Annotated in this window: 46 protein-coding genes (1 of these 46 only partly in view); 26 read left to right on the top strand and 20 right to left on the bottom strand. The window is 66.9% G+C overall.

Annotation, left to right across the window (positions count from 1 at the left end):
* Positions 1-182: 182 nt before the first annotated feature.
* A complete protein-coding gene (locus ABIB58_RS07715) occupies positions 183-815 on the top strand; it encodes a hydrolase (RefSeq protein ID WP_191554971.1) in 633 nt (210 codons plus the stop codon).
* 609 nt (positions 816-1,424) lie between these two features.
* Here the strand turns inward: ABIB58_RS07715 and ABIB58_RS07710 are convergent.
* On the bottom strand, positions 1,425-1,832 hold the full coding sequence (locus tag ABIB58_RS07710) for a thermonuclease family protein (RefSeq protein ID WP_314524912.1): 408 nt from the start codon (positions 1,830-1,832) through the stop codon (positions 1,425-1,427).
* A gap of 110 nt (positions 1,833-1,942) precedes the next feature.
* Here ABIB58_RS07710 and radC point away from each other — a divergent pair, with 110 nt between their 5' ends.
* From radC to ABIB58_RS07690, 4 genes are all read left to right on the top strand, one after another.
* On the top strand, positions 1,943-2,635 hold the full coding sequence (gene radC, locus ABIB58_RS07705; protein WP_354040116.1) for a RadC family protein: 693 nt from the start codon (positions 1,943-1,945) through the stop codon (positions 2,633-2,635).
* 7 nt (positions 2,636-2,642) lie between these two features.
* Positions 2,643-3,590, top strand: a complete 948-nt coding sequence (locus tag ABIB58_RS07700) for a DUF7146 domain-containing protein (protein WP_291537380.1) — start codon at positions 2,643-2,645, stop codon at positions 3,588-3,590.
* A 4-nt stretch (positions 3,591-3,594) separates the two neighbouring features.
* Positions 3,595-5,655 carry a ParB/RepB/Spo0J family partition protein gene (locus ABIB58_RS07695; protein WP_354040113.1) on the top strand — a complete coding sequence of 687 codons (2,061 nt, stop codon included), beginning with the start codon at positions 3,595-3,597 and terminating at the stop codon, positions 5,653-5,655.
* Positions 5,656-5,795: 140 nt separating this feature from the next.
* Positions 5,796-10,070 (top strand): strawberry notch-like NTP hydrolase domain-containing protein, encoded by a 4,275-nt coding sequence (locus tag ABIB58_RS07690; protein WP_354040111.1) that lies wholly within the window; start codon positions 5,796-5,798, stop codon positions 10,068-10,070.
* Between the two features lie 13 nt (positions 10,071-10,083).
* Here ABIB58_RS07690 and ABIB58_RS07685 read toward each other — a convergent pair whose 3' ends face one another.
* On the bottom strand, positions 10,084-10,464 hold the full coding sequence (locus ABIB58_RS07685; RefSeq protein WP_354040109.1) for a hypothetical protein: 381 nt from the start codon (positions 10,462-10,464) through the stop codon (positions 10,084-10,086).
* A 187-nt stretch (positions 10,465-10,651) separates the two neighbouring features.
* Between ABIB58_RS07685 and ABIB58_RS07680 the strand changes: the two genes are divergently transcribed.
* The 6 genes from ABIB58_RS07680 (at position 10,652) to ABIB58_RS07655 (ending at position 15,316) form a co-directional block, all read left to right on the top strand.
* On the top strand, positions 10,652-11,008 hold the full coding sequence (locus ABIB58_RS07680; protein ID WP_066629722.1) for a single-stranded DNA-binding protein: 357 nt from the start codon (positions 10,652-10,654) through the stop codon (positions 11,006-11,008).
* 36 nt (positions 11,009-11,044) lie between these two features.
* Positions 11,045-11,464 (top strand): single-stranded DNA-binding protein, encoded by a 420-nt coding sequence (locus ABIB58_RS07675; protein WP_291537376.1) that lies wholly within the window; start codon positions 11,045-11,047, stop codon positions 11,462-11,464.
* 123 nt (positions 11,465-11,587) lie between these two features.
* Positions 11,588-12,061, top strand: a complete 474-nt coding sequence (locus ABIB58_RS07670; protein WP_291537375.1) for a GcrA family cell cycle regulator — start codon at positions 11,588-11,590, stop codon at positions 12,059-12,061.
* Between the two features lie 141 nt (positions 12,062-12,202).
* On the top strand, positions 12,203-12,424 hold the full coding sequence (locus ABIB58_RS07665) for a hypothetical protein (RefSeq protein ID WP_291537374.1): 222 nt from the start codon (positions 12,203-12,205) through the stop codon (positions 12,422-12,424).
* A gap of 380 nt (positions 12,425-12,804) precedes the next feature.
* On the top strand, positions 12,805-13,749 hold the full coding sequence (locus ABIB58_RS07660) for a DUF2493 domain-containing protein (protein ID WP_354040105.1): 945 nt from the start codon (positions 12,805-12,807) through the stop codon (positions 13,747-13,749).
* A 358-nt stretch (positions 13,750-14,107) separates the two neighbouring features.
* The gene (locus ABIB58_RS07655; RefSeq protein ID WP_354040103.1) at positions 14,108-15,316 is read left to right on the top strand and encodes a DUF3363 domain-containing protein; all 1,209 of its coding nucleotides are present in this window, start codon (positions 14,108-14,110) and stop codon (positions 15,314-15,316) included.
* 164 nt (positions 15,317-15,480) lie between these two features.
* On the opposite strand, the gene dpdD is transcribed toward ABIB58_RS07655, so the two are convergent.
* The 13 genes from dpdD to dbpB (ABIB58_RS07590) all read right to left on the bottom strand — a co-directional run bounded on the left by dpdD (position 15,481) and on the right by dbpB (ABIB58_RS07590) (position 37,404).
* Positions 15,481-17,613, bottom strand: coding sequence for a protein DpdD (dpdD, locus tag ABIB58_RS07650; RefSeq protein ID WP_354040101.1), 2,133 nt, complete (start codon positions 17,611-17,613; stop codon positions 15,481-15,483).
* Positions 17,603-18,121, bottom strand: coding sequence for a phospholipase D-like domain-containing protein DpdK (gene dpdK / locus ABIB58_RS07645; protein WP_354040098.1), 519 nt, complete (start codon positions 18,119-18,121; stop codon positions 17,603-17,605). Before dpdK ends, dpdD begins: the two co-directional genes overlap by 11 nt.
* Positions 18,118-22,575 carry a protein DpdJ gene (gene dpdJ, locus ABIB58_RS07640; protein ID WP_354040096.1) on the bottom strand — a complete coding sequence of 1,486 codons (4,458 nt, stop codon included), beginning with the start codon at positions 22,573-22,575 and terminating at the stop codon, positions 18,118-18,120. Before dpdJ ends, dpdK begins: the two co-directional genes overlap by 4 nt.
* Positions 22,575-23,306, bottom strand: coding sequence for a hypothetical protein (locus ABIB58_RS07635; RefSeq protein ID WP_354040094.1), 732 nt, complete (start codon positions 23,304-23,306; stop codon positions 22,575-22,577). Before ABIB58_RS07635 ends, dpdJ begins: the two co-directional genes overlap by 1 nt.
* Positions 23,296-26,343, bottom strand: a complete 3,048-nt coding sequence (dpdH, locus tag ABIB58_RS07630; RefSeq protein ID WP_354040092.1) for a protein DpdH — start codon at positions 26,341-26,343, stop codon at positions 23,296-23,298. The genes ABIB58_RS07635 and dpdH overlap by 11 nt, the downstream gene beginning before the upstream one ends.
* The gene (gene dpdG / locus ABIB58_RS07625) at positions 26,340-27,185 is read right to left on the bottom strand and encodes a protein DpdG (RefSeq protein WP_354040154.1); all 846 of its coding nucleotides are present in this window, start codon (positions 27,183-27,185) and stop codon (positions 26,340-26,342) included. The genes dpdH and dpdG overlap by 4 nt, the downstream gene beginning before the upstream one ends.
* Positions 27,186-27,208: 23 nt before the next feature.
* Positions 27,209-29,692: a protein DpdF gene (dpdF, locus tag ABIB58_RS07620; protein ID WP_354040090.1), complete on the bottom strand. Its 2,484-nt coding sequence runs from the start codon at positions 29,690-29,692 to the stop codon at positions 27,209-27,211.
* A gap of 5 nt (positions 29,693-29,697) precedes the next feature.
* On the bottom strand, positions 29,698-32,730 hold the full coding sequence (gene dpdE / locus ABIB58_RS07615; protein WP_354040088.1) for a protein DpdE: 3,033 nt from the start codon (positions 32,728-32,730) through the stop codon (positions 29,698-29,700).
* A 93-nt stretch (positions 32,731-32,823) separates the two neighbouring features.
* Positions 32,824-33,522, bottom strand: a complete 699-nt coding sequence (queC, locus tag ABIB58_RS07610) for a 7-cyano-7-deazaguanine synthase QueC (RefSeq protein ID WP_354040086.1) — start codon at positions 33,520-33,522, stop codon at positions 32,824-32,826.
* On the bottom strand, positions 33,519-33,887 hold the full coding sequence (locus ABIB58_RS07605) for a 6-pyruvoyl trahydropterin synthase family protein (RefSeq protein WP_354040084.1): 369 nt from the start codon (positions 33,885-33,887) through the stop codon (positions 33,519-33,521). The genes queC and ABIB58_RS07605 overlap by 4 nt, the downstream gene beginning before the upstream one ends.
* Positions 33,888-33,905: 18 nt before the next feature.
* Complete coding sequence (gene dbpB / locus ABIB58_RS07600; protein WP_354040082.1) at positions 33,906-35,024, bottom strand: DGQHR domain-containing protein DpdB; 1,119 nt, start codon at positions 35,022-35,024, stop codon at positions 33,906-33,908.
* Positions 35,021-36,307 (bottom strand): tRNA-guanine transglycosylase DpdA, encoded by a 1,287-nt coding sequence (dpdA, locus tag ABIB58_RS07595; RefSeq protein WP_354040080.1) that lies wholly within the window; start codon positions 36,305-36,307, stop codon positions 35,021-35,023. The genes dbpB (ABIB58_RS07600) and dpdA overlap by 4 nt, the downstream gene beginning before the upstream one ends.
* Positions 36,304-37,404, bottom strand: a complete 1,101-nt coding sequence (gene dbpB, locus ABIB58_RS07590; RefSeq protein WP_354040078.1) for a DGQHR domain-containing protein DpdB — start codon at positions 37,402-37,404, stop codon at positions 36,304-36,306. The genes dpdA and dbpB (ABIB58_RS07590) overlap by 4 nt, the downstream gene beginning before the upstream one ends.
* Between dbpB (ABIB58_RS07590) and ABIB58_RS07585 the strand changes: the two genes are divergently transcribed.
* A complete protein-coding gene (locus ABIB58_RS07585) occupies positions 37,404-37,652 on the top strand; it encodes a hypothetical protein (protein ID WP_354040076.1) in 249 nt (82 codons plus the stop codon). The genes dbpB (ABIB58_RS07590) and ABIB58_RS07585 overlap by 1 nt on opposite strands.
* An 877-nt stretch (positions 37,653-38,529) precedes the next feature.
* On the opposite strand, the gene ABIB58_RS07580 is transcribed toward ABIB58_RS07585, so the two are convergent.
* Positions 38,530-38,733: a helix-turn-helix domain-containing protein gene (locus ABIB58_RS07580; RefSeq protein WP_354040074.1), complete on the bottom strand. Its 204-nt coding sequence runs from the start codon at positions 38,731-38,733 to the stop codon at positions 38,530-38,532.
* A 104-nt stretch (positions 38,734-38,837) separates the two neighbouring features.
* Between ABIB58_RS07580 and ABIB58_RS07575 the strand changes: the two genes are divergently transcribed.
* From ABIB58_RS07575 to ABIB58_RS07560, 4 genes are all read left to right on the top strand, one after another.
* A complete protein-coding gene (locus ABIB58_RS07575) occupies positions 38,838-39,377 on the top strand; it encodes an RNA polymerase sigma factor (protein WP_354040072.1) in 540 nt (179 codons plus the stop codon).
* 2 nt (positions 39,378-39,379) lie between these two features.
* On the top strand, positions 39,380-40,360 hold the full coding sequence (locus ABIB58_RS07570; RefSeq protein WP_354040070.1) for a FecR family protein: 981 nt from the start codon (positions 39,380-39,382) through the stop codon (positions 40,358-40,360).
* 79 nt (positions 40,361-40,439) lie between these two features.
* Complete coding sequence (locus ABIB58_RS07565) at positions 40,440-43,379, top strand: TonB-dependent receptor domain-containing protein (protein ID WP_354040068.1); 2,940 nt, start codon at positions 40,440-40,442, stop codon at positions 43,377-43,379.
* Between the two features lie 66 nt (positions 43,380-43,445).
* Positions 43,446-45,890 (top strand): S9 family peptidase, encoded by a 2,445-nt coding sequence (locus tag ABIB58_RS07560; protein WP_354040066.1) that lies wholly within the window; start codon positions 43,446-43,448, stop codon positions 45,888-45,890.
* Here ABIB58_RS07560 and ABIB58_RS07555 read toward each other — a convergent pair.
* The 4 genes from ABIB58_RS07555 to ABIB58_RS07540 form a co-directional block, all read right to left on the bottom strand.
* Positions 45,820-47,217, bottom strand: coding sequence for an asparagine synthase-related protein (locus tag ABIB58_RS07555; RefSeq protein WP_354040152.1), 1,398 nt, complete (start codon positions 47,215-47,217; stop codon positions 45,820-45,822). The two genes, ABIB58_RS07560 and ABIB58_RS07555, sit on opposite strands and share 71 nt — an antisense overlap.
* A 362-nt stretch (positions 47,218-47,579) precedes the next feature.
* Positions 47,580-48,224, bottom strand: a complete 645-nt coding sequence (locus ABIB58_RS07550) for a lasso peptide biosynthesis B2 protein (RefSeq protein WP_354040064.1) — start codon at positions 48,222-48,224, stop codon at positions 47,580-47,582.
* A gap of 92 nt (positions 48,225-48,316) precedes the next feature.
* Complete coding sequence (locus tag ABIB58_RS07545; RefSeq protein ID WP_354040062.1) at positions 48,317-48,439, bottom strand: hypothetical protein; 123 nt, start codon at positions 48,437-48,439, stop codon at positions 48,317-48,319.
* A 93-nt stretch (positions 48,440-48,532) separates the two neighbouring features.
* Complete coding sequence (locus ABIB58_RS07540) at positions 48,533-49,021, bottom strand: helix-turn-helix domain-containing protein (protein WP_354040150.1); 489 nt, start codon at positions 49,019-49,021, stop codon at positions 48,533-48,535.
* A 243-nt stretch (positions 49,022-49,264) separates the two neighbouring features.
* On the opposite strand from ABIB58_RS07540, the gene ABIB58_RS07535 reads away from it, so the two are divergent.
* The 10 genes from ABIB58_RS07535 to trbE form a co-directional block, all read left to right on the top strand.
* Entirely contained in the window at positions 49,265-49,885 is a 621-nt protein-coding gene (locus tag ABIB58_RS07535; RefSeq protein WP_191554979.1) for a GntR family transcriptional regulator, read from the top strand.
* Positions 49,886-51,760 (top strand): type IV secretory system conjugative DNA transfer family protein, encoded by a 1,875-nt coding sequence (locus ABIB58_RS07530; protein ID WP_354040059.1) that lies wholly within the window; start codon positions 49,886-49,888, stop codon positions 51,758-51,760. It abuts the gene before it with no gap.
* Positions 51,753-52,196 carry a hypothetical protein gene (locus ABIB58_RS07525; protein WP_191554981.1) on the top strand — a complete coding sequence of 148 codons (444 nt, stop codon included), beginning with the start codon at positions 51,753-51,755 and terminating at the stop codon, positions 52,194-52,196. Before ABIB58_RS07530 ends, ABIB58_RS07525 begins: the two co-directional genes overlap by 8 nt.
* Positions 52,196-53,152, top strand: coding sequence for a P-type conjugative transfer ATPase TrbB (trbB, locus tag ABIB58_RS07520; protein WP_191554982.1), 957 nt, complete (start codon positions 52,196-52,198; stop codon positions 53,150-53,152). Before ABIB58_RS07525 ends, trbB begins: the two co-directional genes overlap by 1 nt.
* Before the next feature lie 82 nt (positions 53,153-53,234).
* Positions 53,235-53,804 (top strand): hypothetical protein, encoded by a 570-nt coding sequence (locus tag ABIB58_RS07515; RefSeq protein ID WP_224761178.1) that lies wholly within the window; start codon positions 53,235-53,237, stop codon positions 53,802-53,804.
* Complete coding sequence (locus ABIB58_RS07510; protein WP_191554983.1) at positions 53,801-54,511, top strand: hypothetical protein; 711 nt, start codon at positions 53,801-53,803, stop codon at positions 54,509-54,511. The genes ABIB58_RS07515 and ABIB58_RS07510 overlap by 4 nt, the downstream gene beginning before the upstream one ends.
* Entirely contained in the window at positions 54,501-55,241 is a 741-nt protein-coding gene (locus tag ABIB58_RS07505) for a hypothetical protein (protein ID WP_191554984.1), read from the top strand. The genes ABIB58_RS07510 and ABIB58_RS07505 overlap by 11 nt, the downstream gene beginning before the upstream one ends.
* Positions 55,242-55,597: 356 nt before the next feature.
* Entirely contained in the window at positions 55,598-55,918 is a 321-nt protein-coding gene (locus ABIB58_RS07500; protein WP_191554985.1) for a TrbC/VirB2 family type IV secretion system protein, read from the top strand.
* A complete protein-coding gene (locus ABIB58_RS07495) occupies positions 55,918-56,196 on the top strand; it encodes a VirB3 family type IV secretion system protein (RefSeq protein WP_191554986.1) in 279 nt (92 codons plus the stop codon). The genes ABIB58_RS07500 and ABIB58_RS07495 overlap by 1 nt, the downstream gene beginning before the upstream one ends.
* A gap of 7 nt (positions 56,197-56,203) precedes the next feature.
* Positions 56,204-57,671: the 5' portion of a conjugal transfer protein TrbE gene (trbE, locus tag ABIB58_RS07490; RefSeq protein ID WP_191554987.1), read on the top strand. It continues 956 nt past the right edge of the window; only the first 1,468 of its 2,424 coding nucleotides appear in the window; the start codon lies at positions 56,204-56,206; its stop codon lies off the right edge, out of view.

Below are 57,671 nucleotides of genomic sequence, written 5' to 3'. Positions count from 1 at the left end.
GCGCCGGACTGGAGAACACTGAGTTCTCCCGGTCCAGGCGGACGGCGACAGGCGAGGGGGCTACCTTGACCCCATCGTCGCCTTGGCCGGGCTTCCCCCCAATCCCCCGACCCGGCCGGGCGTCGTCAGCCTGCGTGCTTGCGCGCAGGCGCATCCCGATCTCAACGCCAGGAGTATCTGTAATGGCTAGCGAACCCATCCGTGATCCGAAAACCGATCACCTCCTCACGCCGCAAAACTGCGCTTTTCTTCTGATCGACTATCAGCCGATCCAGGTCAGCTCGATCCGGTCCATCGGCCAGGAGGAACTGCTCTTCAACATCGTCCACACCGTCAAGGCGGTCGTGAATTACAACGTCCCGGTCATCCACTCGTCGGTGAACGTGGCGACGGGCCTCAACAAAGCGCCGATTCAACCCCTCATGGACCTGCTGCCTGACACGCCGGTCATCGACCGCACGACGGTGAATGCGTGGGAAGATGTGGAATTCAAGCAAGCCGTCCTCGCCACGGGCCGCAAGAAGCTGATCATGACCGCGCTGTGGACCGAGGTCTGCCTTGCCTTCCCCGCACTCGACGCACTGCGCGAAGGGTTCGACGTCTACGTCGTGGCCGACGCGATCGGCGGCACCTCCGTGGCGGCGCATGAGCTCGGGCTGCGCCGCGTCGAGCAGGCCGGCGGCAAGCTCATCAGCAAAACTCAGCTGTGGTGCGAGCTCCAGCGCGACTGGTCCCGCAAGGATACGGTCCCGGGCTTCATGGACGTGTTCGAGAGTTGGGACGGGTTCAACCCCGAAAAGAACGCCCACGTCTAAGAGTTCTACCGCTCCCGCGCCCTTCCGAGGGCGCGGGCGCGACGCCTTGGTCTCTCTTCCCGCCGGTCGGCGAGAAGAGAGGTGGGCGCGCATGCAGGCCGTCATCAGGACCTTCACCTGCAGGATGTCGCCATGGACGACGATCGGATTGCGGCAATATTCTTCACACGGGTGTTCCCATCTCCACGTGGTTGGGGGCCGAACCCAACGGCGCGACCGTGAAATGCGCCGAACATGTTTTCACAAAATCCGGGACGGTCGGTTCTACGAGCAGAACTTCCTGCTCGACGGAGCGGCGATACACAGGCAGCTCGTGGTGAACTTGGCGCTGTACAGTCGGTCGCCCGGGCCGACCGGCCAGCGTCGAACCTGAGTTATGGCTGAGCGCCTTGAGCGCCAGTCGGCAAGGGAGAATCGACGCTTCAGACGATGTTGAGGAGTGGCTCGGGCGCCGCGATCTAGCCCTGCGATGATAGTCGCTTGGCTGGAGTTGCAATGGTTTTCGTGACGTCGGAAAGGCCGGTCACCCGCCCGGTTGTCAGCTATAGGGGGCCGGTCGGACTCGATCCTGGAGGATCGCGCCTAGGCCGAGCGAACGCGCCGTCGGTCCTAGTTGCCGCCTTCGCGGCCGCCGGCTTCCCGCAGCAGGTCGCCAATCCCTCGCCCGTTCAGGCGACAGGCGGCGACGACGCGATCGTAGACGACGACCCGGCCGCTTCTGCCCCTGACCGCGACGCAGGTTAGCCTGCGCCCCCGCACCAGACTGGCCAGACGATCCCGGGCGCCGCGACCGGCCGGGCTGTTGAGTTCCGGGGCGTCAAAGTCCGACAGCCGCACCTCGATCCAGGTCGCCGGGTCCGCCGTGGAGCCAAGGCACAGGCCGTCGCCGTCCCCGACATAGCGGACCACCCCGGAGAAGGTTTCGCCGGCCCGGTCAGGCAGGCGGCCCTCGCACGGGTCGGCGCGGGCAGCGGCGGGGGTGAGGAGGAGGCCGGCGACAACGAGGAGCCATTTCATTGGCACAGGGTGAAGCGTGTCCGCCGCTTCGCCAAGACGCCGTCGATCGAAAGGGAAAGCGAGGGCGGCGGCGGGCGCTCCGATCAGGGAGCGCAGACCAGGAGGTCGCCATGAGATCGCTTCCCGACCGCGCGCCGGCATATCCGGCCCTTGCGGCTACACCCTCCTTCGCCGCCGAGCCGTCAACTCTCTCAAGTCTGGACGACCTGGCCCTGCTCGGCCTGCTGCTTGGGCGATGCCTGTCGGCGCCTATGGTCGGCGCCACCGCTGAGGCCCTCGTCGATCGGTTCGGGTCGCTCGGCGATATCGCCGCCGCCGAGGTCGCCGAACTCGGCCGGCTGCCCGGGATGGGTCCGGCGGCCATTCTGGATCTCAAGCTGTTGCGCGAACTGAGCGTGCGGCTGTCGCGGACCACGGCGTGCGCCCGCCCGGTCCTGTCATCCTGGAACGCGCTCACAGCCTATGCCCGGACGACCCTGGCCCATCTGCCCCGGGAACAGTTCCGAACCCTCTTTCTCGACCGCCGCAATCACCTCTTGCGCGACGAACTGGTCGCCGACGGCACGGTGGACCACGCGCCCGTCTATCCGCGGGAAATCATCCGGCGGGCGCTCGAACTGTCCGCCTCGTCCCTGATCCTGGTGCACAACCACCCTTCCGGCGATCCGACCCCGTCCCAGGCGGACATCGTCGTCACCCGCCAGATCATCGACGCTGCGAAACTGTTCGGCATCCAGGTCCACGACCATCTGGTCCTGGGGCGTCAGGGGACGGCGAGCTTCAAGCAACTCGGCCTGATCTGAGGCCGTCATGACCCTTCACCCCATCGTCGCCGCCCTGGGCGGCGACCTCTACCAGAGCGGGCTGCGCGCCAATGTGCCCGCGCCGGGCCACAGCCAGGCCGATCGATCGGTCTCGCTCCTCCTTTCCCAGGGTCGGGTCATCATCCACGGGTTCGGCGCGGCGGACTGGAGGGCCATCCGCGACCACCTGCGTAGTTCGGGTTTCATCGACGATACCGGGCGTCTCACGGGGGCGGGGCGCGCCCCGGTGTCGGCCCCGGCGCCGGACCGCCGGCGGCGCATCGAGACCGCCTCTCGTCTGTGGCATGACGCTCGACCGTTAAGCCCCTCCGATCCCGCGTCCCTCTACCTGCGACGCCGCGCCGTCCACGGCGGCGATGGGGCGCTCGACCTGCGCTTCCATCCCGCCGTCCCCGTCTCCATCTACCGGCCCGGCGGGCGTACGCGACCGGCCCTCGTCGCGCGAATCGTCGCGGCGGACGGGGGCCTGACGGCCGTCGAGGTGACCTATCTCGAGCCGAACGGCCTGGGCGTCGTCGGCCTCGCCGTGCCGCGCAAGACGGTGGGGGTCGTACCGCCTAGCGCGGCGGTTCGCCTGTCGCCGGCGGCCGAGGAGATGCTGGTCGGCGAAGGGGTGGTCACCACCCTGTCCGCCATCGACCGCTTCCGCCTTCCCGGCTGGGCCCTGATGTCGGCGAACAATCTCGCGGCCTGGACCCCGCCCCCGGACGTCCGTCGCGTGCTGGTCGCCGCAGACCGGGGCATGGTCGGCGAGGACGCCGCCGCCCGCCTTAGCCATCGCCTCAGGACGCTGGGAATCCAGGTTCGGGTCTGGTGCCCCAACCCGCCGTTTGAGGACTGGAACGCGATCGCCCGCGGCGTCGCGAAAGGAGGAGCGAGGGCGCTCGGGGGCGCCGGAGCGGCGGGGATGGGCCCCGTCGCCCTGCGGAGATGATCCCATGACCGACCTCGCTCCCGTTATCACCCCTGTCGTTGTCGTCGAGCGCGACCGACGCACAGTCCGTCTCGGCGATCTGGGCATCGCCCGGGAAAACCTTCGTCACGACGAGCCGCCTGACGACGACATCCCCACGCTCGCCGCGACGATGCGGGCCGCCGGCCAGCTTCAGCCCCTGACCGTCCGCCCGGGTCGCGGCAGGAAGGAAGAGCCGTGGATGGCGCTCGACGGGCGCCGGCGCCGGCTCGCGCTCGGCCTCCTCCTCGAGGCCGGCGAGATCGGCGACGACCATCCCGTCGATGTCTTCGTCGAGACCGACCCGGCCCGTCAGGCCGCGGCGGTGCTTCTCACCAACACTGCGGTTCCCGTCCATGTCGCCGACATCATCGCGGCGATCGGCCGGATGCTGAAGTCGAAGCTGACGGTCGCGGTGATCGCCAGGGCGTTGGGCTATGCCGAGATCGAGATCAAGCGTCTGGCGGCGCTCGCCGGCCTGCCGTCCGCAGCGCTCGTCGCCCTGAAGAGCGGCCGCATGAGCCTGAAGCAGGCGCGGCTGCTGGCGCGGTTGCCGGACAAGGCCGAGCAGGAGGAACTCGCCGAGGCGGCCTTGGACGGTCACGGCTTCCAGGACTGGCGCGTTCTCGAGCGGCTCGACGACGCTCGCGTCACCGCCCGCGACCGCCGTTGCGCCCTCGTCCATCCGACCACCTACGGCGAGGCCGGGGGCCGCACCGAGACCGATCTCTTCGGCGAACTCGTCCCCGTCCTGCTCGACCCTGACATCCTGACCGATCTCTGGCTGAGGCGCGCCCGTGGCATCGCAGCCGTGTTCGAGGCGGAAGGCGTCGCCGTCCACGTCACCGCTGGCCCGGAGCCGGACCTGCCCGAGGACCTGGAGGCGCTCGGCTATGTCTATGGCGGATCCCTCCCGGCCGAGGAGATGGCGCGATATCGCGCCCAGCGCGAGGTCTTCAACGATCGTGTCGAGGCTGCGCGCCTGGCCTTGGCCGACCCGGCCCGACCGGACATCGCCGATCTCGCCATCATGGACATGATCCGCGCGCGGATCGCCTCCGACCAGACCGGCTGCGGCGGCCGCGTCGTGACGACGATGGTGATGTGGCCGGCGGCGGACACGGGAGTGGAGGTGCGCTGCTACACGCCGGAGGAGCCCGAGACCGACGACGATGAGAGAGGCGGGGGCGATCCGGTCCCGCGTGCGGCCGCCCCGCCGGCCTACATCTCGCCCGAGGTCGAGGCGCCCGAACCTGAGACCGAAGGGGTCAACCACGCCCTCCATGCGGCGCGCACCGACGTCGCCACGCGAGGCCTGATCCGGGCCCTGGCCGATGCTCCGTCCGCCGCCCTGACGGCGCTGATCTCGCGCCTGTTCACGGTGATCGTCCTGCGCAGCCGCGTGGCCCGGTCGGAGTCGGCCCTGGCGATCGTGGCCACGGGGTTCAACCCTTCGGCCGGGAGGGTCATCGAGGCCCTCGACGGCGACGTCCGCCAGCGCCTCGACGATCGTCGCGCCGACTGGCAGGCCTCGGGCGAGACCGTGATCGCCTGGATCCATGGGCTGCCGCATGGCGAAAAGATGGGACTGCTGGCCGAACTCACCGCCGTCAGCCTCGACGTCCGGGAGGAGAAGACTTTCCAGATCCGCCGGGCAGCCCGGGCCGAGGCGGCGGAACTCGCCGCGCTGTGCGATGCGGACATCAGCCTGCACTGGACGCCCGATGCGCCCTTCCTGCAGTCCCATTCCAAGGGCCTCCTGCTGGGCATGCTCGAGACCATGGGCTCCGAGGACGAGCGCGCCCGGGCCCTGAAGAAGACGGAACTGGTCGATTGGGTGGTCGAACAGGCGGCCACGCGGACCTGGGCCCCCGCAAGCCTGTCCTGGCGCGCCTCCGTCAATGATGGAGGCGCGTCTGCGGAGGATGGTCAGGACGCAGAGGACGGTCCTTCCGACGCGCTGAACGACGAGGCCGATGACGATGGCGTCGGCGCCTTCGCCGTCACTCCAGAGGGCCAAGCCGCGCTCGACTCCGCCGCAGCCTGAACATTCGCCGACGACGAACGCGCCGCCTCGACCTCGGTCGGGGCGGCGTTGTCGTGCGGACCCGGAAAGGCGGGGGAAGGGCGGGGCGAGGCGAGCCTGGAGGACCGTGGGGGAGGCTCCCTCCGCTCCAGGTGATCCGGATGCCCGCCATGCCTGCCGCCTCGACCACCCCGTCCCTGTTCGCCACGCCTTCGCGGTCCGACCGATCGGCCAATGTCCTCGCCGCGGCGCGGGCGCTCGCCATCGCCCTTGCGCGGTCCCGGCCGCTCGACCGGCGTCTCGTCGCCGATGTGATGACCACCGCATTCGGCGCGTCGGACGCGGACGGGGCCTGGACCTGGCGCGACGCCTACGATGCCATCGAGGCCGGGACCGTGATGCAGATCCGGCGCCTGGCCCCCCAGGTCGCGAGGCTGGAAGACGCGCCGGCCGAGATCGCCGCAGTCCTCGCCGGCGTGTCCGCCCTGGGTCTGACCCACAGCCGTCGCAGCGAGGAACAGGTCGCGCTCGACCAGTTCTCGACCCCGCCGCCGCTCGCGGCCATGGCGGTCCTGGCCGCCCAGGTGCGGCCCGGCGACCGCGTGCTGGAGCCCTCCGCCGGCACAGGGCTGCTCGCGGTGGTGGCCGAGGTCTGCGGAGGCGCGCTGACCTTGAACGAGAGGGCGCCGGGCCGCGCCGGCCTTCTCGACGGCCTGTTTCCTCAGGCCGCGCGGACGCGCCATGATGGTCGCCACCTCGCCGACCTGCTGCCCGAGGCCGGCCGCTTCGACGTCGTCCTCGTCAATCCGCCCTTCTCCGACCTGGCGGCTCACCTCGTCGCCGGTCTCAAGGCTCTGGCGGACGGGGGGAGGATGGCGGCCATCGTGCCCCTGACGGCCCTGGCGGACACGGCGATGCGCCGCGCGTTCGAGGCGCATGGCGCCGTCGTCGGGACGATCGCCTTTCCGGGCCGCGCCTTCGCCAAACATGGCACATCCGTCGAAACCGGGTTGCTGGTCGTTGATCGCGCGCCGGCGCGGACCTGGGATGGGCTCCTGCACCAGCCGGACGACTGGGACGCGATGACGGGCCTGATCCGGGGCCTGTCTCCGCGCGCCTCAGCCAGGCCGCGCGTCCGGGTCGGGCTCGCCGCGACCTCCCTCCTCGCGCCGAGGGACCGTGGCCTGGCTCTGCCCTCCGGCCGGCTTGGCTTCCTCGCGGGCGCGGCGCCGCTCGCCTATGCGGTCAAGGCGTGGAGCGGGGAGGGCCGCGACGTCGGCCTCTACCAGGCCCACGCCCTGGCGCGGATCGACCTGCCGGACCCGAGGCCGCATCCGTCCCCTCTGGTGGAGTCCGGGCCAATGGCCTCGGTCGCGCCCCCGGCGCCGACCTATCGTCCGGTCTTGCCGCCGGCGATGCGGGTCGAGGCTCGCCTCTCGGACGCCCAGACAGAGAGCGTCATCTACGCCGGCGAGGCCCACGGCGGGCATCTGCCTGGGCGATTCCGCCCGGCCGAGGCGCCGCACGAGGTCGTGCTCGTCCGGGACGATGCGGAGGACGCGATCCGGTTTCGCCGCGGCTTCTTCCTGGGCGACGGCACGGGCTGCGGCAAGGGCCGCCAGATCGCGGCCGTCATCGCCGACAACATGGGCCAGGGCCGTATGCGGGCTGTGTGGCTGTCGCGGAACGACGCCCTTCTGGAGGACGCTCGCCGCGACTGGGGCGCGATCGGCGGCGGGGCCTATGACATCGTCCCGCTTTCGAGCTGGAAACAGGGCGACGGGATCCGTCTGAATCGCGGCATCCTGTTCACGACCTATGCGACTCTTCGCCAGCCCGCGCGGGCCGCGCGCCCGTCGCGTCTGGACCAGATCGTGGCCTGGCTAGGGGAGGACTTCGACGGCGTCATCGCCTTCGACGAGGCGCACGCCATGGCCAACGCCGCCGGGGGTGGCAAGGGCGCGCGTGGGGCGAAGAAGGCTTCGCTGCAGGGCATGGCGGGTCTCGCCCTGCAGAACCGTCTGCCGAACGCCCGGATCCTCTACGTCTCGGCGACCGGGGCCACCACGGCCGAGAACCTCGCCTATGCGGGGCGTCTCGGCCTGTGGGGCGGGCCGGAGGCGCCGTTCATGACCCGCGCCGACTTCCTCGACGCCATGGACCGAGGCGGTGTCGCGGCGATGGAATTGGTGGCGCGCGAGCTCAAGGCGCTCGGCCTCTATGTGGCGCGATCGCTTTCGTTCGAGGGCGTCGAATACGAGCCGCTCGTCCATCCGCTGACGCCCGACGACATCGCCATCTGGGACGCCTGGGCCGACGCGTTCCAAGTCATCCACGCCAACCTGGCCGAGGCGCTGAAGGCCACCGGTTTGAATGACCCGGAGGGCAAGCCCAGGAGCGGACAGGCGGCCTCCGCCGTCCATTCCGCCTTCGAGGGCGCCAAGTTGCGCTTCTTCGGCCATCTCCTCGCCGGGCTGAAGGCCCCCAGCCTGATCGCCTCCATCCGTGACGACCTCGCTGCCAACCGCTCGGCCGTGGTCCAGATCGTCTCGACCAATGAGGCGGTGATGGAACGCCGGCTCTCCTCCATCCCGCCCGAAGAGTGGAACAATCTGTCGATCGACCTGACCCCCCGCGAATACGTCCTCGACTATCTGCGCGAGGCCTTCCCGATCCATCTGATGGAAGCGATTGAGGACGACAGGGGCGGGGTCACCATGGTCCCGGTCATGGTCGACGGACGACCGGCCGTCAGCCGGGAAGCCGTCGAACGCCGACAGGTCCTTATCACGCGTATGGCCTGCCTGCCCGCGGTGCCCGGCGTGCTCGACGCCCTCCTGGAAGCCTTCGGCACGGACGCCGTCGCCGAGATCACCGGCCGCTCGCGCCGGGTGGTGGTGCGGGACGGCCGACGCGTGGTGGAACGGCGCGGCGCCTCCGCCGCCCGCGCCGAGACGGACGCCTTCATGTCCGGACGCAAGCGGGTGCTGATCTTCTCGGACGCGGGCGGGACGGGCCGCAGCTACCATGCCGACCTGTCGGCGGAGAACCGCCAGCGTCGCGTCCACTACCTGGTCGAGCCCGGCTGGCGGGCGGACGCCGCCATCCAGGGGCTGGGCCGCAGCCACCGGACCCACCAGGCCTCGGCGCCCCTGTTTCGGCCCGTGACCACCGACATCCAGGGCGAAAAGCGTTTCACCTCCACGATCGCCCGGCGCCTCGATTCCCTGGGCGCGTTGACGCGCGGAGAGCGCCGGACCGCCGGAGCTGGTCTTTTCCGGGCCGAGGACAACCTCGAAAGCCCCTGGGCGCGCCGCGCCCTGCTGGTCTTCTACGGAGCTCTGGCCTTCGGCGAGCTGTCGTCCATGACGCTGGAGACCTTTATGGCCAAGACGAGCCTGAAGCTCCTGGACGAGGACGGCGGCCTCAAACCTTCCGACGACCTGCCTCCCATCCACACCTTCCTGAACCGGCTGCTGGCCCTGCGCATCGCCGATCAGAACGCCCTCTTCGACGATTTCGACCGCATCCTCTCCGGCATCCTGGAGCGAGCGGCCGCCTCGGGGGACCTGGATCGCGGCCTGGAGGACATCGAGGCCGAGGAGCTGGACGTCGTCGATCAGGAGAGGATCCGCACCGATGTCGCCACCGGCGCCGAGACGGCCCTGGTCACCTTCGCACTGAAGGTGCGGCGCGAGATCCTCAACGCCGACGACGCCCTGAACCTGGCGGGTGACATCGCCCACCGGCTGGTGGTCAACGAGAAGTCGGGCCGGGCGGCGATAGCCGAGCTCGGCCTGACGACGGCCACGGACGACGATCGCCTGGTCACGGCGGTGCGGCTCATTCGTCCCGACGACCGCCAGATCCTGGCCGAGAAGGCCTTCGAGGAGTCGTCCTGGAAGCCTGCGATCGTCGAGGACTGGCGGCGGGCGTGGGACGAGGAGGTCGCCGGTACGGACCCGTGGCGTCGGCGCGAGCTGACCCTGGCGACCGGCCTGCTTCTGCCAATCTGGGGCCGGCTGCCAGCCAGGGGCTGTTCCGTTCGTCGCGTCCGCGCGCCCGATGGGCGGCGCTGGCTCGGCCGTGTCCTCGACGCCGTCCAGGCCCGCGCTCTGAAGGCCGCTCTCGGCCTGACGGACGTGAGCGAAGCCTGGGCCGACGGCTCGACGACCGGGGCAGCAGTGCTCGACCGAGGCGTCCAGCTCTCGCTGGAAGGCGGCCTCTGGCTAAAGCGGGCTCGCGTCATGGACCGCTGGCGCCTGGAGATCGTCGGGGCGCGCGCCGATCGCGACGCCCTGGTCTCGTTGGGCTGCTTCGTCGAAATCATCGCCTTCACGCCGCGAGTGTTCGTGCCCGTAGATCGGCCGCGGGTGGTCGAGGCGGTGCTCCGGCGTCACCCCGTGCAGACCATGCTCGACGGCGCCGCAGCCTGAGCGCCGGCCTGAGCTAGCCTTCGGCTTCTCGCAGGGGCTGTCGGCGACGCACGGTCTTCATCAGGTCTTCGTTCAACTTGGGCGGATCCCAGGCGCGGCCGCCCGGGATCGTGGCCAGGGCTTCGGGGAAACGCATGTAGGTGAAGACCCTGTCGACGATCTCGATCATCAGGGCCTTCATTTCCGGATCGGAAATCCGGCTGAGCTCGGCCCATGGAATCTCGCCGTCCGGCGTGATGACCACGACGTCGCTGAAGTCGCCCGTGCGCGAGACCGGAAACCGTCCGGCGTGGAGCGTCTCGAGTTCGGTGTTCCGGACGCAGATCTCCACGATCGCCTTGGACATCCGCGCCAGGTCGCGCGCGTCCTTGGCCGACAAAGGCTCCCGATCCATGCCGTCCCTCCTGGGTCGATCCCAAAGCGTCAGTCTAGCACGGGGGGGCTTGGCACGGGCATCACCTGACAGAGCAGACCGTCCGGGCGGAGGCCCGAACCGGAAAGTAACGGAGGAAGGGAGGCCATGGGTGAAGCGGGATGAGGGAGATCGGCTCCCCGGCGCTTCGGATCGACAGGAGACTGACATGCAATCCATGATGTTCACCGGGCGTCTCGCAGCGGATCCCCAGATCAGCGACGACTTCGGCAAGGCCGTGTTCCGGCTGCTCGAGAAGCGTGGCGTCGACGCAGCCGGCAAGGACCGGCTGGTCGGGGTCAACTGCGTCAGCTGGTCCAAGGGTCTGAACGAGAAGGTCATCGCTCGCGGACTGGCCCAGGGCTGCGAGGCCGTGGTCATCGGCGCCTTCATCGACACCACCTACACGGCCCGGGACGGCAAGGAGCGGGCGGCCAAGGAGTTGGTGATCAACCGGCTGACCGTCCTCGACTGGGCCGAAGGCCGCGACGCCTCGGTCGGCTCGCCCGACCGCGCCGCCGCCTGATCCTTTCAACCCCCTACATTCAACAGGAGACTGACCATGCAGACCCTCGTCATCGAAGGCTATCTGGCCGCCGACCCCTCCATCCTCTCCGCCCAGGGCTCGGGCAAGAAGCGCGCGAGCTTCCGCGTGCTGGAGACCACCCGCTTCCGGCGCGGCGACGGCACGCCGGGCGAACGCACCACCGGCTTCAACTGCGTCTGCTTCAACGAAGCGACCGCCGAACGCTACATCGAGCAGTACGCCAGGAAGGGCAGCCGGGTCGTGATCCAGGGCCATGTCGAGAACGACACCTGGACCGGCAAGGACGGGGTCGAACACTACGACCTTCGCCTGATCGTCGGCGACATTCGCCTCAAGAATCGGCGGGAGCGCGACGGCGAGGACGACGCGGCGGAAAGCCGCCAGGTCCAGGAACCGGCCGGCGGCTACGATTTGAACGACGACATCCCGTTCTGATCGGAGCGGCTCCCTCCCTGAACGGCCCGGCGCGCAAGCGTCGGGCCGTTCTTCGTCTGCCGGAGAAAAAGGAAGGGTGGGAGGGGCGAGCCGATCGGGCTCGTCGCATCGGGAGTCCCCCCAATGACCGCCTCCGCCTGGACCCAGGACCGTATCGAACGCTTGAAGATCCTTTGGAGAGAAGGAAAGACCGCCGAGTACATTGCTCACGAGCTTGCGCACGGCATCAGTCGAAGCGCCGTGCTGGGCAAGGTCTATCGCATGGGCCTGTCGGCCGGACGCGCCGCCGCGCCGCCGACGATGAAACCGCAGCCCGCCCGGGCTTTGACCTCCCGCGCTCCGACCCTGCCGGCCCCTTCGCCACAGGAGGGCCCGGCCGATGATTGTCCGGAGCCCCCGGAGACCGGCCGGGCGTCCCTCCTGACCGTCCGCCGCCACGACTGTCGCTGGCCTCTGGGAGATCCGGGCTCTCGCAGCTTCAGTCTCTGCGGACGGCCCGCCGTCCGCGGGGCCTATTGCGCGCCGCACGCCCAGATCGCGTATCGGCCTGCGCTTGAGACGACCCGCAGCCTTGAGCGGCTGGCGGGTCTGGTCTGACTGCCGTCCTGGCCATGTGGCCGCTGCAATCCACGTCTACACAAGCCCGAACGGCGGCCTCGACGAGGTCGCCGTTTGTCATTTGTCCGGCCGACCCCATCAAGCCGCCCGCTTTTCGGCCCCGGCCGCACAAGGTACATCATGGCGTCCCCCTCCGCTGAACTGAAGGTCGCCCGCCAGATCCTGGGCTGGGATGCGCTGACGATGGCGCGCGCACTACGTCTGGTCGGCACGCCGGAGAAGCTGGAGGCGCGCATCCAGGACATGGAGGCCGGAAAGCGCGACATCAGCGGGCCGGTCAAGGTCGCGATCGAGGCCTTCCTCAGCGGCTGGCGGCCGGCCGGATGGGTAGAGCCCGTTTAGGACAAGCAGACCGGCGGACGGTCTGCGGCGCTAGGCTGACGGACATGCCGATGTCGTAGGCATCGAGGAAGCTGATTGCGTTCCGGTCGACCGGGCAGCGTCGTCGGCTCGCCGACGTCGACGGGCAGGAAGATCGATGTCCATTCGTCCGCATCGGCGCGACGGCGCCGAGTTGTGTCGTCGTCGCGAAGAGCGACGACGACTTGCCCCCACACAACGCCCTCCGATCTTGTCACAGCACCCCGGAAGTCAACGGCTTCGCCTTATTCCCTCCACGGAGGGCAAGCGGCCCTCCGCTCCGGTGACTGTCGGGGACCCCGCTGTGGCCAAGACCGGGGTCGTTGCGCATGGGGCGCACGGCATTCTCAAGGAATGTTCCAATGACCTTCTACAACCATCCCTTCATCGCCTCCGCTGCCCAGAAGTCCGACTCCGCCTTCGACGACCTGACCGCGTCCCTGGGTGAGGATCGTCCGCACCCGACGGAGGATGCCCTGGTCCAGCTCGGGCGAGCGCTCATGACCGAGCTGGTGGACGTGATTTCTGACACCGCGCTGGAAGACTATCAGACCATTCTGGGGGAGGCGTTGATCGGAGCCTTCCATTCGGCGGCCGGACGGATCGAACGCGATGCGGATCGGGCGCGCGACACGATGAGAACGCTCGACCGACACTTCGACGGATCGGAGGCGGCCGACACCGAGCTTCAGGAAGCGACGGCGAAGGCCAAGGCGGGCGATGCCGCGACGCAGGCCTGCGAACTGATCCGGGACGCGGCCTCCGAAACCTGGACAGTCGCGACCGGCGAGGTCTGGACGGCCTGGCGGGGTTCGCGCCGCGGCACCCATCTGACGGCGGCGCAGCTCGAGGCCAAACAGGCGATCCGGGCGATCCGCAACCGGAAGTCCGGAGAGGCCGATCCAGGCGGTCCGGTGATCGCCTTCCGGGGCGCGCCGACGGCCGACACGGCGGAGGATGCGGGGCGGATCTTCGACGCTCTCAACTGGGCGAAGCAGGAGTGGCCCGACATGGCCCTGGCGACGACTGGGGCGAAGGGGTCCGAGAAATTGGCGATCAGATGGGCCCAGCAGAAGGGGGTGAAACTCATCCTGGCTCGGGCGGATTTCGATGCGCACGGCAAGGCGGCTCCCTTCCGGGCGAACGAAGAGCTGATCGCGCTCGAGCCGGAAGTTTGCCTGACCCTGGTCCATTCGGTGGCGGGGATGCGGGAGGATCAGCGGCCGTTCGGACCGGCGCTCAACCTCGGGCAGAAGGCGATGGAGAACGGGCTGCGACACGTCTCCATCAAGGCGCGTGCAGCCTGACAGATCCGGACTGAGATCAACGACCCGCTCGGCTTCGGCCGGGCGGATTTTTGTTTGTCATCCGGTGGCGTCCGACTTCCGGAGCGGTCTCGACGAGAACATCCCGGCGCAGGAGCGAACCAAGCGGTTTCTATTGATCGGGCATGTCGAGAGATGATCGGAATGTATGACAATCTGCAAAAGAGGTCGGAGGGCAAGATAAAAGGGTGTTTTTGGCGCTGCGCTTTTCTTCTATTCTGACCGTGACTTAGTCGATACGCGCGGACCTCTTGGCGAGTTGCGTTGAGTTGCCGCCGGGGAACTCGGGGATATCTGAGGAGCGGTCTAAATGCTGATCCGCGACGCCATTGGAGAGAGGATGGCCGCCGCCTCCCGCGAGGATCCGGAAGGCGTCCGCGTCAGCCTTCCAATCCGGCTAAAGAAGGACCGGCCCTGCGTTCGCAAGGGCATGATGCAACGGCTGGCGAGTTCCAGGGCGTTCGCGCTCGGCGACCGATCCGGCGTCCTGAAGGCGGCGCAGAACCGGTCGGGCCGGGCCTTCCGTCTCGACGTTCGCCAGAAGGTCATCGTCAAGGCGCTGGTCTCGCGTCATGTCGGCCGAGGCGCCGATCGGGCTGCCGCCCTGGGCAAGCATGTCGCCTACCTCGGCCGGTCCGGCGCCGGTGTCGAAGGCGAGCGTCCGGAGTTCTTCGATCGCGAGGTCGACGGGATCCGGCCGGCCGCGGAGACCGACGGCTGGAGCGATGACCGTCACCATTTCCGGTTCATCATCTCGCCCGAGCATGGCGAGCGGCTCGACATGAAATCCTATGTCCGCGAGGTCATGGCGCGCGTCTCTGCGGACCTGGGAGAGGCCAATCTGAAATGGGTCGCGACCTGCCACTACGACACCGATCAACCGCATGGGCATGTCCTGGTTCGGGGGCGGCGGGAGGACGGCCGGGACCTCGTCATCCCTCGCGACTACATCGGCTACGGCTTCAGGGCGCGGGCGCAGGAGGTCGCCCAGGAGCGCCTCGGAGACCTGTCGCGGGTGGAGGCCGAGCGACGGATCTGGAAGGAGACTGAGGCGAACCGGTTCACCGGCTTCGATCGGCGCCTGATCGCCGAGGCGGACGGCAGCCGGATGGTGGACGACGGCGTCGGCGCGACGGACGCCTGGGCGGCGCTAACCCGGGGAAGGCTGAAGCATCTGGAACGCCTCGGCCTGGCGACGCCCGTGGGGCGTCGGTACCGTCTCGACGACGACATGGAGGCGAAGCTGCGGACGCTCCAGGCGCGCAGGGACATCATCCGCACCCTAAATCAGCGACGACTTGAGGGCGCGAAGGAGGTTCGGCCTTTGGGTCAGGACGGGGTCAGGGGCGTGGTGGTGAAGACGGGGTTTCACGATGAGGCGGGGGCGGCCCCATGGGCGATCGTGAGGGACGGTGACGGTGTGGAGCACTACGCCCGGCTGCGGTCAGGTAGCGCGGCTTTGCAGGTCGGCAAGCCAGCCACGCTTCAACTCGTTTCGCACGGGCTGGCCCAGGTGATCACCGGACGCGGCGCGGATCTCTCCAGATAGGGTTGTGTGACTTGTCCGGAAGCTAGACTGTCGGCGCCCGGATGGCTGTTGCGCATGTCCAAGCCGAGAGGGCAAAGGCGGCGGTGCGTGTTTTCAAGCATGTTCCTCAACGCCCGGCGCCAGAGACCTCTGGGGAGGGCCAGGCGCTGGCCGGTCGTCGCCTGTCATGCCGAAGCGACGGGCTGTGTCGCGGACCATTCGTCGATGGCCCGGAGGATGCTCAAGGCGCCTCGACCTGCGGCAAAGACCAAGTCTCCCCCGCCGAGATTCGCTCGTATGAAATCCGTCGCCGCGTGCGTCGCCGACGCCGCGACGACGACGAAAAGGTCTGCGTTCTCGGCAAGCGACTTCAGCGCCTTCGTCCCGACGTGCTCGCTGCTGACCCGCACATCCGCGCCCGGGGCGTGCAGGTGCAGTCGCTGGACTGCCTGTGCGGCGGCTGACTCGGTCAGGGTGTAGATCGCGATCAGCTTGCCCGAGAGGCGGGACGCGAGTTCCTGATCGGCCTGGGAGGACGTTGCGGTTTCGAACGTCTCGGGCGAGGTGTTCTCCGCCCAGCCCAAGGCCGAGCCGAGATGTCCCAGGCCTGCGCGCTGAAGGGCCGTCAGTTGCGAGGCGACGGGCGTGAGGCGGCCGATCGCCTCGTGCCAGAACTGCTCCCGCGCTGACTGGTCCGGGGCGTCGGCGACGATCGTCTCGTCGATGATCTCGAGCAGCCAAGAGGCAGCACGAACGCCGGCGCCTTCGCCCACCAACGACAGGCAATCGGCCAGCAAGCGTCTGTAGGCTTCGGCCGACGGCGCGAGAGAGAGCAACGCGCGGAAAAGAACGGCCGCTGAATCCATCAGCGGCGCGATCCGCCCGGCCAGCACGAGGCGCTCGAGCGCGCGTTCGTAAATCGCTTGAGCTGCGGGCCGCGCGAAATCGGGGTCGCGAACGAGCCAGGCGACGAGGTAGGGCAAGCCGTCCACGAAGCGCTCGAAGGCCAAGCCGTCCAGCGGCAGGTCCTCGATCCCATCGGCCAGTCGCGCGGTGAAGACAGGGTCGTCGAATCCCGCACGCCACTCTCGCGCGCCCTGCCTGGCGATGGCCCCGGCCGCTGTGAAGTTCGGATCTTCCAACCGTTCAAGCCATTCGCTCCACCCGGTGGGGGGAAGAACGTCGCCGTACTCCGCCTCGATATCCTCGAAGGCCAATCGGACGGCATCGTTGCGGAATAGCTGCGCGCGCTCGCTGTCGCTCAGCTGGTTGACCAACGCCGCTGCCTGCTCAAACGCTGACAGTCCGCCGTTGATGTCGGCGATCTCGATCGCCTCCGCAGCTTCGACCGGCGCCGGGAGGGCCGGCGGGATCGGTTCGTCCGGCGCTTCGCGGGCGAGAGCGACGACGGCGCTCATGAGGTCTGCCAGATCGTGGCCGGAAGCTACAGCGGCCTCGGCCAGCGATTTTGCGCGGGGCGAGCCGGAGAGAGCCTCCAGCGCGTAGAGCCGCCATCCGCCCTGGTCGAGTGTCGCAGGCGCCGGCAGCCGGATGAGATCCTGGGCCCTGTGCCGAACGGCCGATCGATAGGCGTCCAGGGTCAGATCGCCGGCAGAGGATGCGGTGCGGTAAAGAGCCTCGAGCAGCGCTGCTGTGACGGCGGGTGGGCGTCGGGTAAGCAGCAGGCTGTCGAAGTAAGGGGCCGATGCGATTTTCGTCCAGTCCCGCGCCGTCGCGAGGATCTCGATCTCGAGGAAGCGAAGATTGAGCGCATCCAAACGGTGTTCGCGACGGCACTGGTCGAGGATTTCCAGCGCAGCATCGATCGCCAGATTGTTCAGGTGATCGCGAACCAGAGCGAGCATCCGCCCCGTGGAGTCCGGGGCCGCTTCGCCGTGGGCTGGAGCCCTTGCCAGGGTGGCGCGAAGCCGGGCCAGGGCGCGAAGAGCGGAAGGCGCCGTTCCCGGATGAGGCACGAGACGGGCCACGGCCGCCGGGTTGTGGGCGGCGAGATGGGCTTCGTGAGGCAGCGCCCGGTTGAGCAGGCGCGGGGCTCCCGAAAAGTCCGTCAGCGTCGGACCCGCGAAGGCCAGCAATAGGGGGCGCAGTTGGCGCCATTGCCGATGGTTCGAGGCCACGGCGTAGAAGACCGGCACGCGATCAGCTCCTCGGTCCCAGACGAGCAGGGCGCCAGGGAAGGCGTCGTCCAGGGCCGTGGATTCGAGGGCCAGATGATCCGGCGCCAGGTTGGGACGGCCGGTCGCATCCCGAAATGCGTCAAGTGAGGCCTGCGAGGCTTCGAGCGTTTCAGCCAGCAACGACGTCGCTCCATTTTTCCTCGAGCTGCAGGCGTCTCTCCGCGACCGAAGCCGGATCGGTCCTCAGCAGAATGTGCTCGTCGTTCACGGTGATGCCGTTCCACGTGAGGTTCATCGAGCCCGACAGGACGTAGTCGGTCGACAAAAGGCCCTTCTCATGGAAGTCCGGAGCCACCTTGATCCGAACCGAGTTCCCGAGGTCGAGCTTTTGCATTTTCTCGATGAAGCTGACGTTGTGAGGATGATCTCTGATCAGGATAACGATCTCGCAACCGCGTTCCGCGAGCGTGGCCAGGATCGTGGACAACCGGATCATCGAGACGGGCCAATCCGGACAAAGGGCCGCGAACTGCCGAGCCTCGTTGTCCAGGATTTCGATGTCCGTGATCCACCCGAACCCGATCCAGAGCCGCTTGCTCGGCTTGATCAGTTCGACTGCGAACAGCGACTGCAAAAGGTCTCGGATGGCACGGGTCTGGCCGGGTCCAGTCAGGTCGCGCGAGGTCATACCTGCTCCTGAATGACGAGGGTGACGATCAGTGTATCGCCCTGGCGTTCCGTGCGCTCGAGCTTCGGGAAGAACTGCAGATAACCGATGTCGACAGGTGTGATGAGAAGTTCGACCAGCGCCGTGCGGAGTTGGTCAGCGCCGGCGATCGGCATGGAAACCTCGACGGCTCCGTCCTCGGCGAGAACGCGGGCGGCCGTGGCCTGCCAGTTCGGTTGATCGAGGGGCACCCGTTGTCCGGTCCGGTCGAGAAGGGCGCGGGCCATTCTGGGATCGGTGCTGCGGCGCTGGGTGAACCGATTGTAGGACTGCAAGGCCTGCTGAGAGATCTGGACGCCTCGGGGCCACAGGAGATTGCTGAGGATCTGCGCTGCGTCGGCGGGTTGCAGTTGTCCCGCCACTCCGGTCGCCGCGGCGACCCGAGTGCGCAGGTCTTCGGACAGGGCGAAGACGAACGAGATCTCCCGAACGCTGATCGCGACGCCAGTCGCGCGCTCTAGATCAATCCAGCGCACCAACAGGTCGGCGAGCAGCGGGTCGAGTTCCGGCCGCGCTCCTGGCGTGAGCAGTCGTGCGTTCAGAGACACGCTCAGCGCATGACCGACGGTCAGCCCCCTGTCGTCCAGAAGGCTGTAGAGGATCCTCCGCTGCGCCTCACGGGGTGCATAGGTCGTCTCCGACCTGAGACCTTGCGTCGCCGCAGCTACTTCGGGATCGTCCCGCAGAAGCCCGACGAAGGTCTCCAGGCCGCTCGCCGCGAGTTCGAGGTCGGTCGGCGCCAGCGCCGCTTCGAGCGCCCGTGAAAGAGCTCTCGGCTCCTGGACGATCCGATCCACGATCGCTTGCAGGACGCCGGCGCCCCCAAGGGTCGTCTCGGTCACCCAGAGACGCGCCGCGTCCCCGATCTCGACATCGACGACAAGCGCATCGGTCGAGACGTGGCGCGGCGCCAGGCTGGCGCAGGCCTGAAGGAGAGCTTCCCCCATGGTGCTGACGAAGGTGTCGCGGATCCATCGGCCGAACAGGGTCGGGTCAGGCGCATCGAACTCCTGCGCCAGATCCCTCAGGCGAGCCAGAACCTCCGGACGGCGAAGGACGTCGGTCAGGGTCTGCGCCTGGGCGCTCGCATGCCCTCCATCCGCGGCTGTCGCCATGGCGGCCTCGTCATCTCCGGCGCTGGCTGGATCGTCCGCGACCCCAGGCGTCTGGAAGATCGCATCGACCGTTCTCGAGAGATGCTGCGCCGCGTCGTGCCCGCCCAACAGAGCGGCGGCAGCGCCGGCGAGGCTCTCCCCTGTCGCAGCAGCGCGGGCGATGGCGGCTCCGATGACGATCTGCTGCAGCCAGTCCCTCTGAAAGGCGTCGATATCATCCGGAAGCAGATCGTCCGCAAGGAGACGGTGCCGGAAGTAAGCCAGCCTGCATCCCGACAGGACGCTTTCGGGCAGATGGCGCCAACGCGTCTCGATCAGGCCGAAATTGAGGTCAAGCGCGAGCGCGTCCACATCGATCTCAAAGCCCACAGCCGCCGGATTTCCCTCGTCGTCCGTGAAGCGGTAGCGGATGCGGCGATCGCTGCCGACGCGACGGAGGAGCGCCTCGCCCGAAGGCGCATAGCGCCGCACGGCGACGTGACTTCGGAACCTGTGCAGGTAGGCCGACACCCCGGTGATCTGGTCCCGCCACGGATTGCGATATCCGAGATCGATCGCGACCGGCTCGCCGAACGGGATGAACTCGCTCGCCCAGTTAAGCCTTGCATTCGATGTCGGACCCGCCACGTGTCGCGGCGCGTGGTGCAGCGGAATGCTCCACGGCCGGTAGACCCGAACGCTCGCGCCTGGCGGACCGAACAGTCCGACTTCCTCGGAAGCGCCAGTGAACTGGCCGATCGGCACATCCTGCTCGGGCAGGTCGGGATCCAGGGGGGACCAATGGTGTAGGTGGCCGTGTTCTGTGGCGAAGCGACGGGTGACCCGTCCTGGGGCGAGTTCCGTCAGGGCCTGAGCGATGAGCATGTTGCTCTGCTTGGCCGCGTCTCGCCGGGTCGCGGCGGGAATGTCCACGATCACTTCCGGAAGGTTCAGATCGCTGAAGAGGGTCCGGGCGACGAAATCGGGCAGCGGATGATAGTCCGACTGGATGTCGAGAAGGCTCGGCGGGACAGGGTGAGCCTTCGCCCAATCTCGATGAAGCCGTCGGAGAAGCGTTGGCGCGGCCTCGAGAAGGATTGACCGGGGAGGAGACCAGAGCAGGCTCCGCAGAGCGGCCTCGTCGATCTGCAGCGCGCCTTTGAGGTAGGCGCCGAGATCGGCCAGGGTCGCGGCGTGGCCTTCGACCACCTTAAGCAGCAGGGTCTTGGCGGCCTCGCGCAGAGGCGTCGTCTTCGAGCCTGAGGGGCGGCTCAGCACGTCCCAGGACCAGCCCCACGGCGCCCGGCTTCGATCCGCGATCCAGTCGAACAGGGCGTAGGTCGCCTGCATCCGAAGCACGTAGTCGTTTTCGACGGGGAGGCGTTGCGGCGGCAGGGCGGGATCGAAGAGATGCTCGTAGGCTTCGAAAGCCACGCGATCCCGTCCGTAATCGCTCAGCACGGTCACCGTGAGGGGCCGCATCCCGCGGCGGCGTCCGGCACGTCCTTTCCTCTGCAGGAAGGAGGCTGCGTCCTTCGGAGCCTTGTGCTGAAGGACGGCGCCGACACGGTCGTCATTGTAGCCGACCTCAAGGGCGGCGGTGGCGATGATCACGTCCGCATCGGCCTGTACGCCGCTGTCGGCTGAGGTTGTGCGTCCGATGACGAGCGGCGCGGTAACGCCCCGACCGATCGCATCCGCCGCCGCCCAGACCTGGCCGTCCCGATCTCGGCGCCGGCGTGTCGTGAAGTCCGCGGTCGGTGCACGCAGGGCCGCCAGGGGGAGGTCGCCCGGGCGAGGGCGCCCGAAGGGGTCGAGGCTTTCCGCATCGCGGAAACTGTCGAAGAGCCGATTGATGACGTCGAGGTTGTCGGTGAACGCGAACAGGCGACTGCCGAAGGCCCCGCCCGAGCGACCGCCTTCGAGCGGGTCCAGCATCCGGGCGAGCAGCATTAGGCTCTGGATGGAGGTCGACAGAAGTGATGTCTGGGACGCCGGATCGCCTCGCAGAAGGATCTGATACTCGCCGCCCTCCTGGACCAAGTCGCCGGGCGTGATCTCGTCGACCGCTCCCGGCGGCAATCCTACGAGATCGGCGAAGAACCGCGGGGCCTCTCGAAGCGTGGCGGAAAGTCCCGCGTACACGATCGGCGCGTTCAAGGCATGCTTCCAGCGCCTCAGGGTGAGGGCCGCCTGAGCGCCGGCCACCCCGGTATAGGTGTGAACCTCATCCAGCAGGGCGAAGAACGGTCGCTGCTGGAAGGGGCGGCCCACGCCGAACAGGCGGCGAGCCTTCAGGTCGGAGAGCCGCTGGTTGAGCATCTCCGTGGTCGTGAACAGGACGTCGGGCGCGGCGTCCATCAGCCGATTGCGTGTCAGGACGATCTGGGTTTCGGGTATCGACGCATGGCAGGAGACCGAAGCGCAGACCAACCTCTCGCGCTTCTCCGTGATGTCCTCGCCGCGCCAGATCAACCTGTCGCCACAGGCAGGGCAGGGCAGCCAGGGGCAGACGTACGCATCGCCCAGCTTGCGCCATTTCGCATCGGCGACGTCCTTCATCGTCGCCTGGCGAGGGGTCGAGGCGAAGAAGGCGCCGATGGAGACCGGACGGCTTTGGGCCAGAGCCCCGTCAGCCTTGCGCAGCAGGCGGAACGCCTCCGAGAACTGGTCTTTCAGAAGCTCGGTACGAGGATAGACGGCGAGGACCTTGACCCAGAACTCTCCCGGGCGAACCGCCTCTGCGACGCGCGTCATGGCCGGAAGGTAGAAGGCCAGGGTCTTCCCGGAGCCTGTGCCGGCCGTCACGATGACGCCCGCGTCGCCGCGAGCCTTGAGCAACCGCTCGGTGGCCGCTTCCTGGAAATCAGCGAGATCCATGTCGGTCGGACCCGTGAACGCGCTCCAGATCGCCCGTCTCTGGAGAGAGGCCGCCGGGTCGATCCGCGTCAGGACGTCCGACGCGGTCCGGTCGCGTCGAGGATAGCGCCGCTGCCTATAGTCGACGCGAAAGTCCGACACGAGACGGGGCGCCGTCGTCCAGGCCCGCCCATCGAACTGCTGCCGGAGGCGGCTGAGCAGGCGAACCGTCTCCGCGAAGCGGGACCGATACGCGATCTCGTCACCCACGCCTCGCACTTCCAGGATCAGGCGTCGATCAAGGAGGTCCTCGATCGCATCGTCGCCGACAGGGCCGCCACCGAGGATCTCGGCGGCCAGGGCCGTCGCCTCGTCTTCTGTCAGGTTTCCGTCGACGAAACCCCACCGCAGGGCTTCCATTTCGAGGCGCTCGATCGCGTCGAGAAGGTCGAGAGAGCTCACTACGACGCCGACCTTTGTGGAACGATCCGGAATCCCGCAAGGAGGTTTCTCGCAACCAGCCAGTCCCTGACGTCCACGGTGAAGTCGTCCAGGCCGGCGCCGCCTTGTGCGACCTTGCGCAAGAAGGCGAGCACAGTGGGTGGGACATCTCCGCCTTCAATGGCGCCGATCGCTTCGGATCGGGCCTTCACGGCAGCGTTGAGGGCGTCGAGCCTTTCCTTGACGGCGCCGGCCTCAGGGATCGTGTCACGGATGCCGATCAAGATCGCATCGAGTTGGCGAATGCGGGCGACTGCTCCGGCGTAGGCGGAAAGGTTTTCGAGGGCGCTCAGAACCTGGTCGAGGGCCGCGATGTCCGCCTTGGCGACGACCATCGCGCGCCAAGCCTCGGAAGAGGTCTTTCCTGACTCTGCGATGGCCGACTTCAACGCGCCGGTGAACGCGTGACGGATGGCGGGGTCTGCGTCGGACAGACTGTCGCGGTCGTCGCGGAACTTCGCCAGCAAGGTTTGGGCCTGTTGTCGGGCCTGGGGCAGGGGGCTTGGGGCCCGGACCTCCACGCCCTCCGCCAGCAGGGCGCGACGGACGTCTTCGGCCTTGGTCAGATCGGTCGCGAGCGGGCCGAACTGGACTGCGCGGGAGCGAAAGACCGATGCCTTGCCGCTCGCCTTCTTGAGTTCGCGATGCCGGTCGAGCGCGGTGCGCAACTGCTGTGCCTGGTCAAGCAGCATCGGACGCCTCCCACTCCAGAAGGGCGTCCGAAATGGTCTCGAGCGCACCTTCGATCGTCTGGATGTCGCGCAGGACGCCCTCATCCTCGGCATTGATGCGGTTGGCCTGTTCCGCGAGGTAGCCTTGCCCCTGGTTCAGGAACGCGGTCGCAGCGGTTATCAGATCACGCCCGCCGACGAGGGCTCCCGACCGTGCTCTGGCGTATGTCGGCAAGCTCGCGACCGGGTCCTCCACCGTCCGCAAGGAGCGGGCTGATTGGACGGCATCGTCGTAAAGGACGGTCTGGAACGTGTTCAAGGCTTCGTCCAATTTCGCCGTCGTCCGTCCGGCCAACCCCTCGTCGGCGAACGCATCGCGGGTTTGCCTGAGAGACGTGATGATGGCCGCCCGCTTTGCGTCGACTCCGAACGCCGCCTCCATTTCGTCGAGCCACTGGAGCCGCGCAGCACGTTCCTCGTCGCAGGCAGCCTCGAGGGCGTCCTTGGCCTTCTGATAGGCAACCGAGATCCTCGGGAACTGATCCGCCTTCGTTTGCGCCGGGGGTGTCTGCTTCAGGCGCCAGCCATCGCTTCTAAGACGACGGAGCGTCGATGCGATGCGCGTCGGACTGATCAGCGTGCCGACCTCGCCGCCCTTGCTTCCGGAGTTCAGCGCACGGACGACACCGCGGAGATCGCTATGACGGTGATTGATCCCGTCGTTCAGTTGGCTGAGGGGCTGGGTCATCGCCGAAGCGTCGCCTGGCTTTTCGGCGAGTATCGCGCTGACGTCAGACACCGTATCCGCCTCGGCTTTCACGCGGCCGCTCAATACGGCCTGGACGGCCAGCAGCTCGATGGCTGCTGTCACGAGATCCCAACCCGGTTGCGGGGCCGTGAACGCCCTTAGTTGCCCTTCGACGTCAGCCTTCCAACTCGAGAGAATTTCCAGGTAAGCGGCGAGCGCCTCGGAACCCCCAACGAAGTCCCAGCTGCCGTGTTGCTTCGCACGGACAAGGCCGGAAAGCCCCACCACCGTGCGGTCCAGTTCTGAGGCATCTGCACCAGCATGCGGGATACGCAGGGTGAGGGGCAGCGCAAGTTCGGTCGTGCCTTGACGGTCGAACACGATCGAGCGTCTACGGAACATTCGGTCGGCCTCGTTTCCGCAGAACCGCGACTTCTCCAATCCCAGGTCATCCCAATCGATCGCGTCGGCAACGGCCTCGAAAATCATCGGGCGCAGCGTGTCGGGCGCCTTGTCCAGAAACTCGCCCCTGGCCCAGGCCTCCAGTTCGACCTCCTCTCTCGTGAGCTTGCGGCCGCTCGCGGGCGGCGCAAGGACCGGCTTCGCCGCGATGTCGTCGGTCTCGTCTCCTGGGGCGTCCGCCACATCGCCCAGGGTGGGAATGCCGAACGCCTCTCGCAGGTCCTGTGGCAGGTTCAACGGACGACCGGAGCCATCCCATAGTTCGAGGAAGGCGCCGACACGTCCTTCCTCCGCTCCAGCACGACGCCTGAGCTCGCTCCGGGCCGCCGCGTCGAAGGCTCTGAAGCCGCCCAGGCGTTCGAGCAGGGCCGGAGGCGGGAACTCGCCTGCCGGCAGACTCGGACCGTAGTCGTCAAGCACCGGCGTGAGAACGCCGGTTTGGAGCGTTCGCGGATTGAACGCCTCCACGAGTTGATCGTCGGCCCGCTGCGCCATGTTCCAAAGCGCTTTGGGCGTGAAGGGGAAGAGCCCGTGTCCCGCGGGCGTATGTCCGAACGTCTGGTGGCACCCCGTCTTTAACGGACACTCCTCGCAGGCATTCGGAAGTCGCGCGCCGACGCCCTGCGCTTCCCACGCCTGAAGTCCGTTCGGTCCCAGCCTCACCGCATTAAGGTAGGGGCCTGCGAACGCCGCGAGCCCCGCTTGGTCCAGCAGATCGACGTCAGCGCGAGCCGTCGAACGGTCCATGTTCACGAAATGGGTGATGCGCGTGTAGACGGTGTCGACAACCTGCTCGAAAAAGCCTGTCGTGACGGCGATCGCCCATCTCAGCTTGCAGAGGCTGCTGTCTTGTCCCTGGTCGATCATGGCCTGAAGCAGCGCCCGATCGAGGCCTTGGACCCGCGCGAAATCCTCGATCAGCAGGACGAGTTCGCGTCCGTCCTCCTTGAGGTGTCGTCGCAATGTGACCATCAGTTCGACGAGGCGGTCGCCGGAGAAACTCAATGTTCGACTGATCGCAAGCTCGAGGCAGCGGTTGAGCATGTCCACGGCCATTTCGGGCGCGCCTGGGATCGAATAGAGATACTGCAGCGCCGTCTGCGCCAAGGCTGCGGCGTCCTTGAAGTCAATCGGATCGATCGGCAGGTCGGCGAGGGTGAACATGCGCCGCTGCTCCGCCGGCCTGTAGGCGGACGGGGCGGCGAAGACGTGATCGACCAGATCGGCGATGAGGTTGCCGTCGGCGTAGAAATGCTTCTGCCGGAAATGGACGTCCTGGAAGAGGTAAGGCACGTTCTTGATCAGTTCGGCCTCCAGATCTCGGTCGAGACTGTGCTCGGACGGCTCGAGTTCGCCGATGGCGTATGCGATCTCGTTGAGGAGCCGTTCCTTCTGTCCTTGCCGGGTCGCGACCGCTTCGCCCGTACGCGACAGCGCGTCCCGGAACGACTCCTGTCGGTCTACGGGAAGCTCGCCGATCAACATTTCCAGGATGGCGCGCAAGCTGGTGCCAGCCTTGGGCACGACGACGACGAGGCGGTCGGATGTCGTCGGGATGTTGAGCTTCAGCCAGTGGATCAGGTGCGACTTTCCCGAACCTGACCGGCCGTAGACCACCAAGCGGGAATAGGGCGCCTCTGGGCGAAGAAACTCCGCGAGCAATCCATCCTGGCTTATCGGTCTGAAGTGGTTCGGTTGCAGTTCATGAAAGTTCGTGCCGATGAAGCCGCTCACCCGCAGTTCGCGGGCAGAGTGGACGGCCCGGAAAACCACAGACGGGATCGCCTCGGCTTCGGTATTGATGATCTGAAGGACCTCTCTTGGGGTCCAGCAAAGCGGCATCGTCATGCCTGGCCTCCCACAAGACCAATATGGCTGACGCGGCGCGTCGGGTCGGCTCCGAGGTCAAGGGTCACGGCCTCGGCGTCCGACGGATTGCGCAGCCGGATCAGTCCCTCACGCTCGAGGCGCAGAAGCGCGAAACTCGTCGACTTGGAAAGTCGCTGGGGCTCGCGCTCGAACCCCGGCTTGGCTTCAGACTCGATGACACGACGTACGCGCCCCTGCTCGAATACGACGACCGCGGATGCGAGGTTCGCCAGGAAGGCGCCAATCGGCAGGTCCGGCGCCCCACCCATCGCGGAGGTCAGGTGGCGGCGCACAGCATCGGTGGGATCCGGAACGACCGCCCGGTTGGCCAGAACCTGCCCGTATCCGAGATAGCGGATCCAATAGGTGAACGTGTTCCAGCGATCGCCACTGGTCAGGTCGAAGGGCGCGCCGGAGTCCGAATGGAGTTGCTGCTCGAGTTTCGGCTTGTAGTTTGTGGCGAAGGGCAAGGGGTGTCGGGGCGATTGCATCAGAAACCAGGCCATGGCCTTTGCGAAGGCTTCTTCGTCTTCCAGACCATCGTCTGTCGATAACAGCGCGGCTTCGATTTGACTGAAGACGGCGGCCTCAGTGTTGGAGGACTTGCCGGCGGTCTTGAGATTGGCCTGCAGCCTCCCTTCCGCTTCGACGACGAGGCCAAGATCCTTGGCGGTCAAGAGCGTGGTTCTGAAGACAGAAGTGGGGTCCTTCACCTCGCGCCTGAGGGACTGCGGAGAGCACAGTCCCAACAGACGCTCCTCAGTCTCGCCAGATGGCCGTTCCGCGAGCACGGACACGAGAAGGCGGACGCGAGTGGGCATGGCTTCAAGGCGGCTGATCACACTCATACGGTCAGCCTTGAATAGAAGGTGTTAAAGTCATACTGCCTACCCGCATAGGTGGCGCTTAGGTAGACGCCCGGCCTGTCCGGGTCGAGCGTGTCGCGCGGCATGAAAATGACCCGCTCGAGGCCGAGGGCGCGGGGTTCCAGGATCGTCCGATCCAGCGTTTCACCCGAGCCGAGGATCAGCACTTCAGGGCCGCGAGGTAGACGCCGGCGCGTGTGCCGATCCACCCGACTGACGAAGAGAACGCGATCGACTCCGACGGTCGTCACGGCGTCGTCAATGGTCGCGCTTGTCGCCACCAGCCCGAAGCTCTGAACGCCGCAGTCGTGAAGGGCTTCGAAGCACCCTCGCAAACGTCTCCGGAAACCGCGATCTGCGGCAAGCGGGTCGTACCAGACCACGGCTCTGCGGTTGTGATCCAAAAGCCCCGAAAGCGTCTCTGACAGCAGGGAGGATGTGGGCCAGGGATTGAGAGGCTCGAGGCGGGGCTGGGACGGCGCCCGAGCATTTGGTTGCGGACGACATTTGGCGCAGCGGGCGCAGGCTTGTGCTTCGGGGCCGCAGTCGTAAAGATTCAGCAGGGCGGGTGACGGGCAGTCCTGCTGGCGTACGAAATCCTTCATCCGCTGCAAGTCGCCCGCACCCGCCCTGTGGAGTGAAAGCCGGACGGGTTCCACGCGGTCACGCCAAGTCTCTTCCCGGCTGTGTTCGAAATCCAGGATCCTGACGCGCTCGTGCGGGCCGACCCGATTGCCGTCCCAGACCGGCGGGCCGAGCAGTTCGACCAGGCCGGCCCGCGCCATCAAGGCCAGCACGCGGGCATTCCAGTCACTGTTGCGCTCACCCTGCATGTCGATGTCGTCGGCCTCCTGGCTCGGTGCGACGTCGAGCGGCAACAGATAGGTGTCAGGCGCGTCGAGGCCAAGGCGGCGATCGAACATGGACGTCCAGCGCTGCAGGCCCCGCTTCACGCTGATGACGATGACGTCGCTGAGCTTCTGGGCGACGCTCTCGTCTCCGAGGGCAGGCAACATCAGCGCCAGGGCAGCGCGTCCATCCCGGCCGGCGCGCCCGACCTCTTGGTAGTATCGGTCCAGCGTTTCGGGAATGCAGGCGTGCAGGACTGTTCTGACGTGCTGATAGTCGATGCCGACGCCGAAGGCGGAGGTGCCGACGACGAGGTCCAGGTCTCCGGCGCGCCACCTTTTGAGCACCTGTTCCCGCGCCGTGGCGGCCGTGCCGCCGTGGACCATGGCGATGTTCGAGAACCCTTCGGCCTTGAGCCGCACTCGCCAGGCTTCGGCATCCGCGACCCGGGTGACGTAAAGGATCGCCGGGCGTGGCGCATGCCTCAGCGCCTCGACCACCCGGTCGTCTCGAAGGCTCGCCGGCGTTGGTGGCACGACCCGATAGTCCAGTTCGCTGCGCAGTCTCAGCGCGCTCAGAACCTCGAACGGGCCAGGGCCGGAGAAGAGAGCTTCAAGCGTTTGTAGCGAGGGTGGCGTCAGCGTGGCGGACAGGAGGAGCGTACGCATCGCTCGGTGAGACGGTGCACGCGCGATCCAGTCCCGCCGGACGCCCGACAGCGACTGGAACTCCGTGCGGAACCCCGTGCCCCACGCATCGACCAGGTGCGCCTCGTCGATCACCAGGGCGCTCAGATCGCCTCGGTCGGCGACCTCGCCGAGACAGGCCCTGAGAGGACCGCAGATGGCCTCTGGAGAGGCGACGCACAGTGTCTGACGACCGTCGCGGATCAACTGAATCAACTGGGCGTTGCTCGTGTCGTCGCCTCCGCGGTACGCAATCGGCCCGGAGAAGCCCTTCTCGATCGCTGCGTTCTCGTGGTCGATGGCCAGCGCGACCGTGGGCGTCACGACGACGACGAGACCGCGAATGCCGTCGGAGAAGCCAAGGCGGGCGGCGAGTTGGAAGATGAGGCTTTTGCCTTCGCCGGTCGCCAGGCTCACGGTCAGGCTGGCGCCAGGTGGCGTGGTCAAGGCGGCTCTGACCGCCGCCCGCTGTCCGACGCTCTGGTACGCGGAGTGACCGACCTGACCGAGGAAGGGATCCCCCTCGGCGACTGAGCCGAAGTCGGTCCGCTTCCAGGCTTCCGACGAGGCGTAAGCCTCTAGCCCGTCATCGGTATCGTCGGCAGTCCAATCCGGACGCCAGGCGCGCGCGGACAGGAGCTGGCCGCCGCTGAGCGGCGAGGCTTCGAGGCCGACCCGACCGAGGTCGAAACCGTCAAGGGGGGAACCCGACGGCATGAGCAGCCGCGCCGAGCCGCTTTGTCGTTGGCTGGCCTCGCGCACGAGCACCTGGCGAAGAAGCACGGCGAGTTCGAGTTGCGAGCGATCGGCACCCAGACGCCAGGCCTGCCGCAGACGGTCGATGGCCGGGCTCGCGGCGCTCCACGGTTCCTCGGAAGGCTTGGCGATGTGCGCTTGCAGGGCCTGGAAGGCCTCATGGTCGGTCAATCGCGTCACAGCGACTCCGGCGTCGAACCAGAGAGTGCGATAAAACCAACAGAATCAATGCGAAGTCGCGGTGCTTCGACAGCCCGCTGAAGGGTTCGTGAGAGCGTGGCGTCTTCGCCGGCCTCAAGACGCTCGCGGCGCTGCTGATCCTGGCGTGCCTGAACAATGGCGAGGGACACTCGGCTCGTGAAACCCGGGTCGGACCGGAGCTTGTCCTCCGCAAGCCCTCTTACGAATTGCAACCGGTCTCTGAGCAGCGACATCGGCGCGATGCGTTCGAACAGATCAGGTCGACTCGTCAGATTGATGTCCCGGGCGCCGGCGGCGTCTGGGGATTTCGAGTAGGGCCGCGCCAGGATCGTCTCGTGGGCATCAGATGCGACGGCACCGTCGACGTCGATGTGGAACCGGTGCGACCAGGGCGGAAGGAAGCCTTGAGCCCTGCGGGAGACGCCAAATCGATCCACGCTGCCGAAGACCTCCGTGTCGGCGTCAAGCGCAGGCTCGACGACGAAGCAAAAGCGGAATCCCGCCCATGCGACGCCCGAGCGAGACAACGAGGGATCGATGCGCCAGGTCGCGAACGCCGATCCGCGATCGTCCCACCGGAGGTGCCTCTCCATAGCGTCCAGCATCTGGGACCCGGGGCGAAGCAGACCGACCGTCTGCCGCATGGCGATCCGACGACGCCAAGTCATGGCCGTCTGAGAGGTGAGGCCGAACTCGTTCTCCCAGGGCTCTCGAGGCACGAGGGTGCTCGGCGTCCAGCAGTAGCGAAGCTGATCCGCGGTCTTGCCGACCTGACGGAACTGCAGAGCGGAGAGAAGCCAGTGCTCGGTTCGCGCCTGCAGATCGGCCTCGTCGCCTTCTGCATCCTCGATGGACTGCGACATTGCCTCGGCGCCATCCGCGAGAGCGAACGCGTCGAGCGCGTACTGTTCGTCAGCCTCGGAGCGGGCGGCGGCGATCTGCTCGCGAACCCAGGGAATACGCTCGCGAAGACCTTCAGCGCCGCGCTCCAGGAAGGCCTGAGCGAGGTCCCCTTCAAGGCGATCCAGAGCGAACTGGATGTCGCTCGTCGAATGCTCGAACAGGCCGAAACCATCGGCGAGGACATCCAGCCACGCAGCCCAGGGACTGGCGTCGTCGTCCGTCGCCAAGACCACCCTCTGCTGGATCGCGCCCTTGGTCCGCCCGAAGCGGTCGAGGCGGCCGATCCGTTGCTCCATGCGCGTGACCGAGAACGGCAGGTCGAGGTGCACGATGCCGTCAGCGAAATTGAGGTTCAGTCCTTCTTCTCCCGACCGGTCGCAAATCAGGATCTCGGCGTCAGGGCTTTCCCGGAACGCGGTGACCCGGTCCTTGGCGTCGGAGGGCTGGGTGTCGCGCGTGAGGAGGAGGGCGGACGTCTGGTGCGGGCCGAACAAGGTGTGCACCTCGACCGCACGCTCCTGTTCGGTGGCGAATGCGACGATCTTGGGCGTCTTCTGGCCGGCGGCCTTGAGTTGCCTGACGGCGGACTGAAGCACTTCGATCGCAACGACGCTGAGGGGCCGTGCGCCGGGGTCGCTGTCGAGCGTGTGGGCAAAACGGACGGCGGTCGCCTCGGAGGGAATGCGACGTCCCGACGACAGGCCATCGAGAACTGTGATCAACTCTCGTCCTGCGGCCTGTCTCTGGATCACTTCGGACAGGTCGGATTTGAGCTCGTCGCGCCAGTCCTCGATCGCGTGGAGGATATCAGGCCACCGTTGGTCCTCATCGACCTCGACGCGAAGATGCCTGCGAACAGTTCCGTCTACAGCGCCGCGATCGTGGAAATAGATGGCGGCGTCACGTCGTCTCGCGCGGATCAGGCGATGGTGAACCCGATATGTATCGGCGAGGTGCTGACGCAAGCCGCCGATGGCGTCCCGAAACTGGTCCTCATGCTCCGAGATTTGGCGAACCGTGTCGATCACCGCATCGTCGGGCAGACGGTCCGCCAACTGCTGAACGGTTCTCCTGAGCAAGAAAACGGGCGCGCCTTCGTCGAGCGACATCAGCAGCCGACCGAGTTCCCGGCTGAGACCCAGCCGATCGCGGAGTTTGGACCCGTCCGTCGGCGCGTAGGCTCTGGGATCGAGAATGTGCAGGAGCGACAGCAAATGACGCGCGTCACCGAGCGCCGGTGTCGCCGAGAGCAGCAAGAGGCGGGGGGCGCTGTGCGCAAGGCCTACGAACTCTGCAAGGCGGTTCGGATCCTCGACCAGGTGGTGAGCCTCGTCGACGATCAGGAGATCCGGCTTCGCCATCGGCAAGGCTTCGCCGTGCGCAAAGATCCTGACCTGCGGCGAACCGAGGCCGAAGCGAAGAGAGAGTTCGTCCGACCACTGCTCCACCAGAGCGGAGGGCGCTAGCACCCAGACATTGCGGTTTGGGTCGTCGATCAGACACTGCCTTGCGACGGCGCCTGCCTCGATGGTTTTGCCCATGCCGACCTCGTCGGCGAGGAGGTAGCGTTGCACCGGGTCGGTCAGGATCCGTCGGACCGCCGAAACCTGGTGGGGAACGATCTCGATGCTGGCGGAGAGCAGGCCGGTAAGCCCTTGAGCGGCCGCCTTGAGTGAGACGCCGGTTTCGACGGCGCCCCAACGACGGTCATGCAGGAACTGGCTCTCGCCGCCGCCACTGGTCAGGACCTCGCAGGGATCTCCAAAAGCCTCGAACACCCGGACCCTGAGCCGGTCCTCGGTCAGTTCTGCGACACGGCCGTTGGGGAACCTGACCGTATAGGTGACCCAGGGCGCCGTGGCGTAATCGTAGGCCTTTACGCGACCCACGCGCCATCCCGCTTCGGTTTCGACATAGACCCTCGTTTCCGGACCCAGGGCGACGCGATCCAATCCGGAGATCGAGCCGGTCTCGACCCTTACGTCAGCAATCGAATGAAAGACTGCAAGATCGCATCGCGCGCCGTCCGTCGAGACGACGGTCGCTGCTCCGCGCCGCCCAGGTAGGGCGACGAGCATTCCGACTTTAATCCGCGAATCGACCAATGATACTTCCACCCCGAGCGCAGTTTTCGTCGCACAAGCCGGAGAGGAAAAGGGAAATCGGACGGGTAGCCTAGATTGTGAGGGAAAGCCTCATCAGGGTCTGTGCTGGGCTGACCACCGCTCGAAGCCGGTGCGGCGCAGGTCGCAGGCGGGGCACTCGCCGCAGCCTCGGCCCCAGGCGTTCATCGTCTCGGCTTCGCCCTTGTAGCAGGTGAGGGTTTCGGCGCGGATCAACTCGACGAGTTCAGCGCCGCCGAGCGCGTCGGCTAGCGCCCAGGTCTGCGCCTTGTCGATCCACATCAGCGGCGTCTCGAGCACGTGCCGGGATTCCATGCCGAGGTTGATGGCGACCTGCAGCGCCTTGATCGTGTCGTCCCGGCAGTCCGGATATCCAGAGTAGTCGGTTTCGCAAACCCCCGTCACGACATGCTTCAGACCACGCCGGTAGGCGATGGCGGCGGCGAAAGTGAGGAACAACAGATTGCGGCCGGGCACGAAGGTGTTCGGCAGGCCCGAGGCTGAAGTGAAGATCTCCACGTCCTGGGTCAGGGCGGTGTCGCTGATCTCGCCCAGGACGCTGAGACTAAGGATCCGGTCCTCGCCGAGTTTTCTACCCCAGTCCTTGAAGGTCCGGATGCGATCGAGGACGACCGACCGCGCGTCGAGCTCGACGCGATGTCGCTGGCCGTAGTCGAAACCGATAGTCTCGACGCGTTCGAACCGGTCGAGCGCCCACGCCAGGCAGGTGGCCGAGTCCTGTCCGCCCGAGAAAAGCACCAGGGCGCCGCTCATGCCGCTTCGCCGAAGTAGGTGACCTGATCTTCGGTGGAGTCCCGCAGCACTGTCACGCTGAAGAGGGTCGGGATGTCGTCCTCGAGCTTGCGCCAGATGTAGGCGCACAGGTTCTCCATCGTCCCGGGGCCGAGATCATTGATCTCGTCGAGGAAGCGATGGTCGAGGGCGTCGCGCGCCTGGCCCAGCTTCATGGCCAGTAGGGAGGTGTCGATGATCATGCCGCTCACCGGATCCGGCCTGCCGCGCAGCGTCACCTGGGCGCGGTAGGAATGACCATGAATGCGCCGGCTGCCCTCGGTCTCGACGACACGTTCGAGGGTGTGGGCGCAGTCGAAGCGGAATTGTTTGGTCAGTTCATACATGGCGTCAGCTAGACAAGATCATGAGTCGAGGGTTTTGAGCAGATCAGGTTGAGCGTCAGCAGCCTGTGCCGCAGCGACTTTGCGTGCCCGGATATCGCGCCGCACGATGCTCTCCACATGTTTGGTGAGCAGGGCTACGTCGCTGGAGGTGACGTTGACCGCCTTCCAATGCCGAGCGTCGCCGTTGCCGAAATCCCAGGAGCCCGAGGTCCAGGCTGTGCGGCCTTCGAGTGCGGCGAGGCCCTTGGCGAATTCGCTCCAGGTGCGGGCGTTGTCGAGCGTAGCCAGCGTCTCCATCACAAACCCCATGGCCTGGATACCAGCCCCGTGGACCAGACGCGACGAGGCGGGCTTATGGCCCCACCAGTCCTGCGGGAAGACACTCTGGACGGCCTTGAAGAACTCGCTGATCAGATCGAAGCATTTTCTGGGGCCGTTCGGCTCCGTCACCATCAGCCGCATGATCCCGTCGCTGAGGGAGTTCATCAGAACCTTCTGGATGGCGGTGTCCTTGATCACGCCGGATGGATTGGTGTGCTGGTAGATCTGCCCTTTGAGCGAAGAGGCGTTGCTGTAGTTGAGACGAGCGGTGAGATCGGCCGCCAAGGCGCGGCTCTGCATCCGGTCGGGGAGCCCATCGACCTCGGGCAGCAGTTCATAGATGAGCGACTTGGGCAGCGGCCGGGTATTGTTGACCAGGACGAACTGACGCCGCAGTTCAGCCTCGTCCCGGCAAATCATCAGGGACACAAACATCTGGAAGTCCTGGCGCGAGGACAGGCTGAGAGCGGTCAGTCGTTGCTGGCCATCGACGACCAGGCCGCGCGGTCCGTTCGAAAGATCGATCGTGACCCGGCAGATTCCGTCGCCGACCTCCTCCACCGCGACGCCCTCGATGAAGGCGACCACGATAGCGTTGGGCAGGATGGCTGCGGGAGTCTCAAGATAGTCGCGGATCTCGCGGATGTGGCCGGCGATCTGGGGGCGTTGGAAGCCGCTGAGCGCGCCGGCGTCGTCGCGCCCGACCCGGTCGATCTCGGCGAACCTCTGAACCTGTTCTGCCGTAGCGGCGAACGTGAGGACGTCATGGTCCGCACTCTGCCGGGCGCGTGCGGCGAGAAAGCTCAGTGTCATCATGGGGCCTTGTCTTTCGGCGGGGTGAGGGCGTCGACCACGGTCTTGAAGGCCCCCAGATTATGGATGCCGCGTCGTTTGTTGCGGTTGCTCGCGCGGAAGATCATCACCTCGATGCCGACGTCGCGGCAGATTCGGCAATCGCACCTGCGCCAGGGCTTGTCGGCTAGGGTTGTGCGATAGCGACCTCGCAGCTTCTCCATCGTCGGGCTGGTGCGGACGTGTTCGTACGCTTGGCCCGTCGCGAGGACGGCGTTGTATTCCAGGATAGTTTCAAGCACCCCTTCGAGATCAAGATCGTCGTGGTCGTAGGCGCGCAGGGCCGCCAGTGCGCTCGTCTCCATCTGCGTCAGCCGTTCCGCCTTGAAGTCCCCCTGACGCACATGGCGCTGAAGGCGCGGGTTTTCGATCGCCTGGGGGACGCGGATCGCCGTGTAGTAGGTCAGGCTAGGACCGTCCCCGAGCCAGTAGTTCTGCTTGTCGTCCTTGAAGGCGCGCAACAGGGGCGAGGTGGTGTCGATGCTGGTTACGTTGAAGGGCGCGAACTCGTGGATCTCGTTGGCCTTGGCGAAACCCAGGATGTGAAGGCGGGTCGAGGGCGGGACGGCATCCCGGATCGCTACGAGGCAGCGCTTGATCTGTTCAGCCTTGAGCGGAACCATGCCGCCGATGGCTAGGTAGTCGTAGCCCATAGCTACGAGGCGGCGAGCGGCCTCGGCCATGCTGCCGGGAGACCATCCTTGGATCACGCCCAGGGGCGTAAATCGTTTGAACGCCCGAGCCTCTTTGTGAAAGACAGCGGCGTTCTCAAGGGTGATCTCGAACCGGCGATGCGCTTCGGCGCTGCCGCCCTCCATGCCGGCGACCGTTTCGTCGAAGTCGAAGATAATATGGTCGACCGAGCAGCCGTGAGTGAAGCCGCAGTCGTCGTAGAACTCCATAGTGTCGGCCGGGGTATAAGGCGGCACGTCTTCAGCGACATAGGTGAAGGCGCCGCAGTCGCCGAACAGCGCCAGGTCGGCGAAGGCCGGAGTGTTCAATCGAAGGAATTCGCGCGCGCCCACGCGGCGGAACCGCATCGCCTGGGCCTCCGTGTACTTTCCCTTTACCGGACCGTCGCCGACGATTCCGCGTGACACCAACATGCCGTGATAAGGCGCATAGCCCATGATCTCGTGCGGATAGGCGTCGTCCCAATAGGGCTTGCGGCCCGGAGCGTTTCGGTCGTTGAGGAAATCGTATCCTGGATCCACGAAGTCGAGGCTGTCAGCGAATATGAACTTCATCGCGCCGGCCTCGAAAGCTCTCGGTCGAGTTTCAGCAGATGCTCGGTCAATCCTTTGATGTGCTTGCTGGTGGCCTGGATGTCGCCCCAGCCCCAACCGAGGCCATCCCACTGCCCTTCAGTCCAGGCGCAGCGGGGAGCGATGCGGGCTAAAGCCTCCGCGACCGCCGTGTCCGGGTCCGCACTGGCGTCGGCGCGAGTCCAGATCGGATCCATCAAGGCGCCCATCGCCTGGATGCCCGCCGTATGCATCAGCCGGCTATCCTCGGAGGACTTGCCCCATGCGTCCGGGAAGGCGTCGCGGACAGCTCCCCAATAGGTGCAAAGGGCTTGAAATGCAGCGTCCATGCCGCCCTGAGGATCATAGGCGCCGAGGGCGCCGGCGGGACGAAGGTTCGCCGCGATCGCCTTGGTTAGACCTGAGTCTGTGATAACGCCGACCGGACCCTCGCTCTGGGATTCCCGTTTGATCATCCCCTTCAGCGGTGAACCTGGCGTATCGGCGAGAGCGGCGCAGAGCGCGCTGGGCAGCTGTCGCGCCTTCAGGGATTTGGGTAGCACCATCGCCATAGATGGCAGCAATTCGTCGATCAGGCGCGGCGACAGCGGCTTGGCCTTGTTGACGAGAATGAACTGGGCGCGCTGGGTCTCGGTGTCGTCCGACAAGAAAGCTACAATAGGGACAGGCAGGTCCGCCTGTTTCGCGCGCGCCAAGGCCAGCGAACGCTGCTGACCATCGACAATCCAAGCCGCGCGCTGACCTTCCGGTCGGATGGGGATGTGCAACTCGCCACTGCGCACGGCCTCGTCCTCACCCGCCGGTCCGCGGGCGGATTTGAAGCGAACTTGCGGAGACAGGGCGAGGATGATCGCGTTGGGGAAGAGTACTGGGCCCTGACTTAGGAACTCGGCGATCTCAGAAACGTGCGCGCGGATTTCCTTCCGTTGGAAACCCTCGAGCTGGCCTTCACCGCGACGTAAACGCGTGATGTCGGCGATCTGCGCGACTTGATCGCCGGGGAGGAAGAAAGCGAAGACATCGACGTCGACGCCCTGGCGTGTCCGCAGCGCCCGGACCGTAATCTTGGGGCCCTTCATTGGTCACCTCCCTTGCGCTCTGCGGCGACGGTCGTGAACAGTGTCCGAAATCGACCTTGCTCACAGGCGATGCCGAGGTCATCGCGCAGGTGGCGCAACATCGCGCCGGAGCGTCCCTGAACGGCATCCCAATGGGCGCGAATAGCGGACTGAACGTCGGCATCAGATGCGCGCTTTCGGACTGGGACCTGGCGAGCGCTAAATCCGTCAAGGGCGTGACGGACGGCGGCGCGATCCTCATCAAGTGAACCCCTCTTCCGCAGGACCACCGCAAAATGGCGCAGCGCGCGTTGGGCAAAGTCGCTCTGGGTCCCGGCGAGGCCGTCCGCAGCCGCGTCCAACCGGTCGTCATAGGGCATCCACGCTTGGCGAAGCCCCTCAGGGAGAGCGGCGGGCTCCTCCTTGGTGAACAGTCTCAAGCGGGCCTGCCGCTCGACAGGCCACTGACCCCAGTCATTCGCGAGCAGAGCGAGATAGGAAGATGAAAGGGCCGCGAGAATGGGTCCGGTTTCCGTCTCCAACGCATCACAGTGAAATGGAGACAGGGCCGTCAGGGCTGTCCACCAGTCCGCAGCGCCGCGGGTTGTCTTCCTAAGGATGTCGTCTGGGTCACGGCGCGCAGTCGTCAGGCTGTAGGAGGGTACAGCCGTCTCGCCATCGACTAGGCCAAGGCCGGCCGACACGACGGCGAGCGAAGCCCCAAGGTCGAGGGCGGTTCGGCGGGCCTCAAAGAATGCGCGGCCGGCATAGAGTGCTGACGCTGACATCGAAGGCGTTGTAGCCTTTAGACGGGCGACCCAAGCCTCGGCCACGGCATTGGGTGCCCCGTTTTCCAGATCGCGAGCGTGGAGCGCCGGATCGGCCGGAACGCGCTTTCGCTTGCTGCAGTTTGAGATAATCAGGGTCACAGTTTCCGCACCGATTGAAGCGCGACTCTATGCAGTTTCTGCAGGCAAATCACGATTTCGATGTGCAGTTTCTCACTTGATTTGCCGAGGCGCCAGCGACAAGCGCCGTTCGGAGCGCTTGGACATGCGCGAGCTTGACCATGAGAACGGTCTCTACCTCATGAGTTTGGGGGCTCGTTGCCACAAGTGGCACTTGATCCCGTGATCCCGAAGTCAGTCAGTCGAACAACTGCCCCGGGGCAATGTCCAACGCTATGGCGATCGCGAGCAGCGTCTCGAGGCTAGGATTCTCCTCACCGCGCTCGACACCAGCGAGGAAGCGCAGTGAAAGGTCGGCTTCGCCAGCCAGCACTTGTTGCGACCAGCCCTTACCGCTTCTGGCGCTCAAGATATTTCTGCCGACGCGTAGCTTCCAATCCATGCCGCATGGGTCGTCGGTGAAGCGGCTTTGGAAAAGGTGCTATACAGCTAGCAATATGTTGCTCATGCTTGTTTTTATGATTTGACCTTCGAGGCGGCTCTAAAGTGTCTACTAATCCGCGCCTTACTCGTACCCCCTCCAACATCGCGGCGGGCCTTCACGACAGGCTGCCTAACCGAGGTCGCGGTCATCTAGACCGCCTCTACCGTCTCTATTCGCCATGGCTGACGGCGCGCATCCGGCGGCGCTTCGGCTGGGATGCCGAAGACGTCGTGCAGGAAGCTTGGCTCTGGATCATTCCGATGAGCGACACGACCGACATCCGCCATCCGAAGGCGTTGCTGCTCAAAGTCGCCTCCAATATCGCGATCACCCGGGCGCGGCTGACGAGGCGTCGGACGGAGCTGCTTATCGAAGCGACGCCAGGGTTTGCGCACTCGCATGCGGCGGATCAGGCGCACGTTCTTATGATGCAGGAGGTGGTGCTGAGCTTGCCACAACCGTTGCGAGATGTATTTGTGCTGTCCAGGGTCGGGGGTCTGTCGAACAGCCAGATCGCCGAACAACTCGGGCTCAGCCCAAAGACCGTCGAGTGGCGCATGACCAAGGCTTTGGCGATGTGCGCCGCGCAGCTCAGGCGCTAGAGGTGGGACGCATCATGGCCGGCCCGAAACAGCGGGTTACGAACGCCGAGACCGAGGCCGCGGCATGGCATTCGCGCCTGGGCGAACGCAGCGTATCGACCCAAACGATCAAGGACTTCTTCTCTTGGCGTGAGTTGCCGGAAAATGCGGACGCATATCGTCGGTGCGAGCAGGCTTGGGGAGAAAGTCGCAAGCTTGCCACCCAACCCGCCATGCAGGATGCCCTGAACGATGTGCTCTCGCGCGGTTCGCGGCCGCCGGCGACCCGGCGCAGACGCCTGGTGGCGGGTGGTCTGATCGGCATTACCGCCGCCGCCGCCCTGGCTTTCTGCGGTTGGTCCTGGCTTCACACCCGGACAATGTTCTCGACGTCTGTTGGCGAACAGCGCCTCGTTCAGCTCTCCGACGGGTCTTCTGTTCGTCTCGACACAGCATCCCGGATCAGAGTTCGGTTCGACGGAGACCAGCGCCTTATTGATCTCGAATCTGGACAGGCCTTGTTCGATGTTTCGCACGACGGCGAACGGCCCTTCATCGTGCAGGCGGGTTCCGCCCGTGTGACGGCGGTGGGAACGGTCTTCGACGTGCGGCGGGATGGAGAGGATGCCCGGGTCACCCTCGTCTCAGGAATCGTCGAAGTCGCGGGCGGACGGACCACTCAGCGCATCGAGCCCGGCCAGCAAGCCCGTGTCACACCTACACGCTCACAGGCTCGCCACGTGGACACGCAGGCCGAAATCAGCTGGACGGACGGCCGGATCGTGTTCCGGGACACGCCGCTGAGCGTCGCAGTGGCCGAAGTGAACCGGTACTTGACGGCAAAGGTGGAACTGGACGCTGCTGCCCGGCAGGATGAACGGGTCAACGGCGTGTTCAAAACCGGCGACCGGGACGCGTTCGTCTCCACGGCGTCCGAAGTCTTCGGTCTTCGGGCGTCGGCAGGCCCCGACGGCTCGATCCGATTGTCGGAACGCGGAAAATAAATCGGATCGGCCTCCGGGGCCGCAGTGGGGCTGAGTCGCCTCTTCCCCGACGCAACGTGGCGTCGAGGGGAAGTTTGAAATGAATCGCGTGCATCGTCTGTCCGCCATGGCGCTTGTCGCCGGTGCGGTTTCCATCAGTGTCGCCGCCAGCGCTCAGGATGCGCGGGAATTCGCCATTCCGCCCGGATCGCTGGGCGACGCCCTGAACCTCTTCGCCGCCCAGTCCGATCAGCAAATCATGTTCTCGGGCGATCTGGTCGCCGGTCTGCGAACCGATGGATTGCGGGGCCGCCATATTCCCAGTGACGCGCTGGGACACCTGCTTCGCGGATCAGGCCTGATGTGGTCCGAGACCCGGCCAGGCGTCATCTATCTGCGACGTGGCTCGCCTCGCGCGCAGGCGGCCGGGGAGGCGGTCACGGCGCTGGAGGACGTGATCGTCACAGGCACCCTGTTGCGAACGTCTGGACAACTCGCCTCTCCACTGGTCACGCTCAGCCGTGATGATCTCGATCGCCGGGCTGCGGGCACCGTGGCGGAGGCCCTCATCGCCCTGCCGCAGAACTACGCCGGCGCGTCGACACCGATCAGCCAGGCCGCCCTGTCCGACACCGGCGGGTCGAACAATGTCTTTGCGACAGGCGTCAACCTGCGCGGCCTGGGACCGGCGTCGACCCTCGTTCTGGTCAACGGCAGGCGGCTGGCCGGGACGGGATCCCGCGCGGAGTTCGCCGACATCTCCGCCCTGCCGTCTGCTGCCGTGGAGCGGGTGGATGTTCTGCTCGACGGGGCATCGGCCCTGTATGGCGCGGACGCTGTCGCCGGCGTTGTAAACGTCATCATGCGCCGCAGCTTCGATGGCCATGAAAGCCGGGTGCGGGCCTCCGCGGCGAAGGGCGGCGCCGAGGACGTGCAGGCCTCCCACATTGTCGGCGGCGGATGGTCGTCGGGTGCAGCCTATCTGTCCTACGAATACCAGAGCGCCAAGGCCTTCAGCACCTCCGACCGTCCCTACACGGCGAACGGCGACCTGCGTCCGTTCGGTGGAACGGATCACCGGGGCTTTTACAGCGCGCCGGGCAACATCGTCGCGTTCAATCCTGCGACCTCAAGCTATGGCGTGCAGTACGCGATCCGCCCCAACGCCAGCGGCTCGGTTCAGGGGCCAGCCGACTTCGTGGCCGGGGAGACAAACCGCCAGTCGGGCATGCTCGGCGTGGATCTGCTCCCCGAACTGCAGCGGCACAGCGCCTATGGTCGGGTCAGCCAGTCGCTCGGCGACCGGGTCGAGCTCACCGCGGATGTTCGCTACAGCCTTCGCACGACCGACCTCGCGACGGCGCCGTCCGCCGGCATTTTCACCGTCACGCGCGCCAATCCCTGGTTCGTTTCACCAACCGGCGCGGCGTCTCACACCGTCGCCTATTCTTTCGTTCGGGATATCGGGCCGGCGCGGAGCCATACGGAATCGGAAAGCCTTGGCGCGACCCTCGGCGTGCGGGTCGATCTGTCGGCGGACTGGTCGGCGGAGGCCTACCTCGCCGAAGCGACGGAAAAGGCCGACTTCGGCAACAGCAACCGCGTGAACAGCCGCTATCTGGCGGAGGCCCTGGGCGCCATCCCGGACGATCCCGCCACGCCGTACCGGGCCGCCGTGGATGGGTACTTCAATCTGTTCAGCCAAGGTGGCGCGAACAGTCGCGCCGTACTCGACTTCATCGCCAGCGGCTACGGCGAAGTGCATAACCGGAGCCGTTCGCGGTCGGCCAATATCCTGGTTCAGGGGCCTCTGACGCGGTTGCCCGGCGGCGATCTTTCGGTCGCGATCGGCGCTCAACTCAGGGATGAGAGGTTCGACACCCGCGGGCTGACCTTCCTGTCGGGAGCCGCGCCGCTGCCCTTCTCAAGCCCGAGGGCGGAGCGATCAATCTCGGCGGCGTTCGTCGAGGCCCGGATTCCGATCGTGGGCCCGGACAATGCCCGGCCAGGGATCCGTCGACTCGACCTGTCGGTAGCGGGCCGGATCGAGGACTACGACGATTTCGGAACAACCACGAACCCCAAGATCGGCCTGGTCTGGTCGCCGCTTGAGGCCATCGTCGTGCGGTCCTCCTGGGGCACCTCGTTTCGCGCCGGCGCCCTGGCCCAGTTGTTCGACGCGCCGGGCGTCTCCCCGACCTTTCTCGACCGCGCTGATGGCTCCGAAGCCCTGATCCTGATGGTCTATGGAGGCAACGCCGACCTGAAACCCGAGACTTCGGAGACCTTCACCGCCGGGATCGATTTCAGGCCGCGAGATGGAACATCGCTAAGCCTCAACTACTTCGACACCCGCTTTGAAGACCGGATTGCGCAACCTGTGAACGCCAACTTCCGCGGGGCCCTCGTCGATCCGACCCTGAGACCGTTCGTAACCTTTGTCGATCCGGCCAACCGGCCCGCCGACCGCGCCCTGATCGAGGCCTATGCCGGGGTTCCGGGATACTCCACGCTGTTTCCTGTCGAGGCCTACGGCGCCCTGGTCGACACGCGCTGGGTGAATACCGGCTCCGTCAGGATCCGCGGCCTGGATGTCACGGCCCGCTCCGGCTGGTCGGTGGGTGATGGCCGAGTAATGGCGGAGACCAACCTCTCCTGGATCCTGGACTACGAGAACCAGACCACGCCAACCGCTATCGTCGAAGAGGTGGCGGGCCTGATCGGATATCCGGCGGAGCTACGCGCTCGAACCGGTCTGACCTGGTCTCGCGGCGGCGTTCAGGCGGGGGCATACTGGAACCATGTCGCCGGACAGAAGGATCGGCTCGGCGCGCAGATCGACGCCTGGGATACGGTTGACGCCCGTCTGGCCTGGTCGCCCGGCCGCGATGGCGACGGCCTCCAGATCGAACTGGCCGTGCAGAATCTCACCGACGAAGACCCGCCCTTCTATGACGCCTCGACAGGCCTCGGCTTTGATCCCGGCCAGGCCAATCCGTTGGGCCGGGTGGTCTCGCTTCAGCTCACGCGTCGCTGGTGAGCCGGTTCGATGTGGACATGCATAAGACGCTTCACCGCAGGGCTCGTGGCGGCGGGCTGGATCGCGATGGCCGCCGCCGCCGGGGCCGAGGACACGGCCCGGCGGTTGACCGTGGACGACCTTCTCGGCCTTGAGGCCTTCGGTCACGCCGACATCTCACCCGACGGCCGATATGCGATCTACGAAAGGCGGGCAGGCTACGACACCCTGGCGGAGGTCCGTCTGGGTGGACGCTCGACCCGAACCCTCATGGACCTTTGGCTGGCGGATTCCCAGCAGCCGTCCGCACCGCCCCGGCGTCTTCTCAACGGCGCCGGTCTGGGGCTGCAGCACGTGGCCTGGTCTCCGGCCGGCGACCGCCTGCTGATCACGCGTCTTCGCGGCCAGAGCTTCGAATATGGAATCGTCACCCTGTCTGACGGCTCCGTCACGTGGACGGGGCTGACGCCGGATCTCCCGCTCAATGGCGCTGCAGCGGCCTGGGCGTCCGATACGGTCGTCGTTCTTGTCGTTCGGCCCGACGGCAGTCTGCCGCTTCTGCTGGGCTACGACCAGACCGCAACGACAAGGCGCAGCGAAGCGTGGGAGCGGACGGCGCTCGGTGTTGAGCCGTCTCGCACGGTGATCGAGGCCCACGACGGCGTCCTGTCGACGGAAACGCCTGAGCCGATCCAGCGGCTCGTCCGCCTCGACGTCATGACAGGCGCGCTTCGGACACTGGCCGACGGTCGTATCGGCGACTTCGCCCTGTCGCCCGACGGCGCCAAGGCGGCGCTGATCCGAAGGGCAGAGCAGATTCCGCTGGCCCGGCCAGAACTGCTTCATATGGAGGACGACCGTCGACACAGACTGTCGCTCATCGATCTCGATACTGGAACGGAAACCCGGCCGACCGGCGACATGGATGTCGCTTTCCATCTCCTGCGGTGGTCGCCCGATTCCCGCAGCGTTCTGATCTGGGCGCGTCATGACGCCAATCGCTGGAGAGAGGGGCGTCTGGGTCAGGTCTCGGCCGCCGGCGCCGTCTGGTTCGAAACGCGCGGCCTCGATGTCGGCACGTCCGCCGAAGTCGTGTTGAACGGCGTCAAGGCGGACTGGATCGGCGCGGCTCCGGTTCTCTACGCCAAGGGCGCCGGGACCGAGCGCCGGGACTGGCATCTGCTGTCCGCGAACGAACCGCCCCAGGTTCTGACGCACGACATGGCCACGGCGCCTACGCGGATTGCAGCGGCGGGTCCAGACCGCCTCTATGTCTTCGCCGACGGCGGCTACTGGGCCCTGACGGCGGAGGGGATGCGCCGGTTGACGGAGGAGACGTCCACAGTCCGGGAAGCCGTCGTCTTCAACCCCGACCTCGGTCGCCGTTTGAAGGGGAATGAGGCGCCGCGCCGCGACTGGTCTTCGGCCCTCGGCGCCCGTGGGGAAAGCCTCGTCCTCACCGAGGTCGGCGCTGCGCGTTTCCAGGGTCTGGGCGGCAAGGAGGAGAGGGTGGTCGCCGTGTCGGCGCAGGGCGTTCTCACCCTCCGTCCCGAGGGTTTGTCGGAAACCCTGGTGCGGCGCAGCTCCGCTCCGCCGCAAGACCTCGACCGGGTCAACGAAACTCTTGAAGACATCGTCCTGACCGAAGCCGTGCCGATCCGGCATCCGGATGTGAACGGGAGCGAGACCACCAGCTGGCTGTTCCTGCCCCCGGGGCCCGCTCGGGACATTCGGGGCGTGATCGTCAAGGTCTATCCGGGCTGGGCCGACAACCAGGCTCGGGTCGATCCGCTCGCAATGACCTACGGCACCCGCCCGGAAGTCTTCGTCTCGGCGGGATATGCGATCCTCAGTCCCTCGATGCCGGGAGACGCCCTGGTCCAGGACCGGGGTGAGGCCTATGTCCGCAGCGCCGACCTGGCCGTTGACGCCGCTCACGCCGCCTATCCTGAGGCGCCCTTCGACCGCATGGTCCTCTGGGGCCACAGCTTCGGCGGTTACGCCACCCTGGAGATCGCCACGCGCTCGGATCGATACCGGTCCTATATCGCCTCCGCCCCCTTCAGCGACATGGCGGGAATGTGGGGCGAGTTCGACGGCCAGGGTCGTATCCAGCCGGAAAACGGCATCTTCTTTCGGTTCAATCAGGGTTGGACGGAGGTGGGGCAGGGGGCTTTGTCCACGCCGCCCTGGCGCGACCCCGAACTCTATGCGGCCTCCAGTCCATTCGGGCGGGCCGACCGCATCACGCGGCCTGTCCTCTTCCTCACGGCCGACATGGATTTCACCCCGATGAGCCAATCGGAGCGGATGTTCAGCGCCATCCTAAGGAACGGTGGCGACGCCCGGATGGTGACCTACTGGGGGGAGAAGCACCTGATCTGGAGCCCCGCCAACATTCGGGACTACTACGCTCAGATCTTCGACTGGCTCGATCGCAGCCTGTCCGAGCCGAGCCGGCTCACGCGGCGCGCCCCAGGCGATCCTCCCACAGACGTGTCCATCCCTCGAATGCCGCCAGCGCCAGGATGAACGCATGCCGCCCCCGCCAGATGAGGGCTTCGGGCGTGAGCTCGACCTCGGTGGCGGCTCGATCGATGAGGCCCAACGCCGCCAGCCGGCCGTCGATGAGCCAGGGCCTCAGGATGTCGAGGTTGTCGACGATCAGCCGGCCATAGAGGCGGGTCATCTCCCCCTTGGACCGCCGGTCGGCGATGACGGCTGGCAGCCGATCCCTGAAGGCGAGCCGCGCCAATCCCCGGTCGCGCCCTCGGGCCGTCAGCAAGGCGGTGGGAAGGCCGAGACAGGCCTCGACAACCGGCTGGGCGCATAGAGGATGGCGGACGTCGACGGTCTGGGACAGGACAGAAGGGCCATGATGGGAAACGCTGTCGGCCACCCCGGCGACATGAAAAGCCTTGGCGGGGCCAAAGTCCCCCAGGTCCCGGAGCCAGGGATGGGGAGCGAAGGGTCGACGAAGGGGAGAGAGGATCGGATGGGCCTGTTGCAGCGGTTCGTGTCCCGCGTTCTGGTGACCCAGCGCGGCCCGGATCATCGTCCAGATCGAAATTTCGTTGGCGGCGGCCAGTTCGGCCAGGTCCGGATGCTCGAGCGCGCGCCAGCCGCGCGCTTTCCAGAGATCGATGAAGACGTCAGTGGTGGCGGCCTGAAACAGAATGCTGTCGCCGCCCTTGCCGGTCATCAGAGCCCGGGCGCCCGCATCGATCACATGCCCTGACCAGGCGATATCCTGCCGATAATCGAGCCCGTTCAACCCCGGCCGGAAATCGCCGGAGATGGCCGCCAGCCAATCCGGATCCATCCGGCCCGCCACATGGGGCACGGACAGGGGGGTGAAGCCGAGCCTGCCGCCAAGTGCGGCGACGAAGACGCGTTCATCCGACTCCGCGTTAGCGCCATAGGCGTTGATCCAGAGGCGGGCCGGGTCAGGCCTTTGCCGAACAAGGCTGGAGGCGATGATGCTGGAGTCGAGCCCTCCAGACACCTCCGCGGCAAGCGGCCCGGGAAGGCTCGCCAGGCCGGCCACGGCCTCGTCGATCGCGGACCGGACCTCCTCCATCGCGGTATCCCGATCCGGCGCGGCGGCGAGACTTCGCCGGGCAATGTCCGCAGGCGTCCATAGGGGGTGGGCCGGCTCGTCTGGCGGAAGAGCCTGCAGGGTTCCGGGTTCGAGGGCCGTGGGACCGTCGATCAGAAGCTGACCGGTCGGAGCGACGACGGCGTGCAGGGCCTCAGCCAGACGATCAATGTTGATACGCCAGGCGGGACGAAGGACGTCGATCAGCCAGCGGGGGGCGGCGGAGGTTACGATCGTCAGTCCGTCCTGTGACCAGACCACGCATTCCAAGGCGCCCGACGGGTCGCGAAGAAGACTGGAGATCTGACCGCGGGCGCCGAAGAGGACCCCGACATATCGGCCCCAGAACCTCGCCATCAACTTGCGTTCATAGTCCCACGGATCATCGGGGGCCGTCCGGGGCAGCGCGGGCGAGCGCCGATCAAAGACATCGCCGATCAGGGTCCAGGCGCCGACGCGAACGGGCGTGGCGGGAACCGATCCCTTGACCGCGAGCCAGGCGGTCGGATTGAGCCTTCTGACAGTCAGGCCATGGACGGCTGCGGTCTGGACCAGTTGGTCCGAGCGAGCCTCGGCCGTCGGGTCGTCAGGCGCGCGACAGACGAGGACATAGTCGCCCACCGTCAGGCTCGCAGTATCGGCGTGTAGCGTCTCACCCGGGCGAGCCGGTCGCCGACCACGAGGTCGCCGATCTGCAGCCAGCAGTGGGCGCTGAAGGGCCAGGTCCTGACGCCGAAGATCCAGTCAGAGGCGACGCCGCGCGATGCCAGGTAGCAGCGCAGCTGGAAAGACCTCTGCAGGCATTCTCCCTCGAACGGAATCCAGGGCCGTACGCGACGGGCGGCCCCAGCCAAGTGGGCCAGCCGGACTTCGTCCTGGTCGATCGCGCGGCCCCGCAGGGCCCTATGAAACTCGGCCAGCACGGACAACGGCTTGCCGCGGAACAGGGCGGTGGCGACGATCCAGGCAAGGGCGGCGCGGGCGATCTCCAGGCGGGGCGGTTCGGGCGCCGGGGTGAGTTCGCGCATCGGAGGGATAGGGGGTCGGCGTCCCGCACCCAGGGGGGCGTCGCCGGCGAGCCCCGCGTCGCGAAGCCCCTCGGCGACCAGATCGCTGACCGGGAGGATACTGCCGTCCGGCTTAAGCTTAAGGAGCGCCGCGGCGCCCAACAGGCAGTCGTAACGGTCGCCCGCGACGTCGAGGATGACCACATCCTCGTCCACCACGGCCAGAAAGATGTCGGGATGACACCAGAGGTCAACAGTCATGGCGCTTCAAGGTCCGGGGATTGATCGGCGGCGCATGGGCGATTGAAGCGGCAAGCGGACGACCGCCTAGACGTCGGTCGTCCGCCCCGCGCTCAGCCCTCGGTCGGACGGATGCCGTTCTTGACGCCGGCTTCCTCGAACAGGGCTCCCATGCCGTCACGGGTCAGGGCCTTGGCGCTGCCGAAGCTGACGAGGCGGAGTGTGATCGTCTTCATTTCAGTCTCCCTTGGTTGATCGCCACGGATGTGGCCTGCTCAGGGAGCGCGCGACCGGCGCAGAAGCAAAGCTATATCCGGCGTATATCTGGATCAGCGTCCGGGCTTGGGCCGCCTGGAGGAGAGGTCATGCTTGCCTTCCTCGAGGAAGGTCGCCGCCTCTTGCGCACGCTGGTCACAGATCTCGGTCAGCTTGTCGAAAAAGTCGCCGAACGCCTCAATGAAGGCGCGGGCGTCGAGATCGTGAATACGATCTCCCATCTTCAGGTCGTAGGCCTGAAGCAGGATGGTGAAGGTGGTCATGAACTGGTTGTCCGCCGTGCGCACGGCGAACTCCGGGGACCCGATCGCGATCGCATGGAGCAGGCCATAGAAGTCGCTTCGCGTGACTTCGCTGAAGCGGTGCAGGTAGTCGAGATTCAGCCGACCGTGTCCGGCTTCGAAATGCTCATAGGTGCGCAGTCTCATGTGAAGTCCGTCCGCGACCTCCTGGGCTGACATATTCCGTGCCTTGCGGACCCGTTTGAGGGCGGCCGAGCGAAGGGCACCGTCATCCTGGGGGCTTAGCGAAACACGACTCATCAACCACACGCCCTTCCGCATCGATCGGTAGGGGATCGTGCGTCGAGAATGGCTCGCGATCAACGCCCGCGTGTGGAGAGCAGCGCCGGGCTTCGTCTCACCCGCCAATTATTTGCGGGTCGGTCCGCAATTTCTTGTGGGTGAGCCGACTTTAACTTGCGGATCGCGTGTTCCGGCTTCGCAACCCATTGGCGAGGCCGCATGACCTGTTGATAAGAGAAACTCTCCTTGTTCGGAGCAGTAATGGCGCGTCCCCGAGACCCATTCAGCCTGGCGCTCGAAAGCCTTCGGGATCGCGCGATGCAGGGCGTCTACCTGCCCGGCAGGTCGGTGGTCATCATCGAGGAAGCTCGCCGGCTGGGTCTGTCGACCACGCCGGTACGCGAGGCGCTCGCCTGGCTGTGTGGCGAGGGGTTGATGGAGCGGGCGCCGCGGGTGGGTTATGTCGCCCCGCGCGTCGATACGTCGCTGCTGCGGGATCGCTTCTGGGTCCGGTGCCGATGTCTTGAGACGAGCCTGGAGCTGACCGTCGGCCTGACCACAGCCTCCGTCCCCGCTTCGGACGTCTCCGGGGAAGTCGCGGTTCGAGACCTCTTCGATCGGCTCGTTCGCGCCACCGGAAACCGCGCGCTGATCGAGGCCTTCCGTCTCGTCGACGCCCAACTCCGAATGCTTGCCGAAACCGAGGCGCGCGTGTTCGGCGACGTCGCGGAGGAAGCGAACGAGTTGCTGCGCATCGAGACGGTGGGATCACAGACCCAGTTGCTGGCGGCGATCGTCGCCTATCATCGGCGACGGATCGACAGCGCCGCGGTCCTCGTTCTGGAGGTCGAACGCCGACGACAGCCCCCGGCGGCCGGGTAGATGCGGACGCGCCTCATCTTCCTCGCACTCGGCCTGCTGCTCGGGTGCCAGGGCGCGACCCAGGCCTTTGCCTGGCTCTATGATGACGCGCCTGCCCTCGGCGGCGCGCTACGCCTCGGCCCGGACGTCTCACTCTACCCGCCATGGTCGATCCTCGCCTGGAGGCTCCGGTTCGCCACTGAGGCGCAACAGGCCTTCACCTCCTGCTCGCCCCTGATCCTGCTCGGCGCCGTCGGCGGCCTTGGTCTTGGCGCGATGGCCGACGGCGGCTCCGCGATCCGCCGCGTGAGGGGCTGGGGCGGCCTGGACGACGCCAGGAAGGCCGGGTTGACGGCGACCGGCGGATGCGTCCTCGGCCTCCTGGGACGGCGATTGCTTGCTACGACCGACCTGCGGCCGAGCCTGGTCACCGGCGGCACGCGATCCGGCAAGGGACGCGGGCACGTGATGCCGACCCTTCTTTCGTGGAACGCGAGCGTGCTCGTCCATGACCCGAAGCGGGAGCTGTGGCGGCTGAGCGCGGGGTGGCGGTCGCGCTTCAGCCACGCCCTCTACTTCGATCCGCGCGATCCGGCCTCGGCCTGCTGGAATCCGCTCGCCGAAATCCTGCCGGGCCCGGGGGAACTGGCCCACGTCCAGCGCCTCGTCGCCATTCTCTCCGACCCCGGCGGCGCGCGTGACGACGAGGCGATCTGGGACAAGGCGGCTTCGGAGATCCTGGAAGCCGTGATCCTGCACGTCCTCTACACGGCGGAGGACGCCGACAAGACACTGCTGACCGTGCGCGGCATGCTCGCCGACCTCGACGACGCGGCCGACGTCATGGCGCGGGCCCTGCATCGGCCGGGGCAGGACGGAGAGCCCGAGACGCACCCGTTCATCGCCACTGCCGTCAAAGGCTATGCGGCGATGCACGATCGCTTCCGCACCTCCGTTCAGGGCACGGCGCGCTCCTACCTCAAGTGGCTGGCCGGGGAGGACATCGAGCGCTGCCTCTCGCGGTCCGACTTCGCCATGGGCGACCTGATGTGCGCGCCGGTTCCCCTGTCCCTCTACGTCCAGGTCGCGCCGGCCGATGCGGCGGCGCTGCGTCCGCTCGTCCGCCTGTTCTTCTATGCTGCGGCCCAGTCCCTGACGGTGCGGGAGGGCGAGGCCTCCGACGGTCGAAACAAACAGCACAATCTTCTGATGCTGATGGACGAGTTTCCCCTGCTCGGGCGCGTCACCTTCTTCGAGAAGTCCTTGCGGCTGCTGAGCGGTTACGGGGTCAAGGTCATGTTTGTCGCCCAGTCGCTGAACGACATCGTGGAGACCTATGGGTCAAACAACACCATCCTCGACAACTGCGCGGTCTACACCGCCTTCTCGGCCCTCGATCCCCTGACGCAGGACAAGGTCTCCAAGCTCACGGGGTCGGTTCTCGAGACACGGACGAGCCGAAGTTCCCCGGCCGGGCTGGGCGCAGGAAGGAGCTCGGTTTCGCGATCCCAGATCGAACGACCGCTGCTGGAGCCCGGCGAAGTCCGGTCCCTGCCGGACGACGACCAGCTGATCTTCGCCGCCGGCACTCGGCCCCTGAGGACACGAAAGCTCCTTTATGACCGGCGCGAGCCGTTCCGGACCCGGGCCCGTGACGCCGCACCCGACCAGGGCGAGCGGTTGGACGCGCCGCCGGCCTCCCCGCATCCCTGGTTGGGTCGCCGTGGCCTCGGCGAGGATCCGAAGGGCAGCCTGCCTCTGTTCAAGGAGGTGGCGGCGGCCATGGACGACCGGAAGGTCGCCGCGCGCGTGGCCGACATCTACGGGCGGGTGGCGCAGGAAATGGCCGCGCAGGACGCGGCGCTCGATCACCTGAAAGGACTGGGCGATGGCTAGACGAGACGCGGCGACCTGCAGGGTCCAGGTCTATCTCAACGACCCCAAGATTCTGGCGGGCCTCAACCGGGAGGCGCGCAGTGGCAGGATGCCGCTCAGCCAGGCGGCCGGCCGCGCCATCGCCCGGGGCCTGCAGAAGAGCCCCCAGGCCGATCCGGAGGACCGGTTGCTCCACCTTGAACGCTCCCTGCGCGACCATATGAAATCCACCGCCCGGGACATGCAGATCGTCCAGGAACTCCTGATCGAGGTCGCGAGGGCCTTCTTCCTGCGGCTTCCGGATGCCGTGGTCGACCAGGACCCCACGGTCCAGGCCGCCGTCGACCGCCGCATCGAGCGCCTGCTCGACGCGACGGCGGCACGGATCGTCGCTGGTCGCACGGACCGCCAGCCGGACGTTGCGTCCGACGATCGGTCGTTCGGCCAGGCCAACTGATGGCCAGCCATCCGATCATCGCCAGCCGCAAGCTGGAGGCGCTCCGGCATGCGCTCGGCGAGACCATCCTGGCAGCCCTGGTCGAGCCCGAGGTGGTCGAGATCCTCGCCAATCCCGATGGCCGGCTTGTCCTGGACCGGAGCGGCGAGGGGCGGCGGGACACAGGCGAGACCCTTTCAGCCGAGGCGCGGGAGCGGGTGGTCCGCCTGATCGCGGACTATGTCGGGGAGACCGTCACCCGCGACGATCCGAGACTGTCGGGCGTGCTCCCGGGCTCTGGCGAGCGGTTCCATGGCCTGCTCCCGCCGGTGACCCCGGCCCCCGCCTTCTCGATCCGCAAGCGCCCGGCCGTGATCTGGACCCTGGACGACTATGTGGTCGGGGGAATGATGACGCAGGGCCAGGCTCACGTGCTTCGGACGGCCGCCGCCGATCGGCTCAACATCCTCATCTCGGGAGGGACAGGCTCGGGCAAGACGACCCTGGCCAATGCCGTGCTCGCCGAGCCGGCCTTCGCCGGTGACCGTGTCTTTATGGTGGAGGATACGCCCGAGCTGCAATGCTCGGCCTGGGACGTCGTCTCTGTCCTCACCCGGCGGCAACCGGTCATGATCGGCGTCGTGGATTTGGTCCGCGACGCCCTGCGCATGCGACCCGACCGGATCGTGGTCGGCGAGATGCGAGATGGCGCTGCGGCGCTCGAGACCCTGAAGAGCTGGAACACCGGACATCCCGGCGGCCTGTCGACCATCCATGCGAACTCTGCCGACGATGTGCTTCGCCGTGTCGAGGACCTGATCACGGAGGTATCGACCCGGACGCCGCGCCGCGCCATCGCACAGGCGGTCGATCGCATCGTCCATATCCGCCGGACGGCGACCGGGCGGAAGGTCGAGGCCGTACTCGGCGTCGAGCCGTCGGGCGAGGACGCCTATGCGATCAGCCTTCTGGCCTGAGTCCTCCATCGATCTACATTAGTTGACAATCCTTCCGTCACCTACAATCTTGTCCGCAGTCCTAGGACAGCGGACAAATGCAATGAGCGGTATCAAGAGCCAGGACATCGTCGTCCTCCTGAAACTGGTGAGCCTCGAGCAGGAGCGCCTCCGGCTGCGCGACACAGGCGTCGAGCACAGGGAGGGGCCTCACACGGTGCGCGACCTGGAGATGCAGCTCGGCATCAGCAAGTCCGAGGTGAACAGCTCGATACGGCGAAGCCTTGCCTCCGGCCTCGCTCTCCGTGACCGCGTGGACAGACGCCCACGGGCCAATGCGCGCAGCCTGCTGGACTTCATCAGCCATGGTTTGAAGTTCGTCTTCCCGGCCACGCCGGGCGCCATGACGCGGGGCATGGCCACGGCCTTCGCTGCACCGATGCTGCAGGGCCTTCTGGTGAGCGCCGGCGAGTATATCTACGTCTGGCCGTCGCCCGACGGCGAGGTGGTGGGACAGGGCGTGAAGCCGCTGTTCAAGAGCGTCCCGGTCGCCGCTCGCCAGGACGACAGGCTCTACGAGTACCTGGCTCTCGTCGATGCGGTTCGCCTCGGCGGTCGCCGTGAATCCGACCTCGCCGGCGAGCGCCTGGCCGCGGCGATCCTCGCGCCATGAGCGTCCGGGGGCAGCTTCTCGCCATGCTTGAGCAGGTGGCCGAGGCCCTTGGCGAGGACCTGCGGGCGCGGATGGTCTTCGTCGGGGGATGCACCACGGCCTTCTTCGTCACCGACATCGCGACCCTGGAAGGGGTCCGGGCGACCGACGATGTCGACCTGGTCGTGGACCTCGCCGGCTATGGGGAGTGGGCGCGGCTGCAGGACGAGCTCATGGATCGAGGGTTCCGCGTCTCCGCCGAGGACGACGTGATCTGCCGCATGCGCCTGGGTGCGCTCAAGGTCGACGTCATGCCCGACGACCCGGAGATCCTGGGCTTCAGCAACCGATGGTACAGGCTCGGTATGGAGACGGCCGTCGAGCAGCCGTTGACCGACCGGCTCATGATCCGCCTGTTCACGCCGCCCCTCTTCCTCGCGACCAAGCTCGAGGCCTGGCTCGGCCGCGGCGCCGGGGACATGGTGATGAGCCGGGATCTGGAAGACGTCCTGCTGGTCGTCGACGGCCGCCCGGCCCTCGTCGATGAGGTGCGGGCCGCGGAGGCGCAGGTCCGCGTCTTCATCGCCGAACAGATCGCGGCGCTCATGCAGGGCAGGGATTTCAACCACCTCCTGGAAGACAATATCCGTGGCCCGGAGGGACGGACCGACATCGTCTACCGCCGCCTCGCCGACCTGGCTGCAAGCGGCGGCGGCCATGGGGTTTGACGTCGCCTGGCGGACCCGGACCGGACGACGCACCGCGGACAACCGCGACTGCGCCGGCCTGGGCGTGCGCGGCGACGAAGCGCTCTGCATTGTCCTGGACGGATCGACCCGGGGGCCCGACAGCGGCGCCCTGGCCCGCGACATCGCCCGGGGCCTGATCGACTGGTTTGTCGAACTCGAGAGCGCCGTCACCGCTGGAGCGTTGAAGGCAAAGCTCCGCGACCTGCACCAGGCGCTTGCTTCGCGCCGGCCGCGCGCCTCGGCGAGCTACGCGCTCGTTCACCTGAATGGCTCCGGCGACGGGCTGGCGCTGCATGCGGGCGACTGTCTGCTGGGACGGGTCCGCGCAGGGCGCGCCGAATGGCTCTTGCGCCCCGACACCCTCGCCAACGCCTTCGTCGACCTCGATATCGCGGCGATCGCGGCCGATCCGGCCCGGCATCGTCTGACGCGCAGCTTCAGACCCAGGGAGTTCATGCCGCCCTCCGCCCTCCCGCTTGAGGACGAGCGGGACCTGATCCTGGCGACCGACGGCTTCTGGGCCGATCTTCCCAATCCCGAACAGACCCGCTTCCTGGCGGGAGAGGACATTCCCCCTGGAGACCAGGCCGACGACCGGAGCGTCCTGCGCCTCCGCATACGCCCGGGCGACGGCGGTCTGACCCGGCTTGCGGAGGGGGGCAACGAGGGCTTTCACGTCCGCGTAGCGACGTCTTCGCGCTCCGCCTGACCGATAACGGCGCCGCCCGGCCCGACCGGCCAATCCGCCTCTCCGCCAATGAATATGGCGCCCGCGTTTTCTTCCAGAGAAACGGGTGAGCGCTACGCAAAACCGCGCGCGGACCGCACGGGGCCAAAGCCCCGCCACGACTGGACATGATTGGAAGTCGTCGCAAGTCGACCGGGGAGTTTCCGAGACTTCGCGAATAAGTCGCCACAAGTCGTCAGATGAGTTGTAGGGACTCGAATGTAAGTCAAAATACAGTCGCTCAAAATAATCGATCCACAGAGTTGACAGCCTGTGGATATATTTGCTTGCAATGTGTTGAGGCGCGGTGAGACGCGCTGAAAACAAAGGAAGCAGACATGCGACGGATACTGGGGCGCCGGCTTCTCGGCGCGATGACAACATGCGGCCTGTTGTTGGCCGGACCCGCCCTGGCCGGGGGATCCGGGATGCCGTGGGAGGGGCCGCTGCAGCAGGTGGTCGAGTCGATCACCGGACCGGTGGTTCAGGCCGCGGCCGTCGTGGCGGTGGTCGTCTTCGGCGCCGGCATCGCCATGAGCGAGAACGGATCCTCGATGCGCAGGGGCCTCGGCATCATGTTCGGTCTGTCGATCGCCTTCGCCGCCTCGACCTTCTTCCTCGACTTCTTCGGCTTCGCCGGCGGGGCGGAGATCGGGTGATGGCCGGCTTCGCTCACGACGGCCGTCCGGACGGCTGGGATCTTCCGGTCGCCCAGGCCCTGGCTGAACCCGTGCTGATGGCCGGGATGCCGAGGGACTATGCGATCGCCATGGGCACGATCGCCATGGTTCTCGGCCTGGCGCTGCGTATCTGGTGGCTGGGCCTGCTGTGGTGGGCGGCGGCCCACGCCATTGGCCTGTGGGCCGCCAAGGCGGATCGCCGCTTCTTCGATGTCCTGCGCCGGCACCTGGCCATGCCGGGCCATCTGGACGCGTGAGGCCGGAATGCGTTTTCTCGACGAGCATCGCAGACGACCGGCGGCCCTCGCCGATCACCTGCCCTGGGCGGCCCTGGTCGCCCCCGGCGTCATCCTGAACAAGGACGGCTCCTTCACCACCGGCTTCCGCTTTCGGGGGCCTGACCTCGAGTCCTCGACGGAGGACGAACTGATGGCGGTCCGGGCCCGGCTGAACAACGCGCTGAAGCGGCTCGGCACCGGCTGGTGCCTCCACATGGAAGCCCGTCGGCGCGAGGCGGCGCCCTATCCGGAAAGCGCCTTCGACCTCGACGTCGCCTGGCTCCTGGACGAGGAGCGCCGCAGCCGCTTTGAGGCCGGCGACCTGGCCTTCGAGACCGACTTCCGACTGGCCCTGACCTGGTTGCCGCCGGCCGACGAGACGCGTCGGATCGAACGCTGGCTGTTCGACGGTCTGGCCCGCAGCGGCGCCGACTGGAGCCAGGCCCTCGCCCTGTTCGCCCGTGAGGCGGAGACCACGCTCGACCTTCTGTCCGATGCCTTGCCCGAGATCGCAGTCCTGGACGACGCGTCCCTGCTGACTTGGCTACACGACTGCGTCTCCACGCGCCCCTTCCAGATCGCCGTCCCCGAGCAGCCGATGTTCCTGGACGCCTGGCTGGCGGACACCGATCTCTCCGGCGGCATCGCGCCGAAGCTCGGGACGCGCTGGCTCAAGGTCGTCTCCGTGCGCGGCCTGCCCTCCGTCACCCGGCCGGGGCTGCTCGATGCCTTGGGCGCCTTGCCGTTCCCCTACCGCTGGACCGCGCGCTGGATCGGCCTCGACAAGCCGGAAGCCGAGCGCGAGATCGTTAAGCTGAGGAAGCGCTGGTTCGCCAAGCGCAAGGGCGTCGGCGTCCTGCTTCGCGAAGCCATCACCAAGGAGGAGGTCCCGCTCCTCGACACCGACGCCGCCTCCAAGACCGAGGAATGCGACGGGGCCCTGGCGGCCCTCGGGGCCGAGGCCTGCGCCTTCGGCTATCTGACCATGACCGTGACGGTGCTGGATGCCACGGAGGAGGGGGCTGCCGCCAAGGCCCGCGCCATCGAAGCGGCGCTCAACGCACAGGGGCTCGTCGCCCGCATCGAGGATCTCAACGCGGTCGAGGCCTGGCTCGGCTCCCTCCCGGGCGAGCCCTATGCCGATGTCCGCCGGCCGATGGTCTCGACCCTGAACTTGGCCGATCTGCTGCCGGTCTCCGCAGTCTGGGCGGGCCCGGCCCTGGACGCCCACCTGGACGGTCCGCCCCTGGCGACGGCGCGAACGACGGGGTCGACGCCGTTTCGTCTCGTGCTGCACGTCGGGGACGTCGGGCACGCCATGGTCGTCGGACCGACGGGCTCGGGCAAGAGCGCCCTCCTGTCCTTTCTGGCCCTGCAGTGGTTCCGCTACCCGGACGCCCGCGTCGTCTTCTTCGACAAGGGCCGCTCGGCCCGCGCCGCCACCCTGGCGGCGG

It is taken from the genome of Brevundimonas sp. UYEF29 (assembly GCF_040546195.1).
Lineage (GTDB): Bacteria > Pseudomonadota > Alphaproteobacteria > Caulobacterales > Caulobacteraceae > Brevundimonas > Brevundimonas huaxiensis.
Note: the sequence above shows the minus strand (reverse complement) of the source record. Positions and strands in the feature narration are given on the sequence as shown.

What these genes read in the sequence shown, in the direction of transcription:
- dpdK (WP_354040098.1), bottom strand. Translation starts at nt 18,121, where the DNA reads ATGACCTCGCGCGACCTGACTGGACCCGGCCAGACCCGTGCCATCCGA.
- ABIB58_RS07655 (WP_354040103.1), top strand. Translation starts at nt 14,108, where the DNA reads ATGGCCGCCGCCTCCCGCGAGGATCCGGAAGGCGTCCGCGTCAGCCTT.
- ABIB58_RS07505 (WP_191554984.1), top strand. Translation starts at nt 54,501, where the DNA reads ATGGGGTTTGACGTCGCCTGGCGGACCCGGACCGGACGACGCACCGCG.
- dbpB (WP_354040082.1), bottom strand. Translation starts at nt 35,024, where the DNA reads ATGATGACACTGAGCTTTCTCGCCGCACGCGCCCGGCAGAGTGCGGAC.
- dpdA (WP_354040080.1), bottom strand. Translation starts at nt 36,307, where the DNA reads ATGAAGTTCATATTCGCTGACAGCCTCGACTTCGTGGATCCAGGATAC.
- ABIB58_RS07550 (WP_354040064.1), bottom strand. Translation starts at nt 48,224, where the DNA reads ATGACTGTTGACCTCTGGTGTCATCCCGACATCTTTCTGGCCGTGGTG.
- ABIB58_RS07545 (WP_354040062.1), bottom strand. Translation starts at nt 48,439, where the DNA reads ATGAAGACGATCACACTCCGCCTCGTCAGCTTCGGCAGCGCCAAGGCC.
- ABIB58_RS07690 (WP_354040111.1), top strand. Translation starts at nt 5,796, where the DNA reads ATGCCCGCCATGCCTGCCGCCTCGACCACCCCGTCCCTGTTCGCCACG.
- queC (WP_354040086.1), bottom strand. Translation starts at nt 33,522, where the DNA reads ATGAGCGGCGCCCTGGTGCTTTTCTCGGGCGGACAGGACTCGGCCACC.
- ABIB58_RS07715 (WP_191554971.1), top strand. Translation starts at nt 183, where the DNA reads ATGGCTAGCGAACCCATCCGTGATCCGAAAACCGATCACCTCCTCACG.
- ABIB58_RS07500 (WP_191554985.1), top strand. Translation starts at nt 55,598, where the DNA reads ATGCGACGGATACTGGGGCGCCGGCTTCTCGGCGCGATGACAACATGC.
- ABIB58_RS07530 (WP_354040059.1), top strand. Translation starts at nt 49,886, where the DNA reads ATGCGGACGCGCCTCATCTTCCTCGCACTCGGCCTGCTGCTCGGGTGC.
- ABIB58_RS07685 (WP_354040109.1), bottom strand. Translation starts at nt 10,464, where the DNA reads ATGGATCGGGAGCCTTTGTCGGCCAAGGACGCGCGCGACCTGGCGCGG.
- trbB (WP_191554982.1), top strand. Translation starts at nt 52,196, where the DNA reads ATGGCCAGCCATCCGATCATCGCCAGCCGCAAGCTGGAGGCGCTCCGG.
- ABIB58_RS07675 (WP_291537376.1), top strand. Translation starts at nt 11,045, where the DNA reads ATGCAGACCCTCGTCATCGAAGGCTATCTGGCCGCCGACCCCTCCATC.
- dpdG (WP_354040154.1), bottom strand. Translation starts at nt 27,185, where the DNA reads ATGCCCACTCGCGTCCGCCTTCTCGTGTCCGTGCTCGCGGAACGGCCA.
- dpdH (WP_354040092.1), bottom strand. Translation starts at nt 26,343, where the DNA reads ATGACGATGCCGCTTTGCTGGACCCCAAGAGAGGTCCTTCAGATCATC.
- radC (WP_354040116.1), top strand. Translation starts at nt 1,943, where the DNA reads ATGAGATCGCTTCCCGACCGCGCGCCGGCATATCCGGCCCTTGCGGCT.
- ABIB58_RS07660 (WP_354040105.1), top strand. Translation starts at nt 12,805, where the DNA reads ATGACCTTCTACAACCATCCCTTCATCGCCTCCGCTGCCCAGAAGTCC.
- ABIB58_RS07565 (WP_354040068.1), top strand. Translation starts at nt 40,440, where the DNA reads ATGAATCGCGTGCATCGTCTGTCCGCCATGGCGCTTGTCGCCGGTGCG.
- ABIB58_RS07670 (WP_291537375.1), top strand. Translation starts at nt 11,588, where the DNA reads ATGACCGCCTCCGCCTGGACCCAGGACCGTATCGAACGCTTGAAGATC.
- ABIB58_RS07605 (WP_354040084.1), bottom strand. Translation starts at nt 33,887, where the DNA reads ATGTATGAACTGACCAAACAATTCCGCTTCGACTGCGCCCACACCCTC.
- ABIB58_RS07515 (WP_224761178.1), top strand. Translation starts at nt 53,235, where the DNA reads ATGAGCGGTATCAAGAGCCAGGACATCGTCGTCCTCCTGAAACTGGTG.
- ABIB58_RS07635 (WP_354040094.1), bottom strand. Translation starts at nt 23,306, where the DNA reads ATGCTGCTTGACCAGGCACAGCAGTTGCGCACCGCGCTCGACCGGCAT.
- ABIB58_RS07540 (WP_354040150.1), bottom strand. Translation starts at nt 49,021, where the DNA reads ATGAGTCGTGTTTCGCTAAGCCCCCAGGATGACGGTGCCCTTCGCTCG.
- ABIB58_RS07525 (WP_191554981.1), top strand. Translation starts at nt 51,753, where the DNA reads ATGGCTAGACGAGACGCGGCGACCTGCAGGGTCCAGGTCTATCTCAAC.
- ABIB58_RS07535 (WP_191554979.1), top strand. Translation starts at nt 49,265, where the DNA reads ATGGCGCGTCCCCGAGACCCATTCAGCCTGGCGCTCGAAAGCCTTCGG.
- ABIB58_RS07665 (WP_291537374.1), top strand. Translation starts at nt 12,203, where the DNA reads ATGGCGTCCCCCTCCGCTGAACTGAAGGTCGCCCGCCAGATCCTGGGC.
- ABIB58_RS07710 (WP_314524912.1), bottom strand. Translation starts at nt 1,832, where the DNA reads ATGAAATGGCTCCTCGTTGTCGCCGGCCTCCTCCTCACCCCCGCCGCT.
- ABIB58_RS07695 (WP_354040113.1), top strand. Translation starts at nt 3,595, where the DNA reads ATGACCGACCTCGCTCCCGTTATCACCCCTGTCGTTGTCGTCGAGCGC.
- ABIB58_RS07510 (WP_191554983.1), top strand. Translation starts at nt 53,801, where the DNA reads ATGAGCGTCCGGGGGCAGCTTCTCGCCATGCTTGAGCAGGTGGCCGAG.
- ABIB58_RS07495 (WP_191554986.1), top strand. Translation starts at nt 55,918, where the DNA reads ATGGCCGGCTTCGCTCACGACGGCCGTCCGGACGGCTGGGATCTTCCG.
- dbpB (WP_354040078.1), bottom strand. Translation starts at nt 37,404, where the DNA reads ATGAAGGGCCCCAAGATTACGGTCCGGGCGCTGCGGACACGCCAGGGC.
- ABIB58_RS07580 (WP_354040074.1), bottom strand. Translation starts at nt 38,733, where the DNA reads ATGGATTGGAAGCTACGCGTCGGCAGAAATATCTTGAGCGCCAGAAGC.
- ABIB58_RS07680 (WP_066629722.1), top strand. Translation starts at nt 10,652, where the DNA reads ATGCAATCCATGATGTTCACCGGGCGTCTCGCAGCGGATCCCCAGATC.
- ABIB58_RS07560 (WP_354040066.1), top strand. Translation starts at nt 43,446, where the DNA reads ATGGCCGCCGCCGCCGGGGCCGAGGACACGGCCCGGCGGTTGACCGTG.
- ABIB58_RS07700 (WP_291537380.1), top strand. Translation starts at nt 2,643, where the DNA reads ATGACCCTTCACCCCATCGTCGCCGCCCTGGGCGGCGACCTCTACCAG.